Genomic DNA, 55,503 nt, shown 5'->3' with positions numbered 1-55,503 from the left:
TGCTGCCTTTGCTGGCCATACTTGTCAGTTCCTGCAGCAAAGACAGCAGTAACAACCCTATTATACCAAATGTGCCGGTAAACACGCAGCTAAATGTTAGTAGCCAACTTTACCCTGACCTGCGCCAGGATGGAGGCTATGCTTACCTGCCCGAAGGCTACAAAGGCATTGTTGTGGTGCGGCAGAATGCCGGCAGCTACTTCGCTTTTGAGCGCACCTGCACTTACGACCCAACAAATGATTGTGTGTTGGAGGTTGATCCATCGAGGCTGTACATTACCGACCCCTGCTGCGGATCTCAGTTTAATATGCAAGGCCAGGTAATAGGCGGTCCGGCTATTAATGCGCTTAGAAAGTATACAACATCGCTTGTAGCTTCTACGCTCTATGTTTCTAATTAAATTTTTCAGGTTGATTTACAGCAAATTATACCTTTTTTAAAGATTTTTTTGAGGCCACACTTGCGTATTAAGCTTTACTGCCGTAATATTGCATCATCAAACGGCGGTAATAACGCCACTGATAACGTCGATATTCCTCCTTAGCTCAGTCGGTTAGAGCACCTGACTGTTAATCAGGGGGTCCCTGGTTCGAGCCCAGGAGGGGGAGCAAAAGCCACTCAGCAATGAGTGGCTTTTTTGTTTTATACCTACCTGTATATCCTAGCATGCATGATGCCTTCAGGAAATTGAAAACCAGCCAATGTATCCCGCAAACTGCCCCGAGTAAACTGTAGAAGCCACTAATGTAGCAAGCACTAGAATCTTACACCGCCTCCCTTCCTACATATTAAAAAAGTTCCTCTCGGAGATTCAGCCTCTGGAGCTGTTCCTCCGAAAGGAACTCAGGAAAAGAAGCATTTGGTTACTTCTACATTACTGCATAGTAACAGCTGTGTATATTATACTTTATATTTGCCTTCTACATTATCCATATACTTTTGCCCTGAGCCAGTGTTGAGCAACAGCACCTGCTCTTGCGGAAGAATGTAGCCAGAGGCCAGCATCTTACGTGCGACTATCCACAGGGCGGCTCCCTCTGGGGCAACAAAAAAACCCTCTGACTTGCCTAGCTCCTGCATACCGAGCACCATTTCCTCCTCCGTTATACTAATAGCTGTTCCCTCCGACTGAGAGAGCGTCTTTAGCATGAGCTGTTCTCCTATTGGCCTGGGTACGGCAAGACCGTTGGCGATGGTAGGTTTACCCACATAATCTCGTGCGCTTTGCTGCCGCCCAAAAAAAGTCTCAACCAAAGGCTTGCAGTTTTCAGCCTGCACCGCAACCATTCTCGGCAGCTTGGCTTCTGCCGGGAGCCAGCCAATGGCCTTCAACTCACGGAAAGCTTTCCAGATACCGATAAGGCCCGTGCCGCCGCCGGCAGGATAAAGTATAACATCAGGCAGCTGCCAGTCGAGCTGTTCGGTTATTTCGTACCCCATTGTTTTCTTGCCTTCCAACCTGTAAGGCTCTTTCAGGGTAGACACATCCAGCAAAAAGCCATCGGCGTTTAGCTCTCCTGCTTTGGCGGCACAGTCGTTTATCAGACCATCTACGAGGTGCACCTCTGCCCCATACCACAAACATTCTTCCCTGAAGGCCTTTGGCGTGTGCCGCGGCATTACTACTACAGCCTTCATCCCTGCCCGGGCGCAGTAGGCCGCCAGCGCCACACCCGCGTTACCGGCAGTTGGAATTATACAGCCTTCCTGCCCAAACTCCTTGGCTTTAGAAACGGCCATGCTCAAGCCGCGCGCCTTAAAGGAGCCGGTAGGATTTTGGCCTTCGTCTTTCAACAGCAGCTCCTTAAAGCCATACTTGCCGGCTAGCGCCTGGAGAGAGAGAATAGGAGTGAAACCTTCGCCAAGGCTCACAATGTTTTCTTCCCCGAGCACAGGCAGCAGCTCTCGGTAACGCCACATTGTGCCAGGGCGGCTATAAAGTGTTGCTTTATCGAGCGGCTCTTTAAGATCATAGTTTGCCAGCAGTGGCATATGGCAGCACGCGGAAAGTTTATGAAACTCAAAGGCTGAGTAAGATTTGCCGCAGGAGGAGCACTCTAAAGAATTGATCAGACTTGCAGTGGCAGTATTATGGATTACTGTGTTCATGTTATAGCAGGTATACTTTTACTTAGGCAAGTAGAGTATTTGCTATGAACCAACAAAAGGGAAAAAAGGAATAGCTTATTCCGTTTTGGAATACCTTTGTTTCATGAACCTCATGAATTCTCTGTAGGGAGAGTTGTTCTCGGTGCCCTTTCGCTGGATAAAATTAAAGTTCCTCTTAACGGTAAGCCCCTCTATAGGGAGCTCTACCAACTCACCCGACTCCAGTTCCTTTAGCACGGCCTGCCGCGGCAGAAAGGCAAGGCAGGTATCTACCCGCACAAAATTCTTTAGCGCCTCAGTACCGCCCAACCTGATTTTGATGGTTAAGTCAAGCAGCCTTACTTTCTTTTTCTCGAGCGCCGCCGCCAGCACCGCTAGCGTACCCGAACCCGGCTCGCGAAGGGCAAGTGGTATATCATAAAGATCTTTCAGTTCCAGCTGCTGCTTTTTCAGGGGGTTTTTGGAGGAGCAGACCGCTATCACCTCGTCTGTGAGAAAGGGAGTATACGTTACGTTGCTCAACTTATTAACACCTTCCACAATACCTAAATCTATCTCATGCTCCAGTAAGGCCTTGACGATGTTCTCGCTGTTGCGGTTTTTCAGGGTAAGCTGCGCGTTGGGGTTCTGCTGCAGAAACGCCGACAAAACAGGTGGCAAGATGTACAGGGAAATAGTGGTGCTTGCACCGATAACCATACTTATCTGAGGCGAGAAGTGCTCGTTCAACTCACTGAACTCCTGATGGAGCTCTTGCTGCAGCTGCTTTGCCTCCAGCAGCTTTTGGTACAGCAGTTTTCCGGCTGCTGTCAGGCTTATGCTGTTGCCGCTCCTCTCAAACAGTCCCGTTTTATAGTACTCCTCCAGCCTCTTTACCTGCTTACTAATGGCCGATTGGCTAATAAAAAGCGCCTCGCTAGCCTTTGTAAAACTCAGCACCCTGGCCACTTCCATGAAGATCAAATGTTTGTGTGACAGCATAAACGTGGTAAGTTGAACAGTTCTTTTTCAGCTTTATTGGTTCGGGAATTAAAACATCTTTGTACCTCCCAAGCCTTTACTAAAGGCGGAAATTTTGGCGTTTCTTATACCCGTTTTAAGTTACTCAAAATGCAAGAGTAACATCAAAAATTCTCAAGTTGGTTTACTCTTATAATTGAGAGCAAAATTTTACACAATCCTGCCCTTTGAAAAGGTGGATTTGCCTTTCTCTAAGAAAAAACAAGTGTTCACTTACAAAAATACAACATTAACAGCTTGTTTGGTTTACTCACTCCAATTCTACAGCAGCTGAGGCGTATGTATGCTGCAACACAGTAAAAATCAGCATTTTATATTTAAAACACTTATACATCCGGCAGCTAAAGCAATGAAACTGTAAAGACTTGCCTGAATTAACATAAACCTTAAATGCGATAATTGGGCATTTAAAGTTTAAGAGTTTCATGCTGCTCCAAGAGGCTAACTTATCAATATTATTATGTAAACAATTATTTTATTCACAATTAAAACAGCTTAATATGTCAAATTTTGTCAATTTGAAAAGAAGGGGCTTCAATCCTGAAGGGGGACACAACTCCTCCCGCAGGTCCTTTCTACAGTACAGCGGGGCCGCACTGGCCACATCCGCTATTCTGCTCTCCGGCTGCGAGATGTTAGAGGATTATATCCCACCTAAAAACCCCAATTTCCCTGATAAGGTGAATTTAGGCAGCGGTGATATTGGCATCCTCAACTATGCTTATGCCCTGGAACAGTTAGAAGCAGCTTTTTATACTAAGGTAGCATTGCGTGGCTTTTACTCGGGCGCCTCTCTTGAGGAGATAAGGGTACTGGACGACCTGCGACAACACGAGGTGGCCCACCGCGAATTTTACGAGGCTGCCTTGGGTAATAAGGCTATCGGCAAATTAGAATTTGACTTCAGCTCGGTTGACTTTAGTAGCAGAGAAAGTGTGCTGCAGACGGCTAAAACCTTTGAAGACCTTGGCGTAGCCGCTTATAACGGAGCAGGTCCGCTTCTTAAAAGCTCAGATTTACTGGTGGTAGCAGGCAAAATCGTTTCTGTGGAGGCGCGGCACGCCGAAGCCATTTTTGACTTGATTGCCCCGAACGAAGCCTTCGTAGACTTTATAAACGACGGGCTGGAGGAGGCCCTGCCACCATCGCAGGTGCTTCAAATGGCATCTCCATTTATCGTGACAGAGATTGATGCGAGCAATTTACCTAAATCTTAAGAGGAGGACATATTATGGATTTCATAAAGCTATTTAACTCTTTTAACATAGAAAATAAGTCAGAAGAGGAAGTGGACATCTACATGTCCAGAAAAGAGGCATTCCGGAAAATGGGAAGCCTAACCAAAAAAGTGGCGCTTGCTTCATTGCCAGTGGCGGCCTTCACTATGATGCCGAAAATGGCTTTTGCAAAAAGCAGTGATGTAGTAGGTGTGCTTAAGTTTGCCTTAGCCTTAGAGAGGCTGGAGTACCAGTTCTACATCCAGGGTGTAAACTCAGGTATTATAAGCAACGCGCACCAGAATGTCTTTATTTCTATTCGTGAGCACGAGCGCATCCATGTGGAACTGCTGGAGGCTACTATCCAATCTTTAGGCGGCAGCCTGGGTGATGTGCCAAGTAAGTTCGATTATACGGCAGGAGGAGTTTTCCCGAGCCCATTCGGCAACTATCAACTCTTCCTGGCTCTTTCACAGGCCTTCGAGGATACGGGTGTAAGGGCTTATAAAGGCCAGGCTCCGAACCTGATTGAGAACGACGATTTGCTGAAGGTTGCCTTACAGATACATGCGGTGGAAGCTCGCCATGCTTCGCAGGTAAGGCGCATCCGTGGCCGCAAGGGCTGGATAACAGACGAAGATTACGACGGCATTGATGGATTTGGAGGAACGTTCATGATGGCCAGCAGCGCAGTATACGCCGGCGAGAAAAACACCAAGCACGCAGGAGTAGAGGTTACTGACGTGACAACAGTGCCGGTGATGGCTGTTCGGGAGGCTTGGGACGAGCCGTTGTCGATGGAAATGGTGCTGGATATTGTAAAGCCGTTTATTGTTTCCTGATAATAATCACTACATCAATAAATTAATGCTTACTTCAATACTAACTATAAGCACAACAAGTATAGGTCTGAAAGGATCAGTTGGCAAGGCAGCCCCTCTTGCCAAAGAAGTAACCGCTGCACAGTTAGACGTTTTCTATCCTGGCACAATCAATTGAGTTGTATGAGCATAGGGCGGAAAGCGGGTTAACTGAAGTGAGCTTGAGCATTGATAAAAGTATAAATCGTTGTTGCCTAGATCAAATAGGCTACAGCGGCAAAAAGTCGCTCCTTGTTAAAGAGGAGCGACTTTTTTTGCTACTTGGCTTCTTTATGGTTCTTGTACCTGGCTGTCAATAGGCTCGAAGCAATCAGAACAATTCTATTTGGAGGCTATATTTATACTTAAAGCCACGCTAGCTAATGAAATCACAGTATTTCACTTGAAGGGGCATCATGAGCTAGTTCGTTTTGGCATTCTGAGGCGCCAGTCTATCAGCCTGTTTATCGATAAAATCTCCTGTTCCAGATATAAAGTTTCATCAAAACTGCCTATGTAAAGCAATGGCTTTATTCGCGCTGCTAAACTTTTAAGCGCCATATCAGTACATACAAATGGCAATATCATCATGTTTAGCGTTGGTTAGCTCTTTTGCCATACTTACTTATAGCTAGCGCAATAACTAAAGTATAAAACTATGAAAAATATAAAACCGTTTCTGATGGCAGTGCTCGTGCTGCTAACCTTTACCATGAGTAGCTGCGAGCTGGTAGGAGATATTTTTGAGGCCGGCATGTGGACAGCCCTGATTATTATTGTGCTGATCGTACTGCTGATCTCCTGGCTTTTCCGAAAGTTTAGAAGATAAACGAAATGAAAAAGGAGCCCTTAAGGCTCCTTTTTTTTATGTATTATACTTTCGATAAACTATTTATTTCGTTTCGGCATAGTGCCCAGTATATAATCCCATAGCGGTGAAGACACGCCAAAGGCTTTGTCATGGTCTTTATAGTGGTGGATACTGTGGTTGATCCAAAGCTGCTTCAGGAAACTTTTGGGCGGCGGATAGGCATGCACTATGTAATGCACCCCAAGATACATGGCATAGCCAAATAACATTCCGGCTACCACCCCAAACACAAACGTGCCAAAGACTATCTTAAAGATAAAGAAAAAGGCGGAAGCGTAAAGTATACTTACCACCGGCGGCATAGCCAGGCGCTTTTTGTCTTTAGGATACTCGTGGTGGTTTCCGTGAAACAGATACTGCAAGCGCGCCTTAAACGGCGTATTGGTATCCATATGGAATACGTAACGGTGCGCCAGGTACTCCATCAGCGTAAAAATAAACCAGCCTAGGAAAAAGAACCCAATGGCTTCCAATATATTGATAAATCCATTAGTTATACCATAATAAACCAGCCCCGTAGCTATGATCAGAAAAATTGAGATAGGCAGGGCGATGTGCGTTCTGGTCATCTTCTCCAGAATCGGATTTTTAAAAAGCTGTGCGCTTCCTTTGTGATTAGGTTTCATAGTTAGATTTTGCTGTATCGGTTAACGCTGCAAAACTACTTAAATTTTAAATTCAGGCCACATTTAGCAGCCGGTCGTATTGCTATTAACGAGGTGTGTCTGCTATAGGTTGAGCAGGCGCAAAAAGGTTTCGGTTGTGGCGTTGGCCCCAGATAAAGTATGGGTCGCGCGTTCGTAGAACTGCTTTCGATGGGCTAATGTTTCGGTAAGGTATAAATTTAATTCTGCGGGGTTCTTGCCAGCCAGCAACGGGCGCTCTGCCTGCCCCTGCGCTAACAACCTATGCACCAGTTGGTCAACAGGCACTTTCAGGTAAAAACTTACCCCAAACTGGTTAATAAATCCGATGTTATTAAAGAAGCAGGGCGCTCCTCCTCCGGTAGAAATGACAGCCTTTTCATACTTCCGCGCCACTTCTTCCAGCGCCTCCCGCTCTAACTTTCTGAAGAACTCCTGCCCCTGCCGCTCAAAAATTTCTGCTACGCTTTGCCCCTGCTGCTGCACAAGGTACTCGTCAAGGTCTATAAAAGTATAGCCGAGCCGCTGCGCCAGCTGCCGCCCCAGTGTGGTTTTGCCACTGCCCATCATGCCTATCAGGAAGATTCGCATCGGGGGGTAGGAGTTAAAAAGTTATAGCGTTAGAAGGTTAGAAAGTGGGGAGTGGGAGAAGCCAGCACTATGCAGCTAGTGACTGACAATTAACTACTCCTCATCTGTCAGCAGTTCCTGCACCTCCTCCATCTCCGGCGTGTCGTTATGGTGCCATTTACCTTTTACGGTGCCATCCTGCAGCAGCACCAAGCCAGGGTTAGACCGAATAATGGTTTTAAGCACGGTGCCGTCGCCGAAGTAGTACGGCACGGCCAGATTTACCTCGTGCCGGAAAGCCTCAAAGTCTGCGGCACTGCTGCTGGTTACCACCATCGGCGTAATACCAGCCGCCTCAGCAGCTTTTACTAGTGCGTTTATGTCTTCAAAACTCTCCTGCTTGGCCTTCGCCACGCTCTGCACTATAATGAGCAGCTTCTTACCTATCAGCACCTCTTGGGTAAAGTCGCCATCATCGTTCCAAACATTAAAGTCGGTTATTTTGGGTCCGGCTTCGGGGTTTATTGCCACCATCTCTTTAAAAGTATAAGTGGTGTCCATTGGATATTCTTCAAACTCCTCTTCCTGCCCGGCTTTGGTCATCACATACTTGTACTGCAGCGGAGCGGACGGGCGCATGAGCTCCGGAATATTGTTTCCCTCCTTATATGCCCTAAAGTCGATGTACGGCAGGTGCTCGTAAGCGTACCAGCCCACCACTACCGACAGCGCCGCTGTAATAATGGTTATGATAGCCCCAGAGGAGGCACGCATGAAAGCCGGCAGGTACTGTTGCGTAAACAGCAGCACCATGATCATCACCAGCAGCACCACATCTTTTGTAAACGACTCCCATGGCGTCAGCACAATGGCATCGCCGAAACAGCCGCAATCAGTCACTTTATCAAACCAGGCTGAGTAGAAGGTGAGAAAGGTGAAGAACACGATCATGAGCAGCAGCAGCCACAGCACCAGTTTAAGTTGGTAACGTACCAGCAGTGCCACGCCCAGCACAATTTCTGCCGCACTCAGGAAGATGGACAGAAACAGCGAGTAAGGCTCAAAGCTTTTGAAAAAAGGCGCAATATCTGTAGAGAAAACCTCGAAATACTCCTCCAGTTTTATAGCCGTTCCTACTGGGTCGTTTATCTTGATCAGGCCCGAGAAGATAAAAAGCACTCCTACAAACAGCCAGAAAAATTTACTTATAAACTTCATCTTATGAGTTAGAGAGTTTAAGAGTTAGAAAGTTAGAGAGTTTAGGAGTTTACTCCCACTGCTGGTGCGAGCTTGCAGCTCGTACCTTAGCCGACCTTCTCCGCATAGCCGGATTTTATGAGCGCAAACACAGCATAGTTGATCATGTCGCGGTAGTTGGCCTCCACGCCCTCCGATATCAGCGTCTGGCCCTCGTTATCTTCAATCTGCTTAGTGCGGTAGAGCTTCATCAGGATAATATCGGTAATGGAGCTTATGCGCATGTCGCGCCAGGCCTCACCGTAATCGTGGTTCTTGGCATTCAACAACTTGATGTTCTCTTCTATGTGGTGGGTATACTCCCGCTCCACCTCGTCAGCAGACAGGCTCAAGGGTGCACCGGCAGGCAGGTTCAGTTGCATCAGCGCGATAACACAGTAGTTAATGATGCCCACAAACTCGCCGTTGATATCATCCTCCACCATTTGCTTGCCCTTCTCTTGTATGGAGCGGATGCGTTGCGCTTTGATAAAGATCTGGTCGGTAATGGAAGGCAGCCGAAGCACGCGCCAGGCGGTGCCATAGTCCTTTGTCTTTTTTACAAACGTGTCTTTGCAGCGCTGAACTACCTGATTATATTCCTGCTGTGTTTGACTAATCAACTTTTTAGCTTTAATTTTAAAAATAATTGACTTACATGCCAACGTTGGAAGCGAAAGATACGCTTTTTAAGAAAAATTCCACACTAAACTGCCGCGGAAAGCTCCTCTCGCTGGAGGTGCCGCTGGTAATGGGCATCCTAAACCTAACCCCAGACTCCTTTTTTCTAGGTAGCCGCCTGAGCTCTGCTGATGAGGCCGTGCGTAAAGCAGAGCAGATGCTTTCAGAAGGCGCTGATATTCTGGATATTGGCGGCTACAGCACCCGCCCAGGCGCTTCAGATATTTCGCCTCAGGAAGAGCAGGACCGCATCATTCCGGCTATCGAAGCCATACAGCAACATTTTCCGGAAGCCGTTATTTCCGTGGATACTTTTAGGGCCGAAGTGGCCGAAGCAAGTATAGCGGCCGGTGCGCACATTATTAACGATGTTGGAGGCGGGCTGCTGGATGAGGCCATGTTTGAGACGGTGGCAAAGCTGCAGGTGCCGTATATACTGATGCACATGCGCGGCACGCCACAAACCATGGCCAGCCTTACAAAGTATAACAATTTAGTGGTGGACGTGCTGAGTGAGCTGCAGGTGCAGCTTGCTAAACTACAGCAGCTCGGCGTGAAGGATGTAATCGTGGATCCTGGCTTCGGCTTTGCAAAAACCGTGGAACAAAATTTCCAACTGCTCTGCCATTTAGATGATTTCCGTATCTTAGGCCTTCCGGTGCTTGCGGGCATGTCGCGCAAATCCATGGTTTACAAATCGCTGGAGATTAATCAGGCTGATGCGCTGACCGGCACAATAGCCGTAAACACTGTAGCGTTGATGAAAGGTGCCGACATTTTGCGGGTGCACGACGTAAAAGAAGCTAAGCAAACCATTGTACTTTTAGAGAAAACTAAACTTTGATCTTTTTATTCAGCATAGGGTTTTTAGAAATTGGGTGGATCGAGGTAATCGATATCCTGCTCGTGACGGTGCTGCTGTACCAGTTGTACAAGCTGTTGACAGGCAGCGTGGCACTGAAGATTTTCCTGGGCCTGCTTTCTGTATACCTGCTTTACCTGGTGGTGCGTGCCGCCGGCATGGAGCTGTTAACCATTATACTTGGCCAGTTTATGGGCGTGGGCGTGCTGGCTGCCATTATACTTTTCCAGCCCGAAATCCGGCGCTTCCTGCTGCTGATCGGCAAAACCACCTCCCTCAACCACGACCGTTTGTGGGGTTTTCCGTGGCGCCGCGAACAAAGCGAGAAACTAAGCCTTACGCCGTTTATAGAAGCATCAAAATCTTTGGCTGGCAAGAACACCGGCGCTCTTATTGTATTTGCGAAAAGCTCCGAACTGAAATACTACGCTGAGTCGGGCGATTTGATTGACGCGGTAATTTCGAAGCGGCTGCTTATGTCTATCTTCAACAAGCACAGCCCGCTGCACGATGGAGCCGTCATCATATCCGGTAACCGTATCAAGGCTGCCCGCTGCATTCTTCCGGTTTCAGAAAATCAGGAAATCCCGGCTTCGATGGGCCTTCGCCACCGCGCCGCCATCGGCCTGACAGAAATTACGGACAGCATTGTTTTAGTTGTATCCGAAGAGACCGGACAGATTGCGCTGGTACGCAACGGCGAAGCTTACCGCAATCTTTCTTCCGCCGACCTGCGCGTAAAGCTCAACCAGTTCCTGTTCGACACAGATCAAAAGCCAGCTACAGCCGTTTCTGAGAAATCGGTAAGCGCAGCGTAAATTTTATACTTAGAAAGATAATTTAGCAGCGTTCTCTTTACCTAGGTAAAGCTTCGTTTCGGCCACACAAGTATAAGCCATATCAATCTTCATTAACTAACCGCAAGTTTTCAACTCGTGGTTAGGCATGGCAGCATGCTATGCTTATACTTCTGTAACTGAGAGCTTGCCTCATGATGAGCCACAAGATGAAATCTCGCGGCTGTAGTAAAAACTGAAGAGCTAAAGCATACTTACCTAGCAATCCGCAGCAGAAGCCTGTTAAACAAGAGTGGCCGAAACAGTAAATACCCAAAACAACTCTCTAACTCTTCAACCCTCTAACTCTTCAACCCTCTAACTTCTAAAGCTTTCCTTGCCGCCGGTACCACACCAGCCAGTAGGCGGCAATGCCTAGCACAGGCACTACCCATAGTATAGCTACCCAGATAAGGCGCGACCCAACAGGGTAATCAGATTTAAAGATGAGATGAATTAGGGCGATGGCCACCAGCAGGTAATTCAGCGTGACCAGTAGGAAAATCTCGGGGTTACGTGCAAACAGCTCCATGGGCTAGAATAAGGTTTCACTTACAAACCACATCAGGTAGAGCAGTGCAGGCGCTAGCAACAGCAGAATAGTGCCGAAGTGCACACGTGTCCATTGCGGGTTCAGCAACATGCTCAGGTACGCCTCCACCGAAAGCAGCAGCGAGAAGTAGAACGCTATCTGCAACAGCGTATACATAATGTCGGCTTCGCCACGAATACCTGCCGTAGTGTAAGCCAGAAACGAGATCACCATCCACGACAGCACTGTACCCAACAACACTTGCCCCGGCTTTATCTTGATGTTATCCATACTGCTGATTTATCCTGAGTGTGGTACAAGTTAGGAAAAAATAAAGCCACTCCCATAGCAGGAGTGGCTTTTCTATACTTGAAGTATGGGTTTATACTTACTTGATTACACCAAGCTCTTTGCCCACTTCCACGAAAGCGGCAATACATTTGTCGATATGCTCTTTGTCGTGCACGGCGGATAGCTGCACACGGATGCGCGCTTGTCCTTTTGGCACTACCGGGTAGTAGAAGCCAATCACATAAATGCCTTTATCCAGCATGCGGGCTGCAAATTCCTGCGCCAGCGGGGCCTCATAAAGCATGACCGGCACAATCGGGTGGTCGCCAGGTTTAATGTCGAAACCGGCTGCTGTAATCTGCTCACGGAAATATTTGGTGTTCCACTCCAGCTTGTCGCGCAGCTCGGTGGTAGAGCTCAGCAGGTCCAGCACCGCTATAGATGCGCCCACAATAGACGGAGCCAGCGAGTTAGAGAACAAGTATGGGCGCGAACGCTGGCGCAGCATATCGATGATCTCTTTTCGGCCGGAGGTAAAACCGCCCATCGCGCCGCCAAGCGCCTTGCCCAGCGTGCCTGTAATGATGTCGATTTTGCCCACTACGTTGTGGTATTCGTGCGTGCCGCGGCCAGTCTTGCCCATAAAGCCAGAGCTGTGGCAATCATCCACCATAATCAGGGCTTTATACTTATCGGCCAGTTCCACAATCTTGTCCAGCTGCGCTACAGTGCCATCCATTGAGAAAGCACCATCCGTTACGATGATGCGGTGCTTTGCTCCCTGTGCCTCCTGCAGCTTCGCCTCCAGGTCCTCCATGTCGTTGTGGTTATAGCGGAATCGCTGTGCTTTGCACAGGCGCACGCCATCAATAATAGAGGCATGGTTCAGGGCATCAGAGATAATGGCTGATTCTGCATCAAAGAGCGGCTCGAAAACACCTCCGTTGGCATCGAAAGCGGCTGCGTAAAGTATAGTATCCTCGGTGCCGAGGAATTCTGAAATCTTACGCTCCAGTTCCTTGTGGATGTCCTGGGTGCCACAGATAAAGCGCACCGAGCTCATGCCGTAGCCGTGCGTATCGATCGCTTCTTTGGCAGCCTCGATCACCCTCGGGTGTGCCGACAGGCCCAGGTAGTTGTTGGCGCAAAAGTTAAGCACGTGGTGCATCTGCGTGGTGTCGATATCAGCGCCCTGCGGCGTGGTGATGATTCGCTCTTGTTTATACAAACCCGCCTCTTTTATCTCGGCAAGCTGCTGTTCTAAGTCTGGTTTTAAAGTCTCGTACATAGTTTCGTTTCTCGTTATACGTTGCTCGTTGTTTTCTCTTTTATAGTATGCTTACAGGCCGGTTGCCTCGCCGGTGTCGTCGGGCTTTGGCGGTGGCTTACGCATGATTGGCCTTGGCCGCGCAGGCTTTGGCGGTGGGGGTTCCTCTGCAGCATCGGTTTTCTCAGGTGCTGCTGCTTTATTTTCAGCTTGGTCTATACTTGCACGTTCCGTTTCTGATGCCTCAGCAGGTGGTTTCTGTAACGCTACCGGCCGTTTCATAACTGGCCTTGGGCGTGGCGGCTTTGGCTTGTCTTCAGCGGCAGGTACAGGCGCATTGGTAGCTGGTACACTTTGCTCTTCCTGCGTCGGCTGCTCTTCCTTTGGCTTCTGCAGTGCTACCGGGCGCGGACGCGGTGGCTTTGCTGTGGCCTCTTCAACTGGCTGCCCTGCTGATGGCTCAGGCTTTTCCTCCTCCTCCTGCGGTTTCTGTAAGGCAGCTGGCCGTTTGATAACCGGTCGTGGCCGGGGCGGCTTAGGTGTGTTATCAACTTCACCGGGAGTCTGCTCCTGCTGTGGCTGCTCCTCTTCAGGTTTAGGCTTCTGCAATGCCGCAGGCCGCTTTATCACCGGTCTTGGCCGTGCTGGCTTAGCCGCCGAAGCTTCCTCAGTTGCTGGTTTTATACTTTCCTCTGATGCTGGTGCCGAGCTTTTTCCCTCTGTCTTCTGCAGCGCGGCAGGGCGTTTGATGACTGGGCGCGGACGAGCAGCTGGCTTTTCGGTGTCAGAGCTTGCCGGTTTTTCAGTGCCTTCTGCCGCAGCTGGCTTTGGTATAACAGGGCGTTTTACCACAGGTCTTGGCCTTACGGCCGGTTTTGTATCCTCTGCTCCGCTTGCTTCTGTGGCTGGTTTTTCTGCGGCCTCACTTGCTGCAGTTTTTTGCATAGCGGCAGGTCTGCGCACTACAGGTTTCGGGTTGCTGTCTTCCGTTGCTGCCGTGGTTGCCCCTGCGGCAGGCTTAGCGGCAACCGCTCTTCTTGCCACGGCCGGGCGTGCAGCGGCTGGCTCAGCCTTTGGAATATCCTCTTCGGCCAGGTGGTAGCGCAGGCGCACATCGTTCAGCACCATCTTTACCTGCACCTGAAAGCTGTTCGGGTGCATCTGGGCGTACATATCCTGCCACGCCGCAAAGCGTGCCGGGTCTGCAGCCGCAAAAGCCGCTTTATTTATCCGCTTCTTAATCAGGTACTCTTCAAACGTCATGCTATACAGGCCTTTGATGCCGCAATTTACGGTTTCGGGTGCAAATAGGCTATTAATCCGCCGTTTCATCGTGGCATCCTTACAAATATAAGAAAATCCGCCTGCCGCGTCCGCCACAGGTTACCGATAGTTTAAGCTCAGTTATCTAATTATTAATTCTGCTTCAGCCCCTTTTAGCAAGCCTAAACGCAGGTTACCTTTGTTGCAAGGTGAAATAAAGATTAGTTTAGATTAGGTTGATGAGAGGCTGCTGACAGTTTGTGGGCGGCTTCTCTTGTTTTTGTTGTTTCCGCCAGCCTCCCGCCCCTCCTTTCTTCTGAAGTATATTTTTTGGATTGCACTGAATTCGGTTACTTTGTACAAAGAATTCTTATTTCGCTATGGCAAACACAAGTGATACGGTATTGGTGATTGGTGCCTGCGGGCAGCTGGGCTCTGAACTAACAATGGAGCTGCGCAACATGTATGGAGAAGCAAACGTGGTAGCGGCAGACATTGCCCCACCCAAACAGGCTGACCTGCGCGACTCGGGCCCTTTTGAGAAGGTGGATGTGCTGGACACAAAAGTATTGGCCGATCTGGCTGCAAAGTATAAATTCACTCAGATTTACCACCTGGCGGCAGTGTTGTCGGCAACCGGTGAGAAGAACCCCAAGTTTGCCTGGAAGCTGAACATGGATGGCCTTTTTAACGTGCTGGACCTGGCCCTGGAGCATAAAGTTGGCCGTGTGTACTGGCCTAGCTCCATCGCCTGTTTCGGACCGAGCACGCCGCGCCAGAACACGCCGCAGCAAACCATCATGGACCCGAATACTGTGTACGGCATCAGCAAACAGGCTGGTGAGCGCTGGTGCGAATATTACTTTCAGAAGTATGGCCTGGATGTGCGTAGCCTGCGCTACCCTGGCCTGATCGGGTACAAAGCCTTACCCGGCGGCGGCACCACCGATTACGCCGTGGATATTTACCACAAGGCGCTGGAGGGGGAGACTTTTGAGTGCTTCCTGAGCGAAGACACCTACCTGCCGATGATGTACATGCCCGACGCCCTCAAAGCCACCATCGACCTGATGCATGCACCGGCAGAGCAGGTAAAAGTACGCGATTCCTATAACCTGAGCGCCATGAGTTTCTCTCCTAAGGAAATAGCGGCTTCCATCAGAAAGCACATTCCGGACTTTGAGATTGCATACAAGCCTGATTCGCGCCAGCAGATTGCCGACTCCTGGCCACAAAGTATAGACGACAGCGCCGCCCAGCAGGATTGGGGCTGGAGCCCGAACTATACTCTGGACGCCATGACAGAGGACATGCTGCTAAACCTGAAGAAGATGAAGCAGGAGCAGGCTGTATAACTATAGCCCAAAAGTATAAACTACAGGAAAAGGCGGTGCGGAAGCATCGCCTTTCTTATTTACCCCAACTTTACGCCGCCAGTGCAGTTTATACTTGCAGCAAAGTATAAACTATGATTGTAAACGCTATACCCGAAGGCTGGGAGGTAATTTACCAGCAGGCGCACGGCATACTGGCCGCTGAGCTGGCGCACCAGTTAAAACCGGAACTGCAGTGCGCGCATTGGGTGGAAACACTGGTAGCCATTGCCAACCATGATAACCGCCAGCGCACCTGGCGCGGACAAGACGGACTTACGCCCGCCGGAGCCCCCGCTGATTTTACACTGCAGCCCAACACGCTGGAGCAGGCAAAAGCACTCATGCATGCCGTCCGCTTTCAGAGCCGCTGGGTAGCGTTGCTCACTTCCATGCACATGAGCTACCTCTACGAGAGCCGTCGCGGCGAGAGCAAAGCTACTGATACCTTTCTCGATGAGCAGCAGGAGCTACAGCAGAACTGCTTTAAAAGTATAGGCATCACGCAAAAAGAGGCTAAACAGGCTTACGCTATTATGCAGTGGTGCGACCGCCTCTCGCTTATACTTTGCCGCAACGAACTTCCTGCCGATGAGCGTACGCTGGAGATCACTACCGGACCGAATGAAGAAGTATACTTTATAAAGCAGCTGAACACCGAAACGGTACACGTGGAACCTTGGCCGTTTGCACAGCAGCGGCTGGAGGTGCAGGCAGAGTACCGGGTGCTGGAGCAGCTGCAGTTTAAAAACGACAAGGAGCTGGCGCAGGCACTGCATCAGGCGGAGGTAAAGTATAAAAAGTGGATGCTGGAAAAATAAGAAGCCATACTTACCGGAAATAAGAAATTTACTATATTTGGATAGTATAATTTAAACCTATTCAAATGAAGATGAAAAACAAACTTACCCTGCTGGCCCTTGCCTGCGGCCTCTCCTTTGCTGCCAACGCACAAGTTGCAGAACAAGAAACTTTAAAGCCAGTAACAGGCAATAAGACCCTGGAAGCTACTTTAAACTTTTTCGGCGGCGCCTCCACACAAATAAAGCTGCGCAAGTTTACCTCAGAGCAAAAAGCCGTCCGCTATACTGCTGGCATCTCCTATGATTATGATAAATTGGCAGACGACGCTAGCAGCTCCAGCCTGACAATAAGTTTTGCCCCAGGTTTTGAAAAGCACTTTGCCGGCACAAACAGACTTTCCCCATACCTTGGTTTTGCTGTACCTATTAGCCTTACAGGCAGCAAATTTGAAAGCGAATATTCCGAAATCAAAGGGGCGACCTCAGAGCATGGGTATGACAGATCCAAATTCTCAATTGGGGTGGATGGCCTGGCAGGTGTGGATTTTTATGTTGCGAAGAACTTTTACATCGGCTTTGAAGCTGGCGTTGGTCTTGCTTACAGAAAATACAGCGATGTAGAAGTGAAATATAAAAGCGACTTCACCAGAAACTCCAACATGGATGGTTACAATGGCATCAATTTCAGCACCTTTACAACCGGTGGCTTAAGAATCGGGTTTGCTTTCTAAAAAAATTTTATACCCGCTACGGCAAGGGCAGCAACCACAATTGCTGCCCTTGTTTTTTTACAGACCTCTTCTTGCCCCGCTAAATATCTGCTTTAACCCATATTTCTGAATCTACGTCTATACTTCTGTAACCGGCCATACTGCCGGCCAAAGAGACTACAATGGTAACAGAATCAAACGACAACGAGCTACGGAAACTGATTTTTGAACGGGATAAGGTAATCGTGAAATTCACGGCTGAAAACTGCCCGGTATGCAAAGTAATGGAGCCGAAGTATAAATTACTGTCTAAAGAGCCCAATTACAGCGAAATTACCTTTCTGCGCATGAGCGCCAACGAAAACCCGGTATCCAGCAAAGAGGTAAAACTAAAAGGCACGCCTTTTTTTGCCACCTACCGCAAAGGCACTTTAGCAGATTGTGGCATAGCAGCCACAGAGGAGGAGCTGCGGGAGATGCTGCAGCGGCTGCTTCAAATTAACTGATCTTATTTTAAAGGAACGTCCCTTACTTTCTAGCTGTTACGGAAAACCTGTGCTACCTTGCGCGGCTTTTTAATCAGCTCACACGTGACTCCAAAAATCTTACGAACATTGCCTGTGCTACTCCTGACAGTAGCCTCTGCCTTTATTATACCCGGCTGCTCCAGCACCGATAAACTGAACACAGCCGCACCTGCTGCCATTGCCTCGGCTGCGCCTGCTTATAGGCCGCAGCTTTCGTCCATCACCGTGCCGGTTTCCATATCAGTGGCGGCCATGGAGGCTAAGCTGAACCAGGAGATAGCCGGCACTTTGTACAAAGACACCAACCTGAGTGATGATAACATTGCGGTAACCGTTACCAAAAACGGCAACCTGAGCATGCGCGCCGAGAAAGATAAAGTATACTTTTCGGTGCCGCTCCGCATCTACGCCAAGGGCCGCTGGAAGTGGGACCCGTGCAAACTCTGCCCTTCCATCGACAAAACCGAGGACACCACGTTCGATATGATCATCAAAACCGAAAGCAGGGTCGGGTTAACAGAAGATTACAAGATCAGCACAAGCACCAGCGGAGACTTTGAGTGGGGCAATACCAAGCCGGTACTGGAGCTCGGACCTCTTAAAATAGGGCTTGCACGCTTTGTAGAGCCGGCTATGCGCCAGCAAATGGCAACGCTTTCGAAGCAGCTGGACAAGGAGCTGCAGAGCCGTCTGGACGTAAAAAAATATATTGCTGACGCATGGCAGCAGCTGCAGGAGCCTGTAAAGCTGGATGATAACTTGAATGCCTGGCTAACTGTAGTGCCGCAGGAAGTACGCATGGCTCCGCTGCTGGCTCAAAACGGCAACCTGAACACCCGCCTCGGCATCACCTCCTACATAACTGTTACCACAGACGGAAAACCGCAGGTGCAGGTAAACAAAAAACTGCCAAAGCTGATTTTGGACAGCCGCATGAGCGATGACATACAGATTGGCTTAACCGCCAACATCCCGTATGCTCACGCCAGTAAAATGGTGCAGGAGCAGGTGGCAAAACAGACATACAAGTTTGACGGCGGCAAGAGCGAGATTACGGTAAATGAGGCAGCCATTACGCCCAGCGGAAACCAACTGGTGCTGATGCTGGACGTGAACGGCAAAACCAAGGCCGGCATTTTCACTAAAAAGATTGTGGGCAAAGTATACCTGCGCGGTACTCCGTATTACGATGCTGAAACTGCCTCTATAAAGGTGCGCGACGTAGCCTACGACCTCGACACGAAAGACCGGATACTGAGCACGGCCAGCTGGCTTGCCCAGAATAAATTTGAACAGATGATACAGCAGCAGGTAAGCATCCCGGTGAGGCACGAGCTGGAAAACGCCCGTAAAATGCTGCAGAGTTCCCTCGATAAGCAGGGCCGCGTGCATGAGTCGGTGCTGCTGCGCGGAAGTATAAAAGATATCACGCCGGATAACCTGTACCTGACGCAGGATGGCATCAAAGCCGTAGTGAACGCCAAAGGCACGCTCACCGCTACAATAGACAAGTTGTAGTTTCCAGGCAAAAGCCTGTTTTATAAAAGACAAAGGATTTCTTTCAGGCAGAGAGAAGTCCTTTGTCTTTTATAAACTGTTTATTTACCAAATGTCAGAATTTCTCTATCGGCTTTGGGCTGTTAAATACCTTATCCGGCACTTTGGCGGGGGCAGCGATATGGAACAGTTCAAAGTCGCTTTGCGGATTGCTGCGGTCGCTGGCTAGCTTAATGCTGCCGTAGTCTCGGTAGTCGCTCCAGCGACGGGTAAAGGTAGGTTCCGCATCCTCATAGTTCCGGAAAAAGGCCCACTGCGTTACCAGCCCCTGCTCCTTATCCACCCATACTTTATACTTATTCTGAGGCGTTAGCCCTACGTTTTCAAAGGTCATCTCCAGCACATCCGCCTGTTTGCCGTCTATGGTTTCTTCTTCACCGATGTAGCGTAGATTTACGCCTGGGTCTTGTAGTTTAAAAGGCATCACGAGCCAGTAAGAATTGTTTATCCAAAGTGCATGGGCACGCTCCAGCAGCTTCTGCTTCTCCTGCGCATCCTGCAGCTCTTTGCCGGCTGCGTATACTTTGCCCTCTTTTGTTTGCGTGTTGATGATGGCTACTAGGCTGTCCTTTTCCCAGCGGAACCGGTTCTGGTGCTTGTCCCATACTTGATATTGGTTATTAAAAGTCCAGGCGAGGTAGCGGGTGTCGCTCCAGCCTTCCTCCCCGCCCATGTTTTCCACTACCTTACGGGCAATACTTTTGGCTTTGTCGTCGGGCGATTGGGCACAGGCGGCAAGCAGTGGCAGCACCAGCAGGCAAAGGCAAAAGAAGGGGCGAAGCAGGTTTGGTTTTGGCATGAGTTCATATTTAAAAGGTGCGCTCACGTGTACGCATTTATACTTGTGCAGGATGCCGCCATAGTAAGGCAGGAGGCGCAATTTTAACTTAACGCAGAGCCGTTGCGTACTCTAAAGCCATACCAAACTCGACCAATGCCTTATGTCCAGATATACTTTATCAGGAATCTTTCAGCTACTGAAAACATCTGTGGATGGCTTCCTTGAGGCCTACTCTCTCAGGCTGGCGGCTGCGCTGGCTTTCAATGCCATTTTCTCTATTCCGCCCCTACTGCTCATTATTATTAAAGCGGCAGGCTTTTTCTTTGGGGAGGAGGCCGTGTCAGGGAAGCTGGAGGAGGAGGCGTCTACGGCTATAAGCCCTGAGGCTGCCGCCTCTATACAAACCATGGTGCAGAATGCCAGCTCGAGCGAGTCTACGGGTTGGGCCATGTGGGTAGGTGTCGGCACGCTTATCTTTGCCTCTACCACCTTTTTTGTAACATTGCAGCAGTCGCTCAACAGTGTCTGGAACCTGAAGGTGAAACCGACCAGCGGCATCCTGCGCATGGCCAAAGAACGTGTTTTTTCTTTTGGCCTGATTCTGAGCATTTCGCTTTTAATGCTGATTTCCTTTGTGATAAGTGCGGCTATCTCAGTACTGAGCGGCTACTTATCGGATTTGCTTCCGGGCATTGGGGTTTGGGTAATCAAGCTACTGGACTTTGCCATTTCTATCGGCCTGATTACGCTGCTTTTCGCTCTGATTATGAAATATTTGCCAGATGCCAATATCCGCTGGAAAGACACCTTGATCGGCGCACTGATTACAGCTATACTTTTCACAGTTGGTAAGTTTTTGATCAGCTGGTACATTGGCACCTCCAACCCCGGATCTGCATACGGCGCAGCAGGCTCCATCATACTTATACTTGTGTGGATCTACTACTCTTCTATGATTATATTTTTCGGGGCTGAGTTTACGCAGCAGTACGCCCGCAAGTATGGTCAGCGCATCACTCCTAAGCAACATGCCGTGTTTGTGGAAGAGCGGGAGATTACCGATAAGCCCAGAGACCTGGAGGGCACCGGCAGGCCAAAAGCCGAAGGCAGGTTTAAAGGGTAGATTTTCACGTATCCCGTGGCATGACTTTTAGCATTACGTAAGGTTTATACATAGCAAAACCGGCTCCTGCGAATAGTTAGCGCAGGAGCCGGTTTTATACTTTTGCTCAGGGTAATTAATTCCTGTGTGAATCGTGCTACTTGATACGTGCTACTTGATACGTGCTACCAAATACGTCAGACTACGCTGTTGTCTTCTCCTTCACGGCCAACTGTCCGCAGGCGGCGTCAATGTCTTTGCCACGGCTGCGGCGCACGTTTACCTGCAGGCCACGGTCGGCGAGGTAGTAAATGAACTTCTGCAGGCGGTCATCGTCGGTGTTCTGGAAATCGGCGTTCTCGATGGGGTTATACTCGATGATGTTGATCTTGCACGGGATGATTTTCGAGAAACGCAGCAAGTCTTCGGCATCGGCGGCAGTGTCGTTAAAGTTATCGAACACAATGTACTCATACGTTACCTTGCGGCCGGTTACCTGGTGGTAATGCTTCAGGGCATCTGTCAGGGCTTCCAGCGAGTTTGACTCGTTGATCGGCATGATCTGGTTTCGCTTCTCATCGTTGGCTGCATGCAGCGACAGCGCCAGGTTGGCCTTAACGCCATCATCAGCCATCTTCTTGATCATTTTAGCAATACCTGCTGTACTAACCGTAATGCGGCGCGCAGCCATGCCCAAGCCATCGTGTGCCGTAATGCGCTCAATGCTCTTCATTACATTGGCGTAGTTCAGCATCGGTTCACCCATACCCATGTACACAATGTTTGTAAGCGGCTGGCCGTACTGCTTCATACTTTGCTCGTTTATGCGCACCACCTGATCATAGATCTCGGCGGCATCGAGGTTGCGCACGCGGTCCATGTAGCCGGTGGCGCAGAACTTGCAGGTTAGCGAGCACCCTACCTGGCTGCTCACGCAGGCGGTTTTGCGCTCATCATGCGGAATCAGCACGCCTTCCACTATGTGGGCATCGTGCAGTTTGAAGGCAGATTTTATGGTGCCGTCGTTGCTCAGCTGCTGGGTAGCCACCTGCACGGCATTTACCGTAAAGTGCTGGTCCAGCTTCTCGCGCAGGGCAAGGCTTACGTTGTTCATCTCCGCAAACGACTGTGCCGAGTGCTTCCAGAGCCACTCATACACTTGTTTGGCACGGAAAGGCTTCTCCCCGTTCTCCACCAGCCACGCCTTCAGATCGTCCAGCGACAGCTTCCGGATGTCCTTCTTATTCAGGATATTTATATCTGCAATCAAACTCATACTGCAAAATTACAAAAATCCTCCTGCATTAGTTTCAATCTTTGCTTTTACTTCGGCGGGAAGCGCCATTAGTTTGCGTTGCTCGTAATCAAAACAAAGCATACCTGTTTTGGCGCGCGCCACTTCTTTGCCGTTCTGGTTGGTGATGTGGTAGGTAATATCGAAGCCATACTTGTTCAGGTCATCAAAGGCGAGGTTTATACTTAGCATATCGCCGTAAAAGCCTTCTCCTTTATACTCTATCGCTACATCGGCCATAATCATACTTGCGCCGCCTATACTTAGCTCGCTCCAGCCAAAGTGGTTTAGTAGCTGCATACGCGCCTCATGCATAATTGAGAGCAGGGCATCGTTGCCGAGGTGGTTGCCGTAGTTCAGGTCGGTTACGCGCACCGGAATATGGGCTGTAAAGTGTGTTTTAGCGGGGATGTTAACTTTGACTCTTGCCATAGAAAGGGGCAGCAGAAAGCATACTTCTATACTTCTTGGCTAGTTTATATAGTTTTATTAAATTCTAATATCGATATATTGCGGCCGCAAGGCAGTAATGCGTACCTTTGCAAAGTAATACAAAAACCATGCACCTCGAAATCCGACAGACAAAAGACGGCTCCAACACCCTTTTCGTGCCCGAACTGAACGAGCATTACCACTCGGTGCATGGGGCGCTGCAGGAGTCGCAGCATGTGTTTATCAAGTATGGCCTGGAGCATGTGCTGGAGCAAAAGAAAGACCTGAAGGTGCTGGAGATTGGCTTTGGCACCGGCCTTAACGCCATACTTACGTTTCCGTTTGCGTTGGCAAAAAAGGCCTTTGTTCAGTATGATACCCTGGAGAAGTATCCGCTATCGGAGGAGGTGGTGCAGCAACTGCATTACGAGAACATCATCCTGAACCCGGAGCTGTACGATTATTTCCTGAAACTGCACGCAGCCCCCTGGAACGAGCCCGCAGACATTATCCCATACTTTACGCTGCAGAAAATGCATGAGTCGCTGGAGGAGTTTGTGGCGCCCAACTCATACTATGATGTAGTGTATTTTGATGCCTTTGCCCCGGAAAAGCAGCCTGAACTGTGGACTGACGCCATATTTGAGAAGCTGTTTAAGTCTATCCGACCGGGCGGCATACTGGTTACCTATTGCGCCAAAGGCTCTTTTAAGCGCAGCCTGAAAGCGGCCGGTTTTGAGGTGGAGGCGCTGCCGGGCCCTCCGGGCAAGCGCGAGATGACGCGCGGCCTGAAGCCTTTGCCAGCTATCAGCTAACACAGGCTATGGTGCTGGCTTTAATAAGTGGGAAAAGCACCTGTTGCACCCCGAAAACATAATCATGAAGCAGGCACTCATCATTCTAATTCGCGCAGTAGCAGCCATCGCTATACTTGGCACTGTCGTTCCGCTTTTCTCTTCAGAGGAATGGTATGTGCGCATGTTTGATTTCCCGAGGCTACAGCTTTTCTTTCTGGCCGTTATCAGTCTGCTGCTTTTTTACTTTTTCGATTATCAGCACCGCAAAAGAGGCAAGCTGCTGCTTTTTGCGCTAATAGCCACAGTTGTTTACCAGTCCATCAACATTTACCCTTACACTATACTTGCGCCGGTGCAAACAAAGCAGACAGAGCGCGACCCTTCCGACACGACCCATGTTAGCGTTATGGTGGCCAATGTGCTGATGACCAACAGGGACTATGGCTTGCTGGTTGACATGGTGAAGCGCTACCAACCCGATGTGCTGCTGACTTTGGAATCTGACGCTGCCTGGCAGGAGGCCCTTAAAAAAGTTACCGACCATTACCCTTACCGTATGGAAGTGCCGCTGCCTAATACCTACGGTATGCACCTTTACAGCAGGCTGCCCTTGCGCCAGAAGAAGGTCAGTTATATTTTGGATAATGAAATCCCATCCCTTAAAACCTATTTGCAGCTGCGCAGCGGCGATTGGGTAGAGCTGCGGGGCGTTCACCCGAAACCGCCTGTACCTACCGAGGAGGAGCACTCCCGTAAGCGCGACGCGGAGATTATTATTGTGGGCAAAGAAGCCGCAGCCTCTAAATACCCTGTTATAGTGGCCGGTGATTTTAACGATGTCGCCTGGTCACCTACTACCCGGCTTTTCCAGGAGGTAAGCCAGCTGCTGGACCCACGCGTGGGCCGTGGCTTCTTCAGCACCTACCACGCGCACTATCCTCTGTTTCGCTGGCCTCTCGATCACGTTTTCCACTCCAACCATTTTAAGCTGGTGGATATGCAGCGTTTAGACGGCATCAACTCAGACCATTTCCCTATTTATATAAAGCTGAGCTATGAGCCGCACGAGAAGTATGAGCAGACAGCTCCTGCCCCGGACGAAGACACGCAAGAAGAAGCAGCGGAAACGATAGAAGAGGGAGCAGAGGAGGCAAAAAAAGAGGGAAAAACACCGGACACGTTAACAGTCAAGTAGTTGTACTTTAAAAGAGTTGTTTTTCTACCAAGCCTGCCCTTTATACTTTATGCACCTGTAGCTGCGCATTATTCCTAATATTGTCCGCATCGAAGATAAACTTTAGCTAGGGCGAAAAGGTTAGAAGCTAAATTGCACTTTTTTGCAGCCACTATACTTTTAAATTTCAAATAAAGCCTTACATTGCAATACTGAAAAGTATCTCCAAATCGTTCATCATATGAAAAGCTTACTTAGAAAAGTCTCTTCCAGCATCATTAAACCGTTTCTTCCTAAGTATGAAGTGGTTTGCACCTCTTATCAGGTAATTCCGGGGCTACCGGTAAACGGCAATCAGCAAAAGCACACCTTCGAGAAAGGCGCCTCTGAAGAAGCCAGAAAGTTCTATGTTAAAGTGATCAGCTCTGACATGACCAGAACCATGGCTCCTGTAGAAGTACACCTGAAGCGCCGCGGCAAGACTATCGAGAAGCAGCACTTTGGCCCGGTGGATGAGTTGAAGAAATTTAACATTGTGTACAAAGGCTAAACATACTGCTTAAACCAGCCATATAAGTAAAAAGCCTCCTGATGCAATATCGGGAGGCTTTTTACTTATATGGCTGCACCTTAACGCAGCTGGGACTTTGCACCTGTGCTACAGCAGATTATTTAATAAATTTTGCTTTTATCAGATCCAGCATCTTCGTAAAATGGGTTTTGTCTTCGTTTGTGAGATAAGCTCTCCAAAGCCCTTCTACCAACAGCATCAGGATTTCCGTTTCCAGCTCCGGCTCGTTATGACCCAATTTTCGGAACGCCTCTACCAGCTTAGCCTTTACAGAGTTCAGGTAACGCTGGTGATGCCGCTGCGCCACCTCTTCGTCTACCATGCGGAACTGCATCAGCCAGAAATCCCTTTCATCCTCTACCAGCTTCTGCGGCATGTCCAGCACGTTGCTGATGAGCTTGGCAGGGTCGTTCTCCTCCACCGACTTTTTACTTTTTTCGGTAATACGCCTGTAGCCCGCCTTTACAACTGCTTCCAGCAAATTCTCTTTGCTGATGTAATGTTTAAATATAAGTCCTTCTGACACGCCAGCAGCTTTAGCTATCTGGCTAGTCGGTGTGGCATCGTACCCTTTTTCAGCAAAGAGGTTTAATGCAGTGTCTAAAATAATTTCTTTCTTGGTCTTGGGCATCTTCGTACTAAAATAGCGGGTTATCCTTACATCAGCTACTGGTTTGGCAGGTTATGAACACTTGCCTGCTAAGGCTAAACACAAAAGTACAATATAGCTAATTAAAAAATAAGCTTATAACGCTATACGTTTGTTTCTACAAACATTTTTATAATAATAACATGCCTGTTCTTATGCAGACGGGAACCACACCCCCTCCGGCATTACCACTGCATCCAGCGGCACATCATACGGATTGGTGTCATTTATACTTTCAACGGGCGGCTCCAGCGATAAGCCAACTTTAAGCACGTCCGGGCGGCAGTCGGCCAGGAAGCGATCGTAAAAGCCCTTGCCGTAGCCCACGCGGTGGCCCGCTTCATCAAAAGCCAGCAACGGTATCAGCACTACATCCACTTCCGGCGCATGGATAATGTGCGCGTTCTGAGGTTCGGGGATGCCCCACTTGTTCTCCATCAGCACGGCCTCATCGGTGAGGTGATGGTGCGTAAGAATGTTCTGGGACACATCGGTTACCGGCACGGCCACGCGCACCTCCGGGTGCTGCCGCCGCAGCCTGTCAATGATCAGCCAGGTATCTACCTCGTTGTTTTTAAGGATGGGCAGAAACACATGCACCGTCTGGCCTGCCTTTAACGCAAAGCAGCTAAAAAACTGATCGGCTATTTGCTGGCTGCGTAGCTGCACCTCCTCCGCCGGAAGCGCGCGCCGCAGCTGCAGCATCTGTCTGCGCAGCTCCGATTTCTGCATTATTCCTCCTCCAGAATAGTAAACTTAAACTCCAATGGATCGAAGGCCTCTACCAAGGCAGGTATAAAGTCCGGGTTGTTGGTTTTGTAGGTCAGCAGGTTGTCTTTTCGCTCCTGCAGCGTGCCACCCGGAAAGAGTTTATCCTTCAGGTTTTCCAGTTGCTTAAAGGTCTGCTCATGCTTGCTGTCGCGGGCTTTGGATATTTTCTTCTCCAGCATCTGCAGCGAGTTTGTAGCCTTCTGCGACTCTGCGCCTACAGCCTTGGTCAGGGTTGGGTCTATACTTTCGGCCAGTTTCTCTACTTCTGCAAAGGCAGCGGCTACAGCTTGGCGCTGCGCCTCCAGGTTAATTTCCTCTTCGTGCAGCTGCCCGGAGAGCTGCTTCTTCAGTTCCTGAAAATCCTGGAAAAGGTCCTGCGGCTGCAGGTTAAGCTTGTGCATGCGGCTGGCGTTGCTGCGGCTAATGTAAAGCGCCGAGTTGCGCAGCATCAGCACCGGAAAAGCTACGTCATACTTGGCAAACAGCTCTTTCAGCTGGAACCAGTAAGCCACTTCCGCGCCACCGCCAATGTAAGCCAGGTTCGGAAGTATAAGCTCTTCGTATAGCGGCCGAAGTATAACGTTAGGGCTAAAGCGCTCCGGGTGCTGCTGCGCCTCTTTGCGGATTTCCTCCAGCGTAAAGCTCAGGTCTGTATTCAGAACATTATACTTGTCGCCTTCCTGCACGATGCGCTCGCGCAAGGTATCGGTCAGGTAAAACAGGTTGATTTCACGGGAGTATACTTGTGGCTTGTAACCCAGCTGCTCCAGTTTCTGGCTTGTCTGCTCTACCAGCCTGTTGGAAAGCTGCTCGGTCAGCTCCTGCTCTACTATTGGCGTCAGTGCCTTTTTCAGTGCTGCGTGGTCGCCGTCTATACTTACCAGGCCATAGGCGCCAAAGAGTGCATGCGTAATAGTGCGTGTGGCATCAGCCAGGTTCTTGCTATTGCGGTAGGCCTCCTCAAAAATAGGGTAAGCTTCCGGCAACTCAGCTAGCAGCGTGTCCATGTCCTGGGTTGAGAAGCGGCCAACGGCACCGGTCTGCCCGGTTTCCCAGGTATACTTTTTGCCGAACAGGTTAAAATGGTTGATTTCAGCAAAATCATGGTCTTCGGTGGCCATCCAGTAAACCGGCACAAAATTATAGTCCGGATACTTTTCCTGTAGCTGTCTGCACGTGTTTATCGCCGTAATAATCTTATACACAAAGTATAGCGGGCCGGTAAAGATATTCAGCTGGTGGCCGGTAGTGATGGTAAAGGTGTTAGGCTGTAGCAGCAGCTCAAGGTTTTGCTGCACCTGCGGATTAATTTCGGAGATGGAAGTATACTGCTCCTCAAGCGCCGTGTACAAAGTCTGGCGCTGTGTTTCCGTAAAGCTCTTTTCTTTGGTCTGAGCCTCAAAAGCGTCCAAGGCTGGGAAGTGGTTATAGAATGGCCGCAACTGCTCGCCACGCCCAAGGTAGTCGGTTATAGTCTGGGAAAAAGCGCCTGTGGCGGCGTAATCTATCTTCGTGATCTTCATGGTCTGTACATCCATCTGCTTATGTAGCCGTAGGTTTAGCCCTTTTAACAGGTTAGGCCGAAATGTGTTGCAGCAATTTTTGCGCGTACGCAAAGTTACAGGATTTATCTGCGTTTTACAGAACCCACGATAGAAAGCAAGCTCATACAGATAAGCTGCAAGACAGCAATATATTTTGCTGCTATCGTGGCAGGTATACGTCACTCGGTCAGCAGCGTTAGTTACGGGCGCTTGTACCAGATTCGGTGCATAGCTGCAACTGCGTGCTCCCGAAACAGGTATAGAGAAAGCTAGAAAGGCATAACGTTAAACCCTCATTAAAACCAGGCTATGGCTACCCCTCGCATCCTTTCTCCCACACCGGAGGCACACCAGTCGCAGTTGCTTATCCGCAGCATTTTAGAGCAATCGCTGAAGTATGAGTCAGACAGGGAAATCGTTTACCGCGACATCTCCCGCATTACTTATAGCGAGATGAACAAGCGCGTGGCACGGCTGGCAAACCTGTTGACCAACCACTTGGAGGTTGCGCAGGGCCAAACCGTTGCGTTTCTGGATTACGACAGCCACCGCTACCTGGAGGGTTACTTTGCCATACCTATGGTTGGCGCTGTGCTGCACATGATCAATTTCAGGCTCTCGCCGGAGGAGATACTTTATACTATAAACCACGCCGAGGATGCCGTTATATTTTGCCACGAGGATTTCCTGCCTATACTTGAGGCACTGCGGGGCAGAATGGAAACGGTAAAGAAAATTGTGCTGCTTTCTGATTCCGGCGCTGAGGCGACATCGGCGTTGCCATTAGAGGGCGAGTACGAGAAACTCCTGCTAAACCAACCCGACAGCTATACTTTCCCTGACCTTCCGGAAGATGCCATTGCCACCACCTTTTATACGACCGGCACCACAGGCCTGCCCAAAGGTGTATACTTCTCGCACCGCCAACTGGTGTTGCATACGTTTGGTTTGGCCACTGCACTGGGTGCCATGGATAATGCCGTTAAGATCGGCTCTAATGATGTATACATGCCTATCACGCCGATGTTTCACGTGCACGCCTGGGGATTTCCGTACTTAGCCACTTTTCTGGGGATGCAGCAAATTTACCCCGGCCGCTACGAACCGGCCATGCTGCTGCAACTGGTGCTGAAGGAAAAGGTAACCATCTCGCATTGCGTGCCTACCATCCTGCAGATGCTTGTAAACAGCCCGCAGGTAAAATCTTTTAGCCTCACGAACTGGAAAGTGATTATAGGTGGAAGTGCGCTGCCTCGCGGCCTTGCCATGACGGCTATGGGTTTAGGTATTGAGGTAATTACTGGCTACGGCATGTCAGAAACTTGCCCGGTACTGTCACTGACCTATCTCAACAGAAAAACCATGGACTACCTTACCGAGGACGAGGAAGCCGACCTGCGCATAAAGACAGGCCGCCCGATACAGATGGTAGACCTTAGGCTGATGAACGAGGAGGGCCAGTTTTTACCGAACGACGGTAAGTCAACGGGCGAGATTGTGGTGCGTGCGCCGTGGCTAACCCAAGGGTATTACAAGGACGAGGAGCGCAGCCTCGAGCTCTGGAAACACGGCTACCTACACACCGGCGACATTGCCACCATTGACCCCGATGGCGTAATAACCATCACCGACCGGAAAAAGGATGTGATCAAATCCGGGGGTGAGTGGATCTCCTCGTTGCTGCTGGAAAGCCTGATCTCACAGCACCCCGACGTGCAGGAAACAGCCGTAGTAGCCGTGCCGGACCAACGCTGGCAGGAACGCCCACTGGCTTTGGTGGTTGCCAAACCCGATGCAAGTATAACCGACGAGGACCTGATCCGGCACATGGAGCAATTCTCGGATAGCGGTAAAATCAGCCACTACGCCGTGCCCAAGCAGTTCCGGTTTGTTACCGAGATTCCAAAGACTAGCGTGGGAAAAATAGACAAGAAGCGTATTAAAAAAGAGCTGGCATCAGAAGACTGATTTCCACGAAATTAAGCTTATCCACAGTATCAACATAGTTACCAACACAAACACATATGGGATTATTAAGCGGCATGATGGGACACGCATCAGAGGTGTCTATCGAGAAAATTACCAGGGAGTTTCAGCCTATACTTATAGATGACGAACGCATAGAGCGCGCCTATAAACTGATCCGGGATATGCTGGTATTTACCAACAAGCGCCTTATACTTGTTAACAAGCAAGGCCTTACCGGCTCTAAAATCGATTATCAAAGTATACCTTATGGCAGCATCAAGATGTTCTCGAAGGAGAGTGCCGGCATCGGCGATCTAGATGCGGAACTCAAGATTTGGCTGACAGGCGAGGTAGAACCCACCATTAAACAGGACTTCCGGAAAGGCGACAACATCAATGAGGCTTACCGTGTACTGAGCAAGTATGTTTTGAAGTGATATTTTAGACACTAGATGCTAGACTTTGAGTATGGAGAACTAGTTATATTTCCATTTAATGAGAACGGGTTTGGCATCTCTGCCAAACCCGTTCTTTGTAGTCTTATGTCTAACGTCTAGGATCTAGATAACCACTTCCCCATACAAATCGAAATCTGAGGCATCTGTGATCTTCACATTGGCAAAGTCGCCGAGTCGTACGTAGTTACCGTCGGCTGGCACCAGTACTTCGTTATCCACTTCCGGAGAGTCGTATTGCGTACGGCCAACAAAATAACCGCTCTCTTTGCGGTCGAACAGTACTTTGTATGTATTGCCAACTTTTTCTTCATTCATCTCTACAGAAATACCCTGCTGCAGCTCCATAATGGCATCGGCACGATCCTGCTTCACTTCTTCCGGCACATTATCTTCCAAAGTATAAGAATGCGTATTATCCTCGTGTGAGTATGTGAAAATACCTAAGCGGTCGAAGCGCGTTTCCTCTACCCAGTCATACAGCTCCTGAAAGTCCTGATCAGTTTCGCCGGGGTGGCCGGCAATAAGCGTGGTTCTTAGGGCGATGTCTGGCACGCGCTGACGGATTTGATCTACCAACTCAATAGTGCGGCGCTTGCTGATACCGCGGCGCATGGTTTTGAGCATGTTATCGGAGATGTGCTGCAGTGGCATATCCAGGTACTTGCAGATGTTGTCGCGCTCGCTCATCACATCAAACACCTCCATCGGAAACTGCGACGGGTAGGCATACTGCATGCGTATCCACTCGATGCCGTTTACATCAGACAGATTTCTCAACAAATCGGCCAGCTTACGCTCTCCGTAGTGCTGTAGTCCATAGTAAGTCAGATCCTGGGCGATAAGCACCAGTTCTTTGGTACCCATACTTGCCAGTCTCGATGCTTCTTTCACCAGATCCTCAATAGGGCGGTCAACGTGTTTGCCACGCATTAAAGGTATGGCGCAGAACGAGCAAGGGCGGTTACAGCCTTCAGCAATCTTAAAGTATGCGTAGTGAGAAGGAGTTGTCAGTAAACGTTCACCAATCAGCTCGTGCTTGTAGTCAGCCTCCAGTTTCTTGAGTAGTTGCGGCAGCTCCAGGGTGCCAAAGTATGCATCTACCTGCGGAATCTCTGCTTCTAGAGAATCTTTGTAGCGCTGCGAAAGGCAACCTGTTACGTATAGCTTGTCGATCTGGCCAGACTCCTTTGCCTCAGCGTAACGCAGAATAGTATCGATAGACTCCTGCTTGGCATTGTCTATAAAGCCACAAGTGTTCACAATGATGATGTTGGAATCATCCTGCTCAGACTCGTGCGCCACCTCAAACTCATTGGCACGCAGCTGCCCCATCAACACTTCAGAGTCAACCAGGTTTTTAGAGCAACCCAAGGTAACTACGTTTACTTTATCTTTTTTGAGTGATCTTACTTTCACTTACTTATCTATTTAATGAAATACGCTACAATCAGTAAAAACCTTTATCAGGCAACAATGGTTCGTTTTGCAAACTAGTCTGCAAAGGTACAATATGTTTGGTTAATATAGGACTGGCTGCAAAGTAAGTGCGTGAGGCTGCTTTTTATACTTTATTATCCTGCCTGTATGGAGGAATAGCCGCTGATTACCTGCTGCACAGAAGCACCAACTGAGCGTCTTTAAGATGATTTTCAGGCTGATTCATGCAACAACAGGCAATTTTTAATTTGGAGAAAGCCGTTACTACTCTACAAAAGCTAGTTGTTTAAACCACTGCAAGCCTTCGGCGCGGCTTTTTACCAACTTAACTGTAATGGGCAATTTATACTTGGCAACAAGCAATTTAATTACCTGGTACAGGTTATAATCCCAGAGATAATCAGACGACTCCAGAATGGCAATATTTTGAAGAGGAGTATTAGAAGTGCTTTGAATAATGAGATCAATAAGCTTTTCGGTAAGCACTCCACCAGCCGGAATGCCGGAATATATCATGAGGTCAGTGATCTGCTTTTCCTGGATGGCTACAAACAAGGATGTTATGGTTTGGAAAAACTCCGAGGACTCTACACCTAACTCATCAGACCACTATGCGCAAAGTATATTGTAAACATCATCATGCGCTAATTCCATTAAGCCATCCTTAGTTGTATGCATTAGGGGTATCCTTTTTAAATATAACCCAAAATATCAATTATTATTGATAACATTACATTAACTGATCAACAATGTTTTTTGATCTAACTTACCTTCATCAGTAAGTTCTTGAAATGCCTTTGTTAAAACTCTTAAATAAGGTATAAGAAATTTCAGAAGATAAAGGAAGCGCAGCTTTCTACCTATAGAATCTTGCTATGTCAACCTTAAATTTAGTTGATGCAGTTATAGCCTGGCAAGTATAAGTGAAATGAAGATTTATGGTGCTGAGGGAGGAGTCCGCTTAAGGAAGTCTTATTAATAAGCTGCTTGGTAATTAACTGCAATCTTGATGTCGGTTACCTGCTCCTGCTGCACCTCCACTGGATTAATATTCATCTCTCCATCAAAAATACTAGCAAATAGCCCTTTTTCTTCCTCCGTGAAAAGGCTGTAGATACCAGGCTCTAAGTTTACCGCAAAATGGCCATCGGCATCGGTAAGAACCTGAGCAATTAATGTAGTCTGGATGTTAGTGTGAAATACACCAGCTGTGGTTTTAGCTTGGTTGGCGTTGGTAAGCTGGTAGATATGTATCGTGCGCTGTACGCCTCTGCCTTTGCTAGGCGGAGCATCCGGTGAGGGCATCTGGTTGCCCGACACCCACAGCACCTGGCCGCTTATACCTTGCTCAATGGGAGTTTGCTGCTCCTGAGCCTTGGTTAATTTTGTTTGCTGCGGCAGCTCCTGGTTCTCCATCTGCTCTGGCTGGTTCTGATGGGTTTGATTAGCACCGTTGCACTGCGATAATAGCAGCGCAAGCGGCAACAACAGGAGCTTAACCATGGCTATTCTTTATTTGCGCGAGAAGAAGGAATCCACAAACTCGTGCTTGTCGAACAGCTGCAGGTCTTCTATTTTCTCGCCAACTCCGATATACTTCACCGGAATCTTAAACTCATCCGAAATACCAATCACCACGCCACCTTTGGCTGTACCATCCAGCTTTGTTATGGCAAGCGCTGTTACATCTGTGGCTTTCGTAAATTCACGGGCCTGCAGTAGCGCATTCTGGCCTGTGCTGCCATCTAATACCAGCAGCACCTCATGCGGTGTATCTGGCGTTATCTTCTGCATTACGCGCTTTATTTTAGCCAGCTCGTTCATCAGGCCAACCTTGTTGTGCAGTCGCCCAGCCGTATCAATTATCACCACATCGGCGTTCATCTCCACGCCTTTCTTCACGGCATCGTACGCCACAGAGGCAGGGTCGGTGTTCATGCCATGCGAAATTACCGGCACGCCCACACGCTCACCCCAAATGATCAGCTGATCTACGGCAGCGGCACGGAATGTATCGGCAGCACCAAGCACTACCTGTTTGCCCGCTTTATGGAATTGAGATGCCAGCTTACCGATAGTGGTTGTTTTGCCCACACCGTTCACACCCACCACCATTATCACGTAAGGCTTAATATCTTTCGGCAGCTCAAAATTGGCACCATCACCAGCGCGGTTCTCCTCCAGCAGTGCGGCAATCTCCTCGCGCAGAATGGTGTCCAGCTCGTCGGTGCTTACATACTTGTCGCGGGCCACACGTTTCTCGATGCGGTCAATGATTTTCACTGTTGTCTCCACCCCCACGTCAGCATGTACTAGAATCTCTTCCAACTCGTCAAGCACCTCCACGTCAACGGTGGATTTGCCCATAACGGCTTTGCTTAGCTGGCCGAAAAAGTTGCTCTTGGTTTTCTCGAGGCCTTTGTCCAGCGATTCTTTTTTCTTCTCTTTGCTGAAAAAGTCAAAAATTCCCATGCCGGTTTATGATGTAGGGTGAATGCTATCTCAGTGATACGGTAATATACTAAAAAAGTCCCAGTAAAGGGACTTCTTCATTTTATCTATCTATCGATGTAGAGTAGGCTGTATTATTTTTTAGCAAGGAACTCCTGTACTTTGTCAACAGGTACCATTTCCTCTTTAAAGCTGTAAGCACCAGTTTTTGGAGATCTCACAGCCTTAATTACTTTCGCCCAGTCTTTGCCTGTAGCGGTCTTTAGGGTTGCAACTACCTTCTTAGCCATGGTTATTTAATTTCTTTATGTAAAGTTACTTTTTTCAGCACAGAGTTATACTTCTTCAACTCAAGACGCTCTGGAGTATTCTTTCTGTTTTTGGTAGTGATGTACCTTGAAGTTCCAGGCATGCCAGTAGCTTTATGCTCTGTGCACTCCATAATAACCTGGATTCTATTACCTTTTGCTTTTTTAGCCATCTCGACAGTAATTTTTTATTTAGGACTGCAAATATAAAAGCTTAAATCTCTAATTACAAACAATGTATAAATTTTCTTGTAAAACCACCTCCGGGTGCTTCACAACATTTACACTTGCCATGTTGGGCCGCCTTCTCTAGCCGAAGGAAACGGCAAAGCTTAAAAAAACGGCAACGGAGCGAAAGCATCTACAGCTTCTCTCCGTTGCCGATGTTTTATCTTAAAGTACCAGATGGCGATTTCCGGTTATTACCTGCTTGCCTTTACGCCTTAAGCCCGGCAGCCTGTATACCCGAAAGTATGCCTATACTAGTACAGGATGTAGCCTTGCTCTACTGCTTTTTTCAACACCGCAGTGATACCATTCTTGTTGATGGTTCTCAGTGCAGAAGTAGAAACTTTCAGCGTTACCCAAGCATCCTCCTCAGGGATGTAGAAGCGCTTCTTCTGTAGGTTTGGATAAAATTTACGTTTCGTCTTGTTATTAGCGTGAGAAACGTTGTTACCTACCTGTGGTCTTTTACCTGTTAAGTCGCAAACTCGTGCCATCTTGTATTCTTTTCTGGTTTATTTCAATAGGGGTGCAAATATCTATAAAAAGATACAGAATATCAAACCTGTACCTAAAATTTTCATGTGGCTGTATAGCGTTTGCCTCATAAACCCGCGCCAGGTAACAAGTTTTATACTTTGCGCTGCTTTGCCGCCACCTCTTTATCAAACCCGTAGGGGCAGTGTTTACAGGCATTTTTGCAGCAATACCCGCGTTTCAGCAGGTATTTTGCCGTCAGCACCATCAGCCCCTGCTGGTTAAAATAAAAATCCTCGCCTTCTGTTAACTTCTGCGCCACGGTTATACTTATTTTTCACACAAAGTACGGCATTATTAAGTTTTGCGCCAAAACCTGCACATTGCCTGCACGGCGTACAGCCGTTTTGACCTAAAGCAGAAGCAGGTTTTGATGTGGGCCTGAAATGTGTAAATTTGACAACATTAAACACTATATTCTGTAATAATGATTGGCAGTAACATTGCCGTTCTTAGGAATCTGATAATTAAAAACTATGAGCACTCAAACCATTACCTCCAGCCAACAAGCTATTGACATCGAGCACAAGTATGGTGCCCACAATTACCACCCGCTACCTGTGGTACTAAGCCGTGGCGAAGGGGTACACCTTTGGGATGTGGAAGGCAAGCATTATTTTGACTTCCTGTCTGCTTACAGCGCTGTAAACCAAGGGCACTGCCACCCTAAAATTGTTGGCGCCCTTACACAGCAGGCGCAGCAGCTAACGCTAACATCCCGCGCTTTTTACAACGACAAACTGGGGCCTGCAGAGCAATACATCTGCGAGTACTTTAAGTATGACAAAGCCCTTTACATGAACTCCGGTGCCGAGGCCGTGGAGACAGCCATTAAACTGGCGCGTAAGTGGGGCTATATGAAAAAGGGCATTGCGCCGCATAAAGCCGAAATAATTGTGGTGGAGCATAACTTCCACGGCCGTACCACCGGCATCATCTCCTTCTCCACAGACCCGGACTCTACCAAAGGCTTCGGCCCGTACATGCCGGGCTATAAGGTGATCCCTTACAATGATGTGGAGGCGCTGGAGCGTGCGCTGAAGGAGAACCCGAACGTATGCGGATTTATGGTGGAGCCAATTCAGGGCGAGGCTGGCGTAGTTGTTCCGGATGAAGGTTATCTGGCCAAAGCCCACGCGCTGTGCAAAGAGTACGATGTGCTGCTGATGGCCGACGAGATACAAACCGGCATTGGCCGTACAGGCAAGCTGCTGGCAAGCTATTACGATGATGTGAAGGCTGATATACTTATACTTGGCAAAGCGCTTTCCGGGGGTGTGCTGCCGGTTTCCTGCGTTTTGGCTAACGATGAGATCATGCTGTGCATCCAGCCAGGCGAGCACGGCTCTACGTTTGGAGGCAACCCGCTGGCCGCCATGGTAGCTATTGCCGCTTTGGAGGTAATAAAAGACGAGAACCTGACGGAGAACGCCAACAGGTTAGGCGAACTGTTCCGGGAGCGTATGCAGCGCCTTATCGAGAAGCGCCCTGAACTGGTAACGCTTGTGCGCGGCAGAGGCTTGCTTAACGCCATCATTGTTAACCCTACTGCAGATGGCCGCACCGCCTGGGATGTATGCGTGGAGCTGAAGGATAAGGGCTTGCTAGCCAAACCTACTCACGGCGATATTATCCGTTTTGCGCCGCCGCTGGTAATGACAGAGGAGCAACTGCACGAGTGCTGCGACATTATTGAGGAAGTGATCATGAACTTCTAAAGTATAAACTATAGCAAGTATGGAAGGCAGAGGCTACGGCTTCTGCCTTTTTTATTTCTGGCTTATGATACTTTAGGTTCGATAAACTCGTGCTGCTGCAGGGTTTAACAACGGCAAAGTATAGTTTTGCAGCTAAAGTACAAACTGCCTCTTGCGTAAGGATGGACACATGAAATTACTCATACCATTAGGCAAGAAAAAAGGCCTGCAGCATTTCAGCGGCAGGCCTTCACATCATCTTAAACCATTCATTTATCTTATAATTCGCAGGATTACCCGCATTATCACTATTGTTATCCATACCTTTTTAGTCATTTAACATACTTTAAGTGTTTTGCATGTACACTAGAAAACAGCTTTAGTGAAAGGCTTGCGGGAGAAAACAGTCACCTCATCCACATCCTTTAGTCGGCATATAAAACGGGTCATGCGCTCTACCCCAAAGCCGCCGCCTGCAGTTTTTGGAATGCCGCCATCTTTGGCTACCTCTAAATAATGCGCAAAAGCCTCTTCGCTTGTGCCTACCTCGGCCATACGCTTACGGATCTGGTGATACTCGTGCTCCCGCTCCGCCCCGGATAATCCTTCGCCAAAACCTTCTGGCCATATTACATCATAGTTCAGGTACGTGCCCGGCTTTTTCGTATCTTCTTTGTCGTAGAACTCGCGTTTGTGGTTCAGCAGCCAGAACGGCTCTGTTGCCTCCTTTGATTTAATATGCTCATAATCCGGGCCGAGCGCGGCTTCCAACTTTTCGGTGCGGCATACTTCCCACTTCTCGTACTGCGGCAGCAGCTCTCCGCGCATCTCCAGTATAATTTCCGGTATTTCCTCGTTTAGGCGGCGGAACACAAAGTTTACCAGCTCCTCCATAAACTCCATCACAAAAAAGCGGTCCTTGTCCTTAAATTCAAAGTCGATCTGCGTAAACTCAAACAGGTGGCGGCCAGTCTCGGCGCGGTCAGAGAACTCCAGGCGCACGTTAGGCGATACAATATAGAGGCTGTCCAGTGCCGGGTTCATCAGGGCCAGCTGCTTATGGAAGATCATGGATTTTGTCAGGCTCCAGCTCTGCTCAGCATAACTAATAGTGGCATCCACTACGCCGTGGTTTAGCGGGTCCGTAATCGGCGACAGCATAAGCGGCATAAGCTGCGTCAGACCTTTGCGGAACATAAAATCATGGGTGGCACGCACAATGCCCTGTTGCACTTTCAGGATCTTGGGCAACGATGCTCGCTTCAGGTGACTTACGGTAGCATCTAGCACCGTCGGTTTCATTAATGTTACTTGCTCCATCTTTTTTTTGAAAATTTGTTAAGTATTTGAGTATTCATACATCACAAATGTAAAAACTGTTATCATTAATTGTAAATTTTTTAAATATTATTTTTCTTATTTAGTAATTTATCAATCTGAAACCCTTATCTTTGAAACAATGTTAAAAGCAGCAATTACTAGAGCCTATGAATTATGAAATTGATAAACTGGATAAGCAGATTTTGAGCCTGTTGATGCAGGATGTCACCAGAGCCTACACCGATATTGCCAAAGAACTGAATGTTTCGGGCGGCACCATACATGTGCGGATGAAGAAACTGACGGAGATGGGCATAGTGAAAGGAGCGCAACTGCTGGTTAACCCGTCGGCAGTGGGCTTTGATATCTGCGCTTTTATCGGTGTTTTTCTGGAGAAGGGTTCTGAGTATAAGGAAACCGTGGAGAAAATGCGGGATATACCTGAGATTGTAGAGCTTCATTACACCACCGGCGCTTACAGCATGTTTGCTAAAATTATTTGCCGCGACACCAACCACCTGCGCGAGGTGCTGAACGAGAAACTGCAATCTATTGAGGGCGTGCAGCGCACTGAAACACTTATCTCGCTGGAAGAAAGTATAAACCGGCAGATTAAGATTGAGTAGGCACAAAAAAATAGAGACGCCGGTTAGTGCGTCTCTACAGAAGTATAAAGTGTATTCCAAAAACGATTGCGTTGCCTGTTCAAAGGCTACGATTAGGGCATTTGCTCAATAACCAGTAAACCTACCACGAGTTTTCAACTCGTAGTTTTCCATGGCGGCAAGCTTTCAGCTTACGTTAATTGCCGGGTGTATACATCCGCAAGCTGAAAGCCTGGCCCATTCAAAAGCCACAAGAGGAAATTTTGCGGCAGGAACAGCATGTAGCTTAATGGCGGGGAGTTGCTACTTCAGCTTCTGCAGCGCCTCACGCAGCCTTCCCAGCGATGCTTTAATCTCGTCCAAAGACGCGCCTCCTACCGAAAGCCTGAACCAGTTTAAATCTTTCCCAGAACCGAAAGCGGAGAAAGGCACCACCGCCAGCTTTGCCTCGTGCAGCACGTAAAATGTTATATCTTGGCTTGTCTCCAGCACTTTGCCGTCTGGCGAGGTTTTGCCGGCCAAATCCAGCTTGGCTGACAGGTAAATGGCACCCATCGGCTCAATGGCATCCACAGCGAATCCCTCAGACTTCAGCTCCTGGAAACCATTGTACAGCACGTTCAGGCTTTCCTGCACCTTCGGCTTAAACTCGTTCATAAAGCTGTCCACCTCTTCCGGCTGCTCTAGAAATCCAGACATCGCTACCTGCTCTGCCTTTGGTGCCCAGGCGCCCACGTGCCCAAGTATGGATTTCATCTTGTCTATCACCACAGTCGGGCCGAAAGCATAACCCACACGCACACCTGTGGCGGCGAAGCATTTTGAAGTACCGTCTATATAAACAGTGTAATCGCGCATTTCCGGGCGCAGGCTTACTGGGTCGAAGTGCTCAGCGTTTCCAAAGGTCAGCATCCAATAAATCTGGTCGTAGAGCATGTACAGCGGCTTTTCACCTTCTTTGCGGTTGCGGTTCTCCTCCAGTACCAGGTCGCAGATTTCTTCCAGGTCTTTTTTAGAGAACATGGTGCCGGTTGGGTTCAGCGGTGAGCACAGCGCCAGCATGGTTGCTCCTTTCAGGTATGGCTTCACATCTTCGGCGGTTGGCATAAAGTTGTTCTCCGGCCGCGTCTTCACCTCTACCGGCGTAGCGCCAGACAGGTGGCAGTAGTGGTTGTTGTTCCAGGACGGCGTTGGATAAACTACCTTATCGCCTGGGTCTACTAAAGCCAGGTAAGTGGCATAGATAAGCGGGCGGGAGCCACCAGCCACCAGTATGTCGTTTTCGGGATAAGTAAGGCCAAGGCGCTCTTGTGTAAACGCTACAACCGCTTTCCGCAGCACAGCCACGCCGTTGGCAGGCGGGTAGTTGGTATGCCCCTGCTCGTAAGCTTTGGTGATGCCCTTGCGCAGCTCCTCTGGAATAGGGTAAATGCTGGGGTTAAAGTCACCGATGGTAAGGTTGCAGATTGGCTCTCCCTTGGCTATCATCGCATTTACCTCGCCGGCCACCCGAATAATTTCGGAGCCGATCAGGTTCTGCGCCATTTTAGAAACTGTCATGTTATTTAATTACTGAGTATAAGAAGGTTCTGTAAAGTTATGGATTTCCGGCTAACGAAGTATAGCAGCGGCTCGGTAAAAATTTTTTTGAAAAAATCTATCTTTTATACTTGATAATCTGCTTGGCGACAAGACGAATTTATACTTTAAAAAAGTAAAGTGGCTGTGAGTTTAATACGCAGGTTATCGCTTGAGTTATCCAGCTTGTAAGGGCCGTAGCGGTAAAAAGCACCTACTCCCACTCCACTAAACGGCGAGCTGATAATGTTGTTAAGCATCAACCCGGACTCATAAAAGCCTTTGCGCATACTGCTAATGCTCTGCTCCTGCACCTCCGGAAGCGGCTCCTCCAGGCTGCCGATGCCAACATTGGTTACGGCCACTAAATCCGGGGCAAAGAAGCGGGTGTTAAGCAGGCGCTTCCCGAAGTTTTGCGAGAAGAACAGAGCGGCGTACTTATCCGAGAAGAACTCGAAAGGATACATTGTCTCAAAACCCTCCCCTGTATATAACTTATAGTCTTGATTGTTGCTGCCGTAGCCGTTGTACCGCGTAACGAGCGGGGCCTTCCCGTCAACCCACCCTCCGGCAAGTATAAAGCTGCTCTCGCCAAATGTGCGGTGCCGCAGCAAAGTCTGTAGCCGAATATCATACTTGTTATAGCTATAGTCGCCGTTCAGAACGCCATCAAGGCCGCGCGTGTACTGCAGCCACAGCACAGGCTGCTCCTCATCAGACATAGACACTAAGCGGTTGAACTGCTGCATATACTTCTCACCGGGGGCATAGCGCAGGCTCAGCACGGCCTCTGTCAAGTTAAGTTCGGGCAACGGCTGCCCCTCCTGCTGCAGCAAAGTTGGCCGCCGCTCTTCCTTCCGTAGTTGGGCATTTGCCTGCAGGTACCGAAGCACGCGGCTCTGCAGGGCTATACTTTGATGGGTAGTATAATCCATGTACGGCAACAGCGCACGCCGCAGGTTTCCTAACAAACCGCTGCCCTCCGTAAAAGGCAACCGACGGCCTCCGGTTTCTAAAATATCCTCAAAATAAACAGCCTTTAGCTGCAGCTCTAGCGGCTTGTAAAGTATAACCGACGCATCGGCTCCGTATTTCGCCTCCTCATCTCTAAAGCCATAGCCCCAGTAGCCGCCTACTTTAAACCGCTCTGAAAACCGATCGTTTGTATGAGCACCCAACCCAAGCCGCAGCCCTTCAAACTGGCTGAGGCGAAGCAGGCGTTTCAGGTCCAGACTTACCGAGCCGATCGGCAGCTCCTTGCTCACCAGGTACTCCATCACCCTGACGGTACGGTCTAATTTCTGGGCGCGCCCTACGCTGTCGAGGCGCTCGTAAGTGCGCTGCTCCAGCTGCGTGAGCGAATCAGGGCGGTAATTTTGGAAGAAGCTGTCAGGTTGGCGGTGGGCGTCAGGCTGCTGCTTTAGGGCTACTACGCCAAACTCGGAGCGGCGCAGGTTTGGGTTCAGGTTAATATTGGTAATGTAGGTGCGCATGCGGGCGTAAGGCTGATGCCCGCTCAGGTTTAGCTGCGGAATGGTTAGCTCCACATCCAGCTCCGCCGGAAACCACTGTTGCTGCGGCCCCACCCGCTCGTACTGCTGCTGCAGCCTGATATTACGCTTATCGTCATCGCCTGCCGAGCCAGCCAGCACGTGCTGCACCGCCCAACCGCTGCTGTTAATATACAGCAACCCTTCCAGCCCCTCAAAGTTTTTGCCCTCTTCAGGTTTAAAGGAGATAACGTAGATGCTGTCCTGCCCCTGCGCCACAGTCTCCTGCAGCACAAAATCATACTTGCGGGTGCTGCCCGGGCTGATAGGGCTCAGATAATACTTCCCGAAAAACACCGGCAGGTCGTCGTATACCGAAAAATCCCGGGCCTCGGCGGCTACCACACCAAAACTCGGCTGCTGCAACCCCGACACACGCGTGGCAAGTATGGTTTCTTTTGTAAGGTTAGGCTGCAGAAAAGCATAATCTGTAACACTCTCAAGCAGGAAGAGGTGCTGGTTGCCCAGCAGGTTGCGCATCTTCAGGTAAGCGGAGTCGCGTTTAGAGAGCTCCAGGGTATCGCGCAGCTCCTGCTCCCCTACATCGGTGGCGGTAAGTATAAACTTATTGTAAGTGCGGTAAGAGTAGCTATTCAGGTTGTGCAGGCGGTGCCGTTCGCGGTTCTGTGTGGCCAGCCTGATGATGCGGTGCGCCGGATTCTCGCCTGTGCCTAACACCACTACCTCCTGCAGCTGGGCCGCCGTAGGCTGCAGCTGCACATTTATACTTGCTGCGGAATCTGTATAAACTACGCGCGGCAAGTAGCCTACATAGCTGAAGCGCAGGCTCCGGATAGGCTGCTGGTGGCGCAGCTTAAACTCTCCTTCCAGGTTGGTGGTGGTGCCGGTTTCGCCCTCGTTGGCAACTACACTTACAAAGGGCAGCCTTTCGCCAGTAGCGGCATCTCGTACTACACCCTGCACCTGCTGCAGCTGCGCCAGGGCGGCCAGTGAGTGCAGGCACAAGTATAAAAGTAAGAGAGGGCGGAGGTACGGCATCCTGTAAATATAAAAATAAAAGGCGCTACTCCCGCAGCGCCTTTTAATCTTCTTAAAGTATAGTTTAAAACGTTACACTAAGGCCAACTCCCGGACTTCCATTAGGAAGCAGCGTAGGCACCACCATGGTGTTTAAGCCCTTATCCTTGGCAAATTTATCGTGCAGCCAGTAAACAGTGTTCACAGAAAGTATACCCACGCCCGCACCAGCCAGCACATCAGCCATCCAGTGCTCATTGTTTAGCACCCGCATCGCTCCGGTTGCGCTGGCAATAGCATAGCTGCCTACGCTTACCCAGGGGCTCTTGTGCCGAAACTCCTTATCTACTAAAGTAGCAATGGTAAAGGCATAGGCTGTGTGCCCCGATGGAAAAGCATGCCGGTCTGTATTTGGCCGGTCTACGTTAGTCAGTTTTTTGGTGGGCCACACTAGCGCTGAGGTAAGTGCGCCTGAGGCTAAGAGCAGGCCTGTTTGGCGGCCTATCTCGTGGCGGTTTTGTGATGAAAACGCGTTGAAACCGTACAGATAGGCCACCGGCAGAAAGAACAGGTAATCGTCTACTTTCGTGCTGAACTCCGGAGCATGCCTGTCGCGGGCGTCGCGGGCATCAAAGCTGCTGAAAAGGCCGTTGCCTTGTATCGTATACACTCCCATGCCAATTAGGGCGGCGGCTGGTATTACAGCACGCTTCAGGTAGCGTTTGTTTTCCCCTTCACGCAGCTGCGCCTCAGTAAAGGGGTTCTTTTGCCCCGGATAGATTGTATCGCCTTCTGCTGTGATAACAGATTTATCCAATAAGTTAACGCTTGCCCCACCAAGGCTATCTACGGAAACAGGAGCGGGTGTAACCTCACCGGCAATTATATCCGGTTGCTGCTGCGCTTGCGCCAGTACAGGGTTTGCCAGTACCAGCAGGCCCAGCAGAAAAGCTGTTAGTTGGTTCTTCAATTTCAAATAAATATTAGGTTTAAGGTTAAGCAGTAGCTAATAAACTGTGTTTTAGCATTTTTTGTGCCACAGCTGCCCCTGTTTCTGCTACATTTTTTCTGGAGTGGAAATCAAAGCATACCATGTCTGCACTACCAGGCATTTGCGGCGCCCGCTCCTGACACAGGTCTGTAACCGAACCTCCGGAACACAGTATATTTAGGCAAACCTACTATACCTGCTCCACATGAAAATACTTACTGCCGCACAAACACGCGAAGCCGATGCTTACACTATCCAGGAAGAAGGCATTTCCTCCCCTGACTTGATGGAGCGCGCAGCAAAGGCTTTTACCGGTTGGTTTGAGAACAAGTTTCAGCCCAGCCAAGAGGTGCATATCTTCTGTGGGCCTGGTAACAACGGAGGCGATGGGTTGGCAGTGGCGCGGCTGCTCCACGAGCGTAAGTATAAAGTACAGCCCTACCTGGTGGGCAATATTTCTAAAGCCTCCGGCGATTTTAAGCTGAACCTGATGCGCCTGCCGCAGGAGCTCCAGCCAACTCATGTGGAGCAGGAAGAGGCTATACCTGTCTTGCACAGCAAGGCCTGCATAATTGATGCACTTTTCGGCACCGGCCTCAACCGCCCCGTCACGGGCTTGTATGCAATGGTAATACAGCAACTGAACAGCTGCGGAGGGACTATAACCGCTATAGATATTCCCTCAGGCCTTTACTCCGACAGCCAAACACCCGACGAAGGGGCCATTATCAAAGCAGATCATACCATCAGCTTTGAGCTTCCGAAACTCGCTTTTCTGCTGCCGCAGCATGAGCAGTATGTAGGTGACTGGCACGTGGTGCCGATTGGCTTGAGCCAAAAGTTTATATCGGAGGTGGAGGTTGATTTATACTGCACGAAGCAGGATGATGTGCAACAGCTGATAAAACCTCGCAAAAAGTTTTCGCATAAAGGGCTTTACGGCCATGCATTGCTGCTCTGCGGCGGTTATGGAAAAATGGGTGCCGCCGTACTGGCTGCTCGTGCCTGCCTGCGCAGCGGCGTCGGTCTCCTGACGGTGCAAGTGCCACAGGCTGGCTACCTCATACTTCAAACTGCTGTGCCCGAAGCAATGGCGCTTACCGACAGAAACCGAAAACACCTTTCGGAGCTGCCTCACGATATAAATAAATTTGATGTAATCGGAGTAGGCCCAGGAATAGGCACAGAGCGTACTTCCAAAACCGCCATAGGGCAACTGCTGGCTACCACATCACAGCCTATTGTAATTGATGCGGACGCTATCAACCTCATAGCCGCAAGCGAGAAGCTGAAAGCACAGTTGTTTCAGAAGCAGCTTATTTTTACGCCGCACCCTAAGGAGTTTGAGCGGCTGGTGGGTAAAGTAAAGAATGATTATGACCGCCTGCAGCACCTGAGGGAGTTCTGTGTGGAGTATGGCTGCTACGTAGCGCTGAAGGGCAGCCACACCGCCATCGGTACCCCGGAGGGCAAAGTATATTTTAACACCACCGGGAATGCAGGCCTCGCTACAGGCGGCACCGGCGATGTGCTGACAGGTATCATTACCGCGCTAGTGGGGCAGCAGTACTCGTTGGAGGAGTCTTGCCGCTTAGGGGTATACGTGCATGGGCTGGCCGCCGATCTGGCTTTGCAATCTGTTGGCGCTATCGCCATGACGGCATCCGATGTGATAGACTACCTCCCGAAGGCTTTCCTGCACCTCAGCCAGCCACTGCAGTAGCCAGCATCACCATACCTGCGTGCAGCAGCATGGCTCCGTCGGCTAGAACAGCAAAGTATAGGCGCGGGCGTTTGGCTGAAGAACGCCATACTATAACAGCCGCTCCTACAGCGCTTGCCATTAGGACCCAAAGTATACCGCCGCTCTCACCGCTGCCCAACAGCACCAGCATATAAAGCAGCAGCAGCCCCATTGAAAGTAGCTTTGTGTTACGCACGCCTATCCAGCCGGGAAAAGTAAGGGTGTTCGTACCTCGGTCATAGCTGTAGTCCCGTATGTCGAAAAGCAGGGCCAGGGCAAAAATAAACAGGAAGCGGCGCAGGAAAAGCCATAGTGCCTCCGGCTGCCATACTTCTGCACCTGCGTCTAGTAATGGAAGAACCGCCGTTACCATAGCCCAAACATAAGCTACCAGAAACACCTTGAGCAACGGCACGCTGCGGAGAGGCTTTACCCGCTTATTCTTGTACAGCACAGGCACCGTATACCCTACCGAGATAACAGCCAGATGCAGCAGAAACCAAACGTTTATTTGTAGCCTGAGCCAAAAGTAAACTATACTTGCCACACCTATACTTAGCAGCCCCAATACGGCTAGTTCTATTTTGTACCGCTGGTTCCAGACAGGGTCTTTGCGATTTATACTCTGGTGCGGCCTGCGCAGCACGCTTTGTATGCTGCTTAGGTTGTAAGTAAACAGTGTGGCAAAAAAAATGAAAATAGCCATTCCCCAAGATATGGGCAAACGCGCCAGCAGGAAGGTTTCTATAGTAAGCGAAAAGCCGCAGATGGAGATAAAAAAATGGCTATACAGCAGCCCTTCCAGCAGCTTGTTTAAAACTGGTGGTAGTATGCTTTGGCCAGTATGTGTGTTTACCCCCATCTTATATGCAAGTACGCAACAAATTCATCTCAAATCAAACCACCTCTGTGTTGGCCTTTGTTAATTGGTTTTGTTTTAGGCAGGCACAGGTTTGGGTTTCTATAAAAGAAAAAAGCCCGGCACAGGATACTCCTATGCCAGGCTTTACAGGAAAAGTAATGTAATTAGAGCGTTTGCTCTTTTTTAGTTGGCTCACCAAAAGTGGTGTTGTAAAGCTCTATGCTGTCCTGGATGATCTTGTACGCATGCTCACGACCAAGGAACTGCTCCACAATTACTTCTTTGTGCTCCAGTTTCTTGTAGTCTTCGAAGAAGCGGCGCATCTCCAGCAGCGTATGCGGCGGCAGCTCCGAAATATCATTGATGTGGCGCACCGACATGTCGTTATAAGCCACAGCGATGATTTTATCATCCTCCTCGTTGTTGTCGATCATCTGCATCACACCGATCACCTTTGCATCGATCAGGCACATCGGCTGTACGTCTATCGAGCAGATTACCAGTATATCAAGCGGGTCTTTGTCGTCGCAGTAAGTCTGTGGGATAAAGCCATAGTTGGCAGGGTAGTTAACCGATGAGAAAAGTACGCGGTCCAGCTTCAGCATGCCGCTATCCTTGTCCAACTCATACTTTGCCTTCGATCCCTTCGGAATCTCAATGATAGCTGTTACTACTTCTGGTGACGCATCGCCGTAGCTCACGCTATGCCATGGATTGTTCTTGTCCTCCAAATTCTCCATATTCATCATTCTTTTAAACGCGCCGTCAATCATTGCTCTTCTTCAGGCGCTATGGTTTTATTTCATGTATACTTGTAAAGGCTTGCCGATGCTTCCGTTCGGCTCCTGTATGTACAGCCAAGCTGCCAGTGTAGCTGCTATGTCAGATACAGCCACTTCTGCCTCGCTTTCTCCCGGCTTTACATTCCAGCCGTACCACAGCAGCGGCACGTGGGTATCGTAGTTAGAGAAGGAGCCATGCGTGGTGCCTTTCGGCTCTTTGCCATACCCTTCAAACCAGCCTGGCTCCAGCAATACTATCACATCGCCAGACCGTTTGCCGTTGTAGCCGCTTTCTACGCGGGCCATCATGCCGGTTCCCCAGTTGCTGCTAATCAATGTAGCCGCTGGCACTGCACGCATCACACCGTCAAAGCGCAATACATAGCTAGCCACAAGCTGCTGCACATCGGCAATGTTTAACTTTTTCTTATAGATAATATCCTGGTTCAGGTATATCTGTTGATTCATATATCGCTCCACCCATTCAGCTTTGCCATACGTCTTATCCAGAAAGGCATCCACTGAATCTCGCATCACACTAGAGGTAGCCAAACCGGCAGGTATTTTCATCTCCTGCATAAACGCCGGAACGTGTGCGGCGCCATGATCGGCGGTCAGGAAAAACAGTACTTCACCTGCTCCTACTTCCTTTTCAATTGTGCTGATCAGCTCTGCCAGCTCCCGGTCCAGCCTCAGAAAAGCATCCTGTGCCTCTATGGAGTTTGGACCAAACGAATGCCCAACATAATCCGGTGTTGAAAAGCTTACAGCTAGAAAATCTGTCACATCATCCTTACCTAATCCTTCCCCTTTAAGTGCTGCCAACGCAAAATCTTTGGTGATAGTGTTGCCTGCAGGTATAGAGCGGATCAGTTCGTAACCCTCACCTCTAATAGCGGGAACATCATACGGAAATACTGGTTTTTCAGCACCATTAAGCGCTCTTTCCCAGGGCATATCATCAGCGGTGCTTTCCGTATACTCTTCAATCGGCAGCAGTGTTTCCCATGGTTGGTTAAGGTACTGGTCTGCCAGCTTTTGGCTGTTGAACTCCTGCACCCACTGTGGCAATTGCTGCTGGTAAAACGTACTTGTTATCCAGTTTCCGCTCTTAGAATCAAACCAATAAGCTCCGTTTGCCATATGGCCAGCCGGAAGTATAGATCCTCTGTCTTTTAGAGCGATGCCTACTACTTTGGCTTGTTTGTTAGTGGCCAGCCGGAGCTCATCTGTAATTGTAGTTGTTTTCAGGTTGGCCGGTGACATCATTCCTGCATCAGAACTGCTACCGACCGTTTGTACGGTTTCATCTTCTACGCAATAAACTACCTTTTTCTTATCCCGCTCATACCAGTTGTTGCCAACTATGCCATTCAGTGCTGGTACGCTGCCTGTATAAATCGAAGCATGGCCTGGCCCGGTATAAGTTGGCACGTAACTATACTGCGTGTTTTTAAAGTTAAAGCCTTGCGAGAGCATTTTTTTGAAGCCATCGCTGCCATACTTGTTCCAGTAGCGGTAAAGGTAATCGTAACGCATTTGGTCTACCACAATGCCAACTATAAGCTTTGGCCGCTCCAGCGTTGTAGTTCCAGCGTTATTTGCAGTTTCACTTCCTGCGGATTTTACAGTTGTATTGGGCGTAGTTGTGGCGCAAGCACTTAACAGTAGCACACCTGCTATTGTGGCTTTTACCCAACTTACTTGCTTCAATAACTCTTTGTATTTCATCCTGCTATAGATAGGTTTCTGCAAATATAACAAGTAGTGCTAACTTATTCTTTGCGTTCTGCGTCGCAACTTTAACTTTATAATTTGATAATATGCTAACGCAGCCCCTATAAAAATAAGCAGCGCCCACTTGTATCGGTGGGCGCTGCTCCTAAACTTTTTTGCTTTTGTTTATTTTGAAGCTAAGGCCTCTGCACCACCAACAATTTCAAGAATTTCTTTCGTGATGGCTGCTTGCCTTGTCCTGTTATAGGTCAGCTTCAACTGCTTCAGAAGCTCGCCGGCATTTTCTGTTGCTTTGTCCATGGCTGTCATACGAGCGCCATGCTCAGATGCGTTTGACTCCAGCACCGCCTTATATACCTGAATCTTCAGTGACTTAGGGATCAGCTCCTCTACAATCTGCTCTTTTGAAGGCTCAAAAGTATAATCAGTCAGCATTGCCTCAGCGTCCACCTGGTCTGCTGGCTTCTCCTCGATTGGAAGGAACTGCTCCTGGCGCACAATTTGGGTAGCTACGTTTTTAAACTCGTTGTATACAAGATCAACCTGATCAAACTCACCCGTTACGAAACCGCTCATCGCACGCTCAGCAGATGCGCGAACTGTATCAAAAGACAGGTTAGAGAAGACGTTGCTGTAATCACCGATTACGTTGTACCCTCTCTTGCGGAACGCATCCAGTCCTTTACGGCCAATAGCCAGAATAGTCACATTACCAGCTTCAAACTGACTTTTATACTTGCCGTTTACCAGTGCCGTAACGCCTTTTACTATGTTTGAGTTAAAGGCTCCCGCCAGACCACGGTCAGAGGTCACAGCAATAATCAGCACGTTGTTTACGGCATCACGTTTCTCAGCATAAGGATTTGTTATATTTCCTTCAGCCATGGAAGACAGGTTCGTCAGAATGCCGCTCAGGCGCTGTGCATAAGGGCGCATACGGAGTATGTTGTCCTGTGCACGACGTAACTTAGCCGCCGACACCATTTTCATGGCTTTGGTGATTTGCTGCGTCGATGAAATCGATGTAATGCGGCCTCTAACCTCTTTTAAACTTGCCATATGTTGTTGCTATGTGCAAAAGCCGAAGGTTAAAAGCTGTTACCTCTTAACCTTCAGCCTTCTTACTTAAAGTCTATTTGTTGTACTTGGCAGAAGTTTCTTTCGCTACCTGCTTAATAGCGGCAGTAGTTTCGTCATCCAGCTTGCCGGCTCTTAAGGCATCCAGTGCATTTGAGTGCTGTGCACGAAGTGTACGAAGGAAATCTTTTTCGAAGTTTCTTACTTCTGAAACCGGAACGCTATCCAGCAGACCATTTGTAGCAGCGTAGATAGTAGCCACCTGCTCTTCTACCGGAACTGGTGAGTACTGCGCTTGCTTCAGGATCTCCAGGTTACGACGGCCACGCTCAATTGTAAGCTTGGTTGCAGCATCCAAGTCAGAACCGAATTTAGCAAAAGCCTCCAGTTCACGGAACTGCGCCTGGTCAAGCTTCAGTGTACCCGCTACTTTCTTCATCGACTTGATCTGAGCCGAGCCACCCACGCGAGATACCGAGATACCTACGTTAATAGCCGGACGGATACCTGAGTTAAACAGGTTTGTCTCCAGGAAGATCTGACCGTCAGTAATCGAAATTACGTTTGTTGGGATGTAAGCAGAAACGTCACCAGCCTGCGTCTCGATGATTGGAAGAGCTGTTAACGAGCCACCACCTTTTACTAAATGCTTGATTGACTCTGGAAGGTCGTTCATGTTACGAGCAATCTCGTCAGAAGAGTTAACCTTAGCAGCACGCTCCAATAAACGAGAGTGCAGGTAGAATACGTCACCTGGGTAAGCCTCACGTCCTGGTGGACGACGCAGCAGCAGAGATACCTCACGGTAAGCCACAGCCTGCTTAGAAAGGTCGTCATAAACTACCAAGGCAGGACGGCCAGTATCACGGAAGAATTCACCGATTGCAGCACCTGTAAATGGCGCGAAGAACTGCATTGGAGCAGGGTCAGCGGCAGAAGCAGATACAACTACAGTATAATCCATGGCACCACCCTCTTGAAGGGCTTTCACTACCTGCGCTACTGTAGAGGCCTTCTGGCCAACAGCTACGTAGATACAGAAAACAGGCTCGCCTCTTTCGTAAAACTCGCGCTGGTTCAGGATAGTATCGATCGCCACAGCTGTCTTACCAGTCTGGCGGTCACCGATGATCAACTCACGCTGGCCACGGCCAATCGGAATCATTGAGTCGATTGCCTTGATACCAGTTTGCATTGGCTCGTTTACCGGCTGACGGAAAATTACACCTGGCGCTTTACGCTCCAGTGGCATTTCGTACATCTCGCCAGCAATAGGACCTTTGCCATCAATTGGCTGGCCCAGTGTGTTTACTACACGGCCGATAATACCGTCGCCTACTTTAATAGAGGCAATACGGTTAGTTCTTTTTACAGTGGCGCCCTCTTTGATCTCGCTGTAGTCGCCGAGCAATACGGCACCTACGTTGTCTTCTTCCAGGTTAAGAACAAGTGCCTGCAGACCGTTCTCAAACTCAAGAAGCTCACCAGACTGAGCCTTAGATAGGCCATAGATACGAGCGACACCGTCACCCACTTGCAGTACAGTACCTACTTCTTCCAGTTCCGCTTCGGTACGGAAGTTAGATAGCTGTTCTCTTAATATGGCTGATACTTCGTCAGGTCTTACTTCTGCCATGATTATAGTTTATTAATGTATGGGTTGTCTTTAAATTGATTTCTCAGCTTGCGAAGGCTATTCCTTACAGAGCTGTCGATTTGTTTATCTCCTACTCGCAATACAAATCCACCGATAAGGGATGGGTCAACACGCTCTATCAGTTCTATTCGTTTGCCAGTCTGAGCTACCAGTTTCTGGCCTAGTTCATCACGCAGGCCAGGAGTAAGCGGATAAGCAGAAACCACTTCTGCAGTTTGTATCCCCTGTATCTCTCTAAACTGATCCTGAAAAGAAGTAGCTACCGCCTCAAGAATTGATTCACGGTTTTTACGTGCAACCAGGTTAAAGAAAGTAATTGTTAGCTCCTGTACTTTACCTTTGAATATTGCGTTAATGATCGCTAGCTTCTTATCTGACTTCACAATCGGGTTTTTCAGCAGCAGCTCAAAATCACGGTTCTGGGAAACTACCTGCGAGAACAGCTGCATATCTGCATTAACCTGTTCCAGTACATTTTTTTCCTCAGCCAGCTCAATCAGCGACTTCGCGTATCTGGAAGCAACTCTAATATCTGACATAGTGCTTATTTATAATGCAGCGGTTCTGCCAGGCAGTCCGCGTTTATACTTTGTTAGTTAAGCGTTACTTCGCGGATGTAATCCTGCGCCAGTGTCTGCTGTGCAGTTTTGTCGCTCAGCTCTTTTCTCAGGATCTGCTCTGCAATCTCAAGTGATAAGCTAGCAGCCATGTTCTTCACCTCAGTGATAGCAGCACGCTTCTCATTTTCGATAGCCTCACGCGCACCTGCAATCATGCGGGCACCTTCTTCGTTGGCTTTCTGCTTTGAGCTTTCTACAATGCTGTTAGCGGCTTCTGTAGCCTCTGTCAGTATTTTATCACGCTCCATACGGGCCTCAGCCAACAATTTTTCGTTATCGGCTTTCAGCGCCTGCATCTCCAGCTTAGCTTTCTCAGCTGCGCTCAGCGCATTCTCGATAGAGGCCTCACGCTCGCTTAACGCACTCATGATCGGCTTCCACGCAAACTTACCAAGCAGGAACAGAACGATCAGGAACGTTACCGTCTGCCAGAAAAGTAGACCAAAACCAGGGGTTACTAATTCCATTTTTTTATGAAGGTTGAGTATTAAATACTTTTTAAGCAGCCACGTTGGCTGCCTCTAACTATAATCTGAACTATGTTTTAACCTCATCGTCTGGGCCATACGCCCAGACGTGAGATCAATAAAAGCATGTTAGCTTGTTACTTTAATATAAAGTAATTAAGCGATAGCGATCAGAAGACATACTACCACACCAAACAGGGTTACACCCTCGATAAGTGCAGAAGAAATGATCATGGCAGTTTGGATTTTGCCACCAGCCTCAGGCTGACGAGCAATAGATTCCATAGCTGAACCACCGATGCGACCGATACCAAGACCAGCGCCAAGGGCAACTAGACCTGCACCAATACCGGCACCCATGATACCAAGACCAGCGCCTTCAGAAACAGCTTGAAGCAAGATTGCTAACAACATAGTTATAGTTATATATAGTTAAAAAAATAAAATTCTATTAATGATGATCTTCTGCATGGTCGTGCTCCTCAACGGCGCCACCAAAGTACATAGCAGAAAGAAGGGTAAAGATATATGCCTGCAGCAGGGCCACGAATAACTCCAGGAAGTTCATAAAGGTAGCAAACGCTACACTTAAGGGACCTACAGCTATGCTTTTAAAGATAAAGATCAAGCTGAAAAGCGACAGAATGATAATGTGACCAGCCGTAATGTTGGCAAAAAGTCGAACCATTAGAGAGAATGGCTTTGTCAGGATACCAATCAATTCCACCGGAATCATGATTGGGGCAAGCCATGTCGGCACACCAGGAGTTGCAAAAATGTGCTTCCAGTAGCTTTTGTTGCCACTAAACACTGTTATAAGCAACGTGATCAGCGCCAGCACCAGTGTTACAGCGATGTTGCCGGTAAGGTTAGCGCCGCCAGGCATCAAACCCAATAGGTTATTGAACCAGATAAAGAAGAACACAGTGAGCAGGTATGGCATGTAGCGCTCATACTTCGGACCGATGTTCGCCTTGGCAATCTCGTCGCGAATAAAGATGATGATTGGCTCAAAGAAAGACTGAATACCGCGCGGGGCAGCTTTAGGATTGTTTTTGTAGCGGCCAGCAATGATAAAGAAAACCAGAAACAGCAGCACCACACTAACAAACATAGAAGCTACGTTCTTAGTTATAGAGAAATCAAGCAGGCTTGCCTGATCCGTCAGCGGCTCGCCAGCCTCGTCTACTCTTATAATATGGCCATGATCAAGCGCATACCCATCGTACGACACTGTCTCATGGTTTTCGTCGTAGAAACTGTGAGAAGAGAACACCTTAAACTCACCATTGTCTACAAGTATAACAGGCAGATAAACAACTGCGCCGTCTGCAAAATGCCAGGTATAATCATCTGCAATGTGATGCGTGATCATATCCCCCGGCTGAAACTCTCCGCCTTCCACAGGCACTTCAGCAAAAGCAGTTAGTGTCAGGAAGGAAAACAATAGAACGAATAACCTCTTCATTAAGAATGATTTAGGAGCAATATTTTACAAGCAGGACCTACCGTTAATCCTGCCCTCTCAAATGCGGGCGCAAGTTAGCCAACAAACTGTAAATTTCAAACCCAGTAAACAGGAAATATAACGCAAAGAAGTTGAAAACGAACTGCAACCGGCCTTCTTCAAAAAACCAAGCGTACAGCCCCACCACTCCAATACTCAGCACCATCCTGAACCCCATAGAGGCAAAATAGTACACCTGGAAGTTTTCAGGGTCGTTTTTGTAGCCCAGCTGTGTAAGATAATAGGTAAAACCGGTGATAAACACGAAGAAAACCAATATGTACCAGATGTAGCTGTGTAACAGGGTATAACCGGTAAATTGCAGAAGCACTCCTATTATGGCACAAAGTATGGCTGTAAGTACAGCTAGGTTTCGAATAAACTTCACTAGGTTTACTTTTTATTAATAGATAGTATAGTCAAAACCATAGTTGCGATAACGGCTACCAAAAGCAGCACAATGGTAAACCAAGGCTTGTCGTTGCCCGCATAATCATCCAGCCAACGGCCCGCGAAGGCAGCTAGCACCAAGGCTCCGATCATCTGAAACGCCATACCCGAGTATTTTACATAGGGCTTAATATTCTGCTGCCTGCGCTGCT

60 protein-coding genes and 1 tRNA gene (2 of these 61 running past the window's edge) are annotated in these 55,503 nt (G+C 48.9%); 22 read left to right on the top strand and 39 right to left on the bottom strand.

Going from position 1 to position 55,503, the window contains the following annotated elements; all coding sequences use genetic code 11:
* Positions 1–401 carry the 3' portion of a Rieske 2Fe-2S domain-containing protein gene (locus Q1B04_RS15535; protein WP_299760415.1) on the top strand. It extends 22 nt beyond the left edge of the window, so 401 of the gene's 423 nt are visible here — the last part of the coding sequence; its start codon lies beyond the left edge, outside the window; it ends in the stop codon at positions 399–401.
* A 134-nt stretch (positions 402–535) separates the two neighbouring features.
* Positions 536–609: transfer RNA gene (locus Q1B04_RS15530), tRNA-Asn, on the top strand.
* Positions 610–901: 292 nt separating this feature from the next.
* Here the strand turns inward: Q1B04_RS15530 and Q1B04_RS15525 are convergent.
* Positions 902–2,110 (bottom strand): threonine synthase, encoded by a 1,209-nt coding sequence (locus Q1B04_RS15525; RefSeq protein ID WP_299760413.1) that lies wholly within the window; start codon positions 2,108–2,110, stop codon positions 902–904.
* Between the two features lie 75 nt (positions 2,111–2,185).
* Positions 2,186–3,091 (bottom strand): LysR family transcriptional regulator, encoded by a 906-nt coding sequence (locus Q1B04_RS15520; RefSeq protein ID WP_299760411.1) that lies wholly within the window; start codon positions 3,089–3,091, stop codon positions 2,186–2,188.
* A 539-nt stretch (positions 3,092–3,630) separates the two neighbouring features.
* On the opposite strand from Q1B04_RS15520, the gene Q1B04_RS15515 reads away from it, so the two are divergent.
* From Q1B04_RS15515 to Q1B04_RS15505, 3 genes are all read left to right on the top strand, one after another.
* A complete protein-coding gene (locus tag Q1B04_RS15515; RefSeq protein ID WP_299760409.1) occupies positions 3,631–4,347 on the top strand; it encodes a ferritin-like domain-containing protein in 717 nt (238 codons plus the stop codon).
* 14 nt (positions 4,348–4,361) lie between these two features.
* Positions 4,362–5,189 carry a ferritin-like domain-containing protein gene (locus Q1B04_RS15510; protein ID WP_299760407.1) on the top strand — a complete coding sequence of 276 codons (828 nt, stop codon included), beginning with the start codon at positions 4,362–4,364 and terminating at the stop codon, positions 5,187–5,189.
* Positions 5,190–5,865: 676 nt separating this feature from the next.
* Positions 5,866–6,036, top strand: a complete 171-nt coding sequence (locus Q1B04_RS15505; RefSeq protein WP_299760405.1) for a hypothetical protein — start codon at positions 5,866–5,868, stop codon at positions 6,034–6,036.
* Between the two features lie 59 nt (positions 6,037–6,095).
* Here the strand turns inward: Q1B04_RS15505 and Q1B04_RS15500 are convergent, their stop codons facing one another.
* The 4 genes from Q1B04_RS15500 to Q1B04_RS15485 all read right to left on the bottom strand — a co-directional run bounded on the left by Q1B04_RS15500 (position 6,096) and on the right by Q1B04_RS15485 (position 9,151).
* Positions 6,096–6,704, bottom strand: coding sequence for a sterol desaturase family protein (locus tag Q1B04_RS15500; RefSeq protein WP_299760403.1), 609 nt, complete (start codon positions 6,702–6,704; stop codon positions 6,096–6,098).
* A gap of 102 nt (positions 6,705–6,806) precedes the next feature.
* Positions 6,807–7,313: a shikimate kinase gene (locus Q1B04_RS15495; RefSeq protein ID WP_299760401.1), complete on the bottom strand. Its 507-nt coding sequence runs from the start codon at positions 7,311–7,313 to the stop codon at positions 6,807–6,809.
* 93 nt (positions 7,314–7,406) lie between these two features.
* A complete protein-coding gene (locus Q1B04_RS15490; protein WP_299760399.1) occupies positions 7,407–8,510 on the bottom strand; it encodes a BT_3928 family protein in 1,104 nt (367 codons plus the stop codon).
* 86 nt (positions 8,511–8,596) lie between these two features.
* A complete protein-coding gene (locus Q1B04_RS15485; RefSeq protein ID WP_299760397.1) occupies positions 8,597–9,151 on the bottom strand; it encodes a DUF1599 domain-containing protein in 555 nt (184 codons plus the stop codon).
* Positions 9,152–9,186: 35 nt separating this feature from the next.
* Here Q1B04_RS15485 and folP point away from each other — a divergent pair, with 35 nt between their 5' ends.
* Both folP and cdaA read left to right on the top strand, forming a co-directional pair.
* Positions 9,187–10,053, top strand: coding sequence for a dihydropteroate synthase (gene folP, locus Q1B04_RS15480; protein WP_299760395.1), 867 nt, complete (start codon positions 9,187–9,189; stop codon positions 10,051–10,053).
* Positions 10,050–10,889 carry a diadenylate cyclase CdaA gene (gene cdaA, locus Q1B04_RS15475; protein ID WP_299760393.1) on the top strand — a complete coding sequence of 280 codons (840 nt, stop codon included), beginning with the start codon at positions 10,050–10,052 and terminating at the stop codon, positions 10,887–10,889. The genes folP and cdaA overlap by 4 nt, the downstream gene beginning before the upstream one ends.
* Before the next feature lie 343 nt (positions 10,890–11,232).
* Here cdaA and Q1B04_RS15470 read toward each other — a convergent pair whose 3' ends face one another.
* From Q1B04_RS15470 to Q1B04_RS15455, 4 genes are all read right to left on the bottom strand, one after another.
* A complete protein-coding gene (locus Q1B04_RS15470) occupies positions 11,233–11,439 on the bottom strand; it encodes a PLDc N-terminal domain-containing protein (protein WP_299760391.1) in 207 nt (68 codons plus the stop codon).
* Between the two features lie 3 nt (positions 11,440–11,442).
* The gene (locus tag Q1B04_RS15465) at positions 11,443–11,730 is read right to left on the bottom strand and encodes a hypothetical protein (RefSeq protein ID WP_299760389.1); all 288 of its coding nucleotides are present in this window, start codon (positions 11,728–11,730) and stop codon (positions 11,443–11,445) included.
* Positions 11,731–11,827: 97 nt separating this feature from the next.
* Positions 11,828–13,018, bottom strand: a complete 1,191-nt coding sequence (gene kbl / locus Q1B04_RS15460) for a glycine C-acetyltransferase (protein ID WP_299760387.1) — start codon at positions 13,016–13,018, stop codon at positions 11,828–11,830.
* Positions 13,019–13,069: 51 nt separating this feature from the next.
* Positions 13,070–14,329, bottom strand: a complete 1,260-nt coding sequence (locus Q1B04_RS15455) for a hypothetical protein (protein WP_299760385.1) — start codon at positions 14,327–14,329, stop codon at positions 13,070–13,072.
* Positions 14,330–14,640: 311 nt separating this feature from the next.
* Here Q1B04_RS15455 and Q1B04_RS15450 point away from each other — a divergent pair, with 311 nt between their 5' ends.
* From Q1B04_RS15450 to Q1B04_RS15430, 5 genes are all read left to right on the top strand, one after another.
* Positions 14,641–15,615, top strand: a complete 975-nt coding sequence (locus Q1B04_RS15450; protein ID WP_299760383.1) for an NAD-dependent epimerase/dehydratase family protein — start codon at positions 14,641–14,643, stop codon at positions 15,613–15,615.
* Between the two features lie 113 nt (positions 15,616–15,728).
* A complete protein-coding gene (locus Q1B04_RS15445; RefSeq protein ID WP_299760381.1) occupies positions 15,729–16,454 on the top strand; it encodes a DUF3891 family protein in 726 nt (241 codons plus the stop codon).
* 71 nt (positions 16,455–16,525) lie between these two features.
* Positions 16,526–17,167 carry a hypothetical protein gene (locus Q1B04_RS15440; protein WP_299760379.1) on the top strand — a complete coding sequence of 214 codons (642 nt, stop codon included), beginning with the start codon at positions 16,526–16,528 and terminating at the stop codon, positions 17,165–17,167.
* A gap of 161 nt (positions 17,168–17,328) precedes the next feature.
* On the top strand, positions 17,329–17,652 hold the full coding sequence (locus Q1B04_RS15435) for a thioredoxin family protein (protein ID WP_299760376.1): 324 nt from the start codon (positions 17,329–17,331) through the stop codon (positions 17,650–17,652).
* 57 nt (positions 17,653–17,709) lie between these two features.
* Complete coding sequence (locus tag Q1B04_RS15430; RefSeq protein WP_299760374.1) at positions 17,710–19,191, top strand: DUF4403 family protein; 1,482 nt, start codon at positions 17,710–17,712, stop codon at positions 19,189–19,191.
* A gap of 94 nt (positions 19,192–19,285) precedes the next feature.
* On the opposite strand, the gene Q1B04_RS15425 is transcribed toward Q1B04_RS15430, so the two are convergent.
* Positions 19,286–20,029: a DUF6503 family protein gene (locus Q1B04_RS15425; protein WP_299760372.1), complete on the bottom strand. Its 744-nt coding sequence runs from the start codon at positions 20,027–20,029 to the stop codon at positions 19,286–19,288.
* Between the two features lie 142 nt (positions 20,030–20,171).
* Here Q1B04_RS15425 and Q1B04_RS15420 point away from each other — a divergent pair, with 142 nt between their 5' ends.
* Positions 20,172–21,134, top strand: coding sequence for a YihY/virulence factor BrkB family protein (locus tag Q1B04_RS15420; RefSeq protein ID WP_299760370.1), 963 nt, complete (start codon positions 20,172–20,174; stop codon positions 21,132–21,134).
* Positions 21,135–21,315: 181 nt separating this feature from the next.
* Here Q1B04_RS15420 and rlmN read toward each other — a convergent pair whose 3' ends face one another.
* Positions 21,316–22,389, bottom strand: a complete 1,074-nt coding sequence (gene rlmN, locus Q1B04_RS15415; RefSeq protein ID WP_299760368.1) for a 23S rRNA (adenine(2503)-C(2))-methyltransferase RlmN — start codon at positions 22,387–22,389, stop codon at positions 21,316–21,318.
* A 9-nt stretch (positions 22,390–22,398) separates the two neighbouring features.
* On the bottom strand, positions 22,399–22,839 hold the full coding sequence (locus Q1B04_RS15410; protein WP_299760366.1) for a thioesterase family protein: 441 nt from the start codon (positions 22,837–22,839) through the stop codon (positions 22,399–22,401).
* 128 nt (positions 22,840–22,967) lie between these two features.
* Here Q1B04_RS15410 and mnmD point away from each other — a divergent pair, with 128 nt between their 5' ends.
* The 3 genes from mnmD (at position 22,968) to Q1B04_RS15395 (ending at position 25,360) form a co-directional block, all read left to right on the top strand.
* Entirely contained in the window at positions 22,968–23,654 is a 687-nt protein-coding gene (gene mnmD, locus Q1B04_RS15405) for a tRNA (5-methylaminomethyl-2-thiouridine)(34)-methyltransferase MnmD (RefSeq protein WP_299760364.1), read from the top strand.
* Between the two features lie 64 nt (positions 23,655–23,718).
* Positions 23,719–24,831, top strand: a complete 1,113-nt coding sequence (locus Q1B04_RS15400; protein WP_299760362.1) for an endonuclease/exonuclease/phosphatase family protein — start codon at positions 23,719–23,721, stop codon at positions 24,829–24,831.
* 220 nt (positions 24,832–25,051) lie between these two features.
* A complete protein-coding gene (locus Q1B04_RS15395) occupies positions 25,052–25,360 on the top strand; it encodes a hypothetical protein (protein ID WP_299760360.1) in 309 nt (102 codons plus the stop codon).
* A 118-nt stretch (positions 25,361–25,478) separates the two neighbouring features.
* On the opposite strand, the gene Q1B04_RS15390 is transcribed toward Q1B04_RS15395, so the two are convergent.
* The 3 genes from Q1B04_RS15390 to bshC form a co-directional block, all read right to left on the bottom strand.
* Positions 25,479–26,012, bottom strand: a complete 534-nt coding sequence (locus Q1B04_RS15390; protein WP_299760358.1) for a TetR/AcrR family transcriptional regulator — start codon at positions 26,010–26,012, stop codon at positions 25,479–25,481.
* A gap of 171 nt (positions 26,013–26,183) precedes the next feature.
* Positions 26,184–26,762: a 5-formyltetrahydrofolate cyclo-ligase gene (locus Q1B04_RS15385; protein ID WP_299760356.1), complete on the bottom strand. Its 579-nt coding sequence runs from the start codon at positions 26,760–26,762 to the stop codon at positions 26,184–26,186.
* A complete protein-coding gene (bshC, locus tag Q1B04_RS15380; RefSeq protein ID WP_299760354.1) occupies positions 26,762–28,339 on the bottom strand; it encodes a bacillithiol biosynthesis cysteine-adding enzyme BshC in 1,578 nt (525 codons plus the stop codon). The genes Q1B04_RS15385 and bshC overlap by 1 nt, the downstream gene beginning before the upstream one ends.
* A 315-nt stretch (positions 28,340–28,654) precedes the next feature.
* Here bshC and Q1B04_RS15375 point away from each other — a divergent pair, with 315 nt between their 5' ends.
* Positions 28,655–30,313 carry a fatty acid--CoA ligase gene (locus Q1B04_RS15375; RefSeq protein WP_299760352.1) on the top strand — a complete coding sequence of 553 codons (1,659 nt, stop codon included), beginning with the start codon at positions 28,655–28,657 and terminating at the stop codon, positions 30,311–30,313.
* Between the two features lie 56 nt (positions 30,314–30,369).
* A complete protein-coding gene (locus Q1B04_RS15370) occupies positions 30,370–30,750 on the top strand; it encodes a PH domain-containing protein (protein ID WP_299760350.1) in 381 nt (126 codons plus the stop codon).
* A gap of 123 nt (positions 30,751–30,873) precedes the next feature.
* On the opposite strand, the gene rimO is transcribed toward Q1B04_RS15370, so the two are convergent.
* The 8 genes from rimO to Q1B04_RS15330 form a co-directional block, all read right to left on the bottom strand.
* Entirely contained in the window at positions 30,874–32,187 is a 1,314-nt protein-coding gene (gene rimO / locus Q1B04_RS15365) for a 30S ribosomal protein S12 methylthiotransferase RimO (RefSeq protein WP_299760347.1), read from the bottom strand.
* A gap of 285 nt (positions 32,188–32,472) precedes the next feature.
* Positions 32,473–32,763: a hypothetical protein gene (locus Q1B04_RS15360; protein ID WP_299760345.1), complete on the bottom strand. Its 291-nt coding sequence runs from the start codon at positions 32,761–32,763 to the stop codon at positions 32,473–32,475.
* Between the two features lie 420 nt (positions 32,764–33,183).
* Positions 33,184–33,711 (bottom strand): carboxypeptidase regulatory-like domain-containing protein, encoded by a 528-nt coding sequence (locus Q1B04_RS15355; protein WP_299760343.1) that lies wholly within the window; start codon positions 33,709–33,711, stop codon positions 33,184–33,186.
* Between the two features lie 9 nt (positions 33,712–33,720).
* On the bottom strand, positions 33,721–34,680 hold the full coding sequence (gene ftsY / locus Q1B04_RS15350) for a signal recognition particle-docking protein FtsY (RefSeq protein WP_299760341.1): 960 nt from the start codon (positions 34,678–34,680) through the stop codon (positions 33,721–33,723).
* Between the two features lie 113 nt (positions 34,681–34,793).
* Positions 34,794–34,949, bottom strand: a complete 156-nt coding sequence (locus Q1B04_RS15345) for a DUF4295 domain-containing protein (protein ID WP_119432107.1) — start codon at positions 34,947–34,949, stop codon at positions 34,794–34,796.
* 2 nt (positions 34,950–34,951) lie between these two features.
* Positions 34,952–35,140, bottom strand: coding sequence for a 50S ribosomal protein L33 (gene rpmG, locus Q1B04_RS15340; protein WP_299760334.1), 189 nt, complete (start codon positions 35,138–35,140; stop codon positions 34,952–34,954).
* Between the two features lie 309 nt (positions 35,141–35,449).
* Positions 35,450–35,689, bottom strand: a complete 240-nt coding sequence (rpmB, locus tag Q1B04_RS15335) for a 50S ribosomal protein L28 (protein ID WP_073851608.1) — start codon at positions 35,687–35,689, stop codon at positions 35,450–35,452.
* A 134-nt stretch (positions 35,690–35,823) separates the two neighbouring features.
* On the bottom strand, positions 35,824–35,991 hold the full coding sequence (locus tag Q1B04_RS15330) for a DUF5522 domain-containing protein (protein WP_299760330.1): 168 nt from the start codon (positions 35,989–35,991) through the stop codon (positions 35,824–35,826).
* 214 nt (positions 35,992–36,205) lie between these two features.
* Between Q1B04_RS15330 and rocD the strand changes: the two genes are divergently transcribed.
* Positions 36,206–37,447 carry an ornithine--oxo-acid transaminase gene (gene rocD / locus Q1B04_RS15325; protein WP_299760328.1) on the top strand — a complete coding sequence of 414 codons (1,242 nt, stop codon included), beginning with the start codon at positions 36,206–36,208 and terminating at the stop codon, positions 37,445–37,447.
* A 345-nt stretch (positions 37,448–37,792) separates the two neighbouring features.
* Here rocD and Q1B04_RS15320 read toward each other — a convergent pair whose 3' ends face one another.
* Positions 37,793–38,746, bottom strand: coding sequence for an asparagine synthetase A (locus Q1B04_RS15320; RefSeq protein ID WP_299760326.1), 954 nt, complete (start codon positions 38,744–38,746; stop codon positions 37,793–37,795).
* A gap of 167 nt (positions 38,747–38,913) precedes the next feature.
* Between Q1B04_RS15320 and Q1B04_RS15315 the strand changes: the two genes are divergently transcribed.
* On the top strand, positions 38,914–39,372 hold the full coding sequence (locus Q1B04_RS15315; protein ID WP_299760324.1) for an Lrp/AsnC ligand binding domain-containing protein: 459 nt from the start codon (positions 38,914–38,916) through the stop codon (positions 39,370–39,372).
* Between the two features lie 282 nt (positions 39,373–39,654).
* Here Q1B04_RS15315 and Q1B04_RS15310 read toward each other — a convergent pair whose 3' ends face one another.
* The 3 genes from Q1B04_RS15310 to Q1B04_RS15300 form a co-directional block, all read right to left on the bottom strand.
* A complete protein-coding gene (locus tag Q1B04_RS15310) occupies positions 39,655–40,911 on the bottom strand; it encodes an aminotransferase class I/II-fold pyridoxal phosphate-dependent enzyme (protein WP_299760322.1) in 1,257 nt (418 codons plus the stop codon).
* A 146-nt stretch (positions 40,912–41,057) separates the two neighbouring features.
* Positions 41,058–43,445 (bottom strand): DUF5686 and carboxypeptidase-like regulatory domain-containing protein, encoded by a 2,388-nt coding sequence (locus Q1B04_RS15305; protein WP_299760320.1) that lies wholly within the window; start codon positions 43,443–43,445, stop codon positions 41,058–41,060.
* A 97-nt stretch (positions 43,446–43,542) separates the two neighbouring features.
* Positions 43,543–44,433 (bottom strand): phosphatase PAP2 family protein, encoded by an 891-nt coding sequence (locus Q1B04_RS15300; RefSeq protein WP_299760319.1) that lies wholly within the window; start codon positions 44,431–44,433, stop codon positions 43,543–43,545.
* 220 nt (positions 44,434–44,653) lie between these two features.
* Between Q1B04_RS15300 and Q1B04_RS15295 the strand changes: the two genes are divergently transcribed.
* Positions 44,654–46,171, top strand: a complete 1,518-nt coding sequence (locus Q1B04_RS15295; protein WP_299760317.1) for an NAD(P)H-hydrate dehydratase — start codon at positions 44,654–44,656, stop codon at positions 46,169–46,171.
* Here Q1B04_RS15295 and Q1B04_RS15290 read toward each other — a convergent pair.
* The gene (locus tag Q1B04_RS15290; protein ID WP_299760315.1) at positions 46,152–47,054 is read right to left on the bottom strand and encodes a UbiA family prenyltransferase; all 903 of its coding nucleotides are present in this window, start codon (positions 47,052–47,054) and stop codon (positions 46,152–46,154) included. The two genes, Q1B04_RS15295 and Q1B04_RS15290, sit on opposite strands and share 20 nt — an antisense overlap.
* A 5-nt stretch (positions 47,055–47,059) precedes the next feature.
* Here Q1B04_RS15290 and Q1B04_RS15285 point away from each other — a divergent pair, with 5 nt between their 5' ends.
* Positions 47,060–47,218 (top strand): hypothetical protein, encoded by a 159-nt coding sequence (locus Q1B04_RS15285; protein WP_299760313.1) that lies wholly within the window; start codon positions 47,060–47,062, stop codon positions 47,216–47,218.
* Here Q1B04_RS15285 and Q1B04_RS15280 read toward each other — a convergent pair whose 3' ends face one another.
* The 10 genes from Q1B04_RS15280 to Q1B04_RS15235 all read right to left on the bottom strand — a co-directional run.
* The gene (locus Q1B04_RS15280; protein ID WP_299760447.1) at positions 47,219–47,800 is read right to left on the bottom strand and encodes an inorganic diphosphatase; all 582 of its coding nucleotides are present in this window, start codon (positions 47,798–47,800) and stop codon (positions 47,219–47,221) included.
* Between the two features lie 51 nt (positions 47,801–47,851).
* Complete coding sequence (pafA, locus tag Q1B04_RS15275) at positions 47,852–49,567, bottom strand: alkaline phosphatase PafA (RefSeq protein ID WP_299760311.1); 1,716 nt, start codon at positions 49,565–49,567, stop codon at positions 47,852–47,854.
* A 171-nt stretch (positions 49,568–49,738) separates the two neighbouring features.
* Positions 49,739–50,632 (bottom strand): ATP synthase F1 subunit gamma, encoded by an 894-nt coding sequence (gene atpG, locus Q1B04_RS15270; protein WP_299760309.1) that lies wholly within the window; start codon positions 50,630–50,632, stop codon positions 49,739–49,741.
* A 73-nt stretch (positions 50,633–50,705) separates the two neighbouring features.
* Positions 50,706–52,286 (bottom strand): F0F1 ATP synthase subunit alpha, encoded by a 1,581-nt coding sequence (atpA, locus tag Q1B04_RS15265; protein WP_299760307.1) that lies wholly within the window; start codon positions 52,284–52,286, stop codon positions 50,706–50,708.
* A gap of 2 nt (positions 52,287–52,288) precedes the next feature.
* Positions 52,289–52,846: an ATP synthase F1 subunit delta gene (atpH, locus tag Q1B04_RS15260; protein ID WP_299760305.1), complete on the bottom strand. Its 558-nt coding sequence runs from the start codon at positions 52,844–52,846 to the stop codon at positions 52,289–52,291.
* A 53-nt stretch (positions 52,847–52,899) separates the two neighbouring features.
* Positions 52,900–53,394, bottom strand: a complete 495-nt coding sequence (locus Q1B04_RS15255; RefSeq protein ID WP_299760303.1) for a F0F1 ATP synthase subunit B — start codon at positions 53,392–53,394, stop codon at positions 52,900–52,902.
* Between the two features lie 156 nt (positions 53,395–53,550).
* The gene (gene atpE, locus Q1B04_RS15250) at positions 53,551–53,808 is read right to left on the bottom strand and encodes an ATP synthase F0 subunit C (protein WP_025608468.1); all 258 of its coding nucleotides are present in this window, start codon (positions 53,806–53,808) and stop codon (positions 53,551–53,553) included.
* A gap of 37 nt (positions 53,809–53,845) precedes the next feature.
* Positions 53,846–54,862 (bottom strand): F0F1 ATP synthase subunit A, encoded by a 1,017-nt coding sequence (gene atpB, locus Q1B04_RS15245; RefSeq protein ID WP_299760297.1) that lies wholly within the window; start codon positions 54,860–54,862, stop codon positions 53,846–53,848.
* 43 nt (positions 54,863–54,905) lie between these two features.
* On the bottom strand, positions 54,906–55,289 hold the full coding sequence (locus Q1B04_RS15240) for a hypothetical protein (RefSeq protein ID WP_299760295.1): 384 nt from the start codon (positions 55,287–55,289) through the stop codon (positions 54,906–54,908).
* A 5-nt stretch (positions 55,290–55,294) separates the two neighbouring features.
* A protein-coding gene (locus Q1B04_RS15235) for an AtpZ/AtpI family protein (protein WP_299760293.1) crosses the window boundary here: on the bottom strand, positions 55,295–55,503 show its 3' portion. Its footprint extends 34 nt past the window's final position; only the last 209 of its 243 coding nucleotides appear in the window; its start codon lies beyond the right edge, outside the window; the stop codon is at positions 55,295–55,297.

It is taken from the genome of uncultured Pontibacter sp., from assembly GCF_947495565.1.
In the GTDB taxonomy this organism is placed as follows: domain Bacteria; phylum Bacteroidota; class Bacteroidia; order Cytophagales; family Hymenobacteraceae; genus Pontibacter.
This window is presented reverse-complemented; position numbering and strand designations above follow the sequence as displayed.

What these genes read in the sequence shown, in the direction of transcription:
- folP (WP_299760395.1), top strand. Translation starts at nt 9,187, where the DNA reads ATGCCAACGTTGGAAGCGAAAGATACGCTTTTTAAGAAAAATTCCACA.
- bshC (WP_299760354.1), bottom strand. Translation starts at nt 28,339, where the DNA reads ATGGATGTACAGACCATGAAGATCACGAAGATAGATTACGCCGCCACA.
- kbl (WP_299760387.1), bottom strand. Translation starts at nt 13,018, where the DNA reads ATGTACGAGACTTTAAAACCAGACTTAGAACAGCAGCTTGCCGAGATA.
- Q1B04_RS15290 (WP_299760315.1), bottom strand. Translation starts at nt 47,054, where the DNA reads ATGGGGGTAAACACACATACTGGCCAAAGCATACTACCACCAGTTTTA.
- Q1B04_RS15505 (WP_299760405.1), top strand. Translation starts at nt 5,866, where the DNA reads ATGAAAAATATAAAACCGTTTCTGATGGCAGTGCTCGTGCTGCTAACC.
- Q1B04_RS15295 (WP_299760317.1), top strand. Translation starts at nt 44,654, where the DNA reads ATGAAAATACTTACTGCCGCACAAACACGCGAAGCCGATGCTTACACT.
- atpA (WP_299760307.1), bottom strand. Translation starts at nt 52,286, where the DNA reads ATGGCAGAAGTAAGACCTGACGAAGTATCAGCCATATTAAGAGAACAG.
- atpB (WP_299760297.1), bottom strand. Translation starts at nt 54,862, where the DNA reads ATGAAGAGGTTATTCGTTCTATTGTTTTCCTTCCTGACACTAACTGCT.
- Q1B04_RS15320 (WP_299760326.1), bottom strand. Translation starts at nt 38,746, where the DNA reads ATGGAGCAAGTAACATTAATGAAACCGACGGTGCTAGATGCTACCGTA.
- Q1B04_RS15515 (WP_299760409.1), top strand. Translation starts at nt 3,631, where the DNA reads ATGTCAAATTTTGTCAATTTGAAAAGAAGGGGCTTCAATCCTGAAGGG.
- Q1B04_RS15450 (WP_299760383.1), top strand. Translation starts at nt 14,641, where the DNA reads ATGGCAAACACAAGTGATACGGTATTGGTGATTGGTGCCTGCGGGCAG.
- rlmN (WP_299760368.1), bottom strand. Translation starts at nt 22,389, where the DNA reads ATGAGTTTGATTGCAGATATAAATATCCTGAATAAGAAGGACATCCGG.
- Q1B04_RS15495 (WP_299760401.1), bottom strand. Translation starts at nt 7,313, where the DNA reads ATGCGAATCTTCCTGATAGGCATGATGGGCAGTGGCAAAACCACACTG.
- rpmG (WP_299760334.1), bottom strand. Translation starts at nt 35,140, where the DNA reads ATGGCTAAAAAAGCAAAAGGTAATAGAATCCAGGTTATTATGGAGTGC.
- Q1B04_RS15500 (WP_299760403.1), bottom strand. Translation starts at nt 6,704, where the DNA reads ATGAAACCTAATCACAAAGGAAGCGCACAGCTTTTTAAAAATCCGATT.
- Q1B04_RS15445 (WP_299760381.1), top strand. Translation starts at nt 15,729, where the DNA reads ATGATTGTAAACGCTATACCCGAAGGCTGGGAGGTAATTTACCAGCAG.
- rpmB (WP_073851608.1), bottom strand. Translation starts at nt 35,689, where the DNA reads ATGGCACGAGTTTGCGACTTAACAGGTAAAAGACCACAGGTAGGTAAC.
- Q1B04_RS15510 (WP_299760407.1), top strand. Translation starts at nt 4,362, where the DNA reads ATGGATTTCATAAAGCTATTTAACTCTTTTAACATAGAAAATAAGTCA.
- Q1B04_RS15395 (WP_299760360.1), top strand. Translation starts at nt 25,052, where the DNA reads ATGAAAAGCTTACTTAGAAAAGTCTCTTCCAGCATCATTAAACCGTTT.
- atpH (WP_299760305.1), bottom strand. Translation starts at nt 52,846, where the DNA reads ATGTCAGATATTAGAGTTGCTTCCAGATACGCGAAGTCGCTGATTGAG.
- Q1B04_RS15370 (WP_299760350.1), top strand. Translation starts at nt 30,370, where the DNA reads ATGGGATTATTAAGCGGCATGATGGGACACGCATCAGAGGTGTCTATC.
- Q1B04_RS15310 (WP_299760322.1), bottom strand. Translation starts at nt 40,911, where the DNA reads ATGACAGTTTCTAAAATGGCGCAGAACCTGATCGGCTCCGAAATTATT.
- Q1B04_RS15255 (WP_299760303.1), bottom strand. Translation starts at nt 53,394, where the DNA reads ATGGAATTAGTAACCCCTGGTTTTGGTCTACTTTTCTGGCAGACGGTA.
- Q1B04_RS15345 (WP_119432107.1), bottom strand. Translation starts at nt 34,949, where the DNA reads ATGGCTAAGAAGGTAGTTGCAACCCTAAAGACCGCTACAGGCAAAGAC.
- rocD (WP_299760328.1), top strand. Translation starts at nt 36,206, where the DNA reads ATGAGCACTCAAACCATTACCTCCAGCCAACAAGCTATTGACATCGAG.
- Q1B04_RS15285 (WP_299760313.1), top strand. Translation starts at nt 47,060, where the DNA reads ATGCAAGTACGCAACAAATTCATCTCAAATCAAACCACCTCTGTGTTG.
- Q1B04_RS15525 (WP_299760413.1), bottom strand. Translation starts at nt 2,110, where the DNA reads ATGAACACAGTAATCCATAATACTGCCACTGCAAGTCTGATCAATTCT.
- Q1B04_RS15410 (WP_299760366.1), bottom strand. Translation starts at nt 22,839, where the DNA reads ATGGCAAGAGTCAAAGTTAACATCCCCGCTAAAACACACTTTACAGCC.
- Q1B04_RS15435 (WP_299760376.1), top strand. Translation starts at nt 17,329, where the DNA reads ATGGTAACAGAATCAAACGACAACGAGCTACGGAAACTGATTTTTGAA.
- Q1B04_RS15465 (WP_299760389.1), bottom strand. Translation starts at nt 11,730, where the DNA reads ATGGATAACATCAAGATAAAGCCGGGGCAAGTGTTGTTGGGTACAGTG.
- atpE (WP_025608468.1), bottom strand. Translation starts at nt 53,808, where the DNA reads ATGTTGTTAGCAATCTTGCTTCAAGCTGTTTCTGAAGGCGCTGGTCTT.
- Q1B04_RS15490 (WP_299760399.1), bottom strand. Translation starts at nt 8,510, where the DNA reads ATGAAGTTTATAAGTAAATTTTTCTGGCTGTTTGTAGGAGTGCTTTTT.
- Q1B04_RS15455 (WP_299760385.1), bottom strand. Translation starts at nt 14,329, where the DNA reads ATGAAACGGCGGATTAATAGCCTATTTGCACCCGAAACCGTAAATTGC.
- Q1B04_RS15425 (WP_299760372.1), bottom strand. Translation starts at nt 20,029, where the DNA reads ATGCCAAAACCAAACCTGCTTCGCCCCTTCTTTTGCCTTTGCCTGCTG.
- pafA (WP_299760311.1), bottom strand. Translation starts at nt 49,567, where the DNA reads ATGAAATACAAAGAGTTATTGAAGCAAGTAAGTTGGGTAAAAGCCACA.
- atpG (WP_299760309.1), bottom strand. Translation starts at nt 50,632, where the DNA reads ATGGCAAGTTTAAAAGAGGTTAGAGGCCGCATTACATCGATTTCATCG.
- Q1B04_RS15400 (WP_299760362.1), top strand. Translation starts at nt 23,719, where the DNA reads ATGAAGCAGGCACTCATCATTCTAATTCGCGCAGTAGCAGCCATCGCT.
- Q1B04_RS15440 (WP_299760379.1), top strand. Translation starts at nt 16,526, where the DNA reads ATGAAAAACAAACTTACCCTGCTGGCCCTTGCCTGCGGCCTCTCCTTT.
- Q1B04_RS15470 (WP_299760391.1), bottom strand. Translation starts at nt 11,439, where the DNA reads ATGGAGCTGTTTGCACGTAACCCCGAGATTTTCCTACTGGTCACGCTG.
- ftsY (WP_299760341.1), bottom strand. Translation starts at nt 34,680, where the DNA reads ATGGGAATTTTTGACTTTTTCAGCAAAGAGAAGAAAAAAGAATCGCTG.
- Q1B04_RS15355 (WP_299760343.1), bottom strand. Translation starts at nt 33,711, where the DNA reads ATGGTTAAGCTCCTGTTGTTGCCGCTTGCGCTGCTATTATCGCAGTGC.
- Q1B04_RS15420 (WP_299760370.1), top strand. Translation starts at nt 20,172, where the DNA reads ATGTCCAGATATACTTTATCAGGAATCTTTCAGCTACTGAAAACATCT.
- Q1B04_RS15520 (WP_299760411.1), bottom strand. Translation starts at nt 3,091, where the DNA reads ATGCTGTCACACAAACATTTGATCTTCATGGAAGTGGCCAGGGTGCTG.
- Q1B04_RS15390 (WP_299760358.1), bottom strand. Translation starts at nt 26,012, where the DNA reads ATGCCCAAGACCAAGAAAGAAATTATTTTAGACACTGCATTAAACCTC.
- Q1B04_RS15315 (WP_299760324.1), top strand. Translation starts at nt 38,914, where the DNA reads ATGAATTATGAAATTGATAAACTGGATAAGCAGATTTTGAGCCTGTTG.
- Q1B04_RS15280 (WP_299760447.1), bottom strand. Translation starts at nt 47,800, where the DNA reads ATGAATATGGAGAATTTGGAGGACAAGAACAATCCATGGCATAGCGTG.
- Q1B04_RS15375 (WP_299760352.1), top strand. Translation starts at nt 28,655, where the DNA reads ATGGCTACCCCTCGCATCCTTTCTCCCACACCGGAGGCACACCAGTCG.
- mnmD (WP_299760364.1), top strand. Translation starts at nt 22,968, where the DNA reads ATGCACCTCGAAATCCGACAGACAAAAGACGGCTCCAACACCCTTTTC.
- Q1B04_RS15385 (WP_299760356.1), bottom strand. Translation starts at nt 26,762, where the DNA reads ATGCAGAAATCGGAGCTGCGCAGACAGATGCTGCAGCTGCGGCGCGCG.